The 54150-nt window shown below is 67.2% G+C and carries 57 protein-coding genes and 1 tRNA gene (2 of these 58 cut by a window edge); 26 read left to right on the top strand and 32 right to left on the bottom strand.

Annotated elements, in window-relative coordinates; all coding sequences use genetic code 11:
- From gshB to rsmI, 3 genes are all read right to left on the bottom strand, one after another.
- Positions 1-809: the 5' portion of a glutathione synthase gene (gene gshB, locus BM397_RS10025; RefSeq protein ID WP_092423495.1), read on the bottom strand. It extends 127 nt beyond the left edge of the window; 809 of the gene's 936 nt are visible here — the first part of the coding sequence; its start codon is at positions 807-809; its stop codon lies beyond the left edge, outside the window.
- Between the two features lie 81 nt (positions 810-890).
- Positions 891-1232, bottom strand: coding sequence for a YraN family protein (locus tag BM397_RS10020; protein WP_245696039.1), 342 nt, complete (start codon positions 1230-1232; stop codon positions 891-893).
- Positions 1233-1588: 356 nt separating this feature from the next.
- The gene (gene rsmI / locus BM397_RS10015) at positions 1589-2452 is read right to left on the bottom strand and encodes a 16S rRNA (cytidine(1402)-2'-O)-methyltransferase (RefSeq protein ID WP_092423491.1); all 864 of its coding nucleotides are present in this window, start codon (positions 2450-2452) and stop codon (positions 1589-1591) included.
- Positions 2453-2542: 90 nt separating this feature from the next.
- Between rsmI and BM397_RS10010 the strand changes: the two genes are divergently transcribed.
- Together BM397_RS10010 and BM397_RS10005 are read left to right on the top strand one after the other, a co-directional pair.
- A complete protein-coding gene (locus BM397_RS10010; protein WP_092423489.1) occupies positions 2543-3733 on the top strand; it encodes a penicillin-binding protein activator in 1191 nt (396 codons plus the stop codon).
- Positions 3693-6491 carry a [protein-PII] uridylyltransferase gene (locus tag BM397_RS10005; protein ID WP_092423487.1) on the top strand — a complete coding sequence of 933 codons (2799 nt, stop codon included), beginning with the start codon at positions 3693-3695 and terminating at the stop codon, positions 6489-6491. Before BM397_RS10010 ends, BM397_RS10005 begins: the two co-directional genes overlap by 41 nt.
- A 163-nt stretch (positions 6492-6654) precedes the next feature.
- On the opposite strand, the gene BM397_RS10000 is transcribed toward BM397_RS10005, so the two are convergent.
- Complete coding sequence (locus BM397_RS10000) at positions 6655-6861, bottom strand: cold-shock protein (protein WP_066102486.1); 207 nt, start codon at positions 6859-6861, stop codon at positions 6655-6657.
- A 466-nt stretch (positions 6862-7327) separates the two neighbouring features.
- Between BM397_RS10000 and BM397_RS09995 the strand changes: the two genes are divergently transcribed.
- Positions 7328-8629 carry a DEAD/DEAH box helicase gene (locus BM397_RS09995; RefSeq protein ID WP_092423485.1) on the top strand — a complete coding sequence of 434 codons (1302 nt, stop codon included), beginning with the start codon at positions 7328-7330 and terminating at the stop codon, positions 8627-8629.
- A 72-nt stretch (positions 8630-8701) separates the two neighbouring features.
- Here the strand turns inward: BM397_RS09995 and BM397_RS09990 are convergent, their stop codons facing one another.
- Positions 8702-8944: a helix-turn-helix domain-containing protein gene (locus tag BM397_RS09990; protein WP_092567382.1), complete on the bottom strand. Its 243-nt coding sequence runs from the start codon at positions 8942-8944 to the stop codon at positions 8702-8704.
- A gap of 21 nt (positions 8945-8965) precedes the next feature.
- On the opposite strand from BM397_RS09990, the gene BM397_RS29680 reads away from it, so the two are divergent.
- Positions 8966-9094 carry a hypothetical protein gene (locus tag BM397_RS29680; RefSeq protein ID WP_256218750.1) on the top strand — a complete coding sequence of 43 codons (129 nt, stop codon included), beginning with the start codon at positions 8966-8968 and terminating at the stop codon, positions 9092-9094.
- A 22-nt stretch (positions 9095-9116) separates the two neighbouring features.
- Here the strand turns inward: BM397_RS29680 and BM397_RS09985 are convergent, their stop codons facing one another.
- Together BM397_RS09985 and BM397_RS09980 are read right to left on the bottom strand one after the other, a co-directional pair.
- Positions 9117-10934: an amidohydrolase gene (locus tag BM397_RS09985; RefSeq protein ID WP_092423481.1), complete on the bottom strand. Its 1818-nt coding sequence runs from the start codon at positions 10932-10934 to the stop codon at positions 9117-9119.
- Positions 10935-11089: 155 nt separating this feature from the next.
- Positions 11090-12523, bottom strand: a complete 1434-nt coding sequence (locus BM397_RS09980) for a TrkH family potassium uptake protein (RefSeq protein ID WP_092423479.1) — start codon at positions 12521-12523, stop codon at positions 11090-11092.
- 268 nt (positions 12524-12791) lie between these two features.
- Between BM397_RS09980 and murJ the strand changes: the two genes are divergently transcribed.
- Together murJ and BM397_RS09970 are read left to right on the top strand one after the other, a co-directional pair.
- Positions 12792-14336, top strand: a complete 1545-nt coding sequence (gene murJ, locus BM397_RS09975; protein WP_092423477.1) for a murein biosynthesis integral membrane protein MurJ — start codon at positions 12792-12794, stop codon at positions 14334-14336.
- A 3-nt stretch (positions 14337-14339) separates the two neighbouring features.
- Positions 14340-15827: a phospholipase D family protein gene (locus BM397_RS09970; protein ID WP_092423474.1), complete on the top strand. Its 1488-nt coding sequence runs from the start codon at positions 14340-14342 to the stop codon at positions 15825-15827.
- A 10-nt stretch (positions 15828-15837) separates the two neighbouring features.
- Here the strand turns inward: BM397_RS09970 and BM397_RS09965 are convergent, their stop codons facing one another.
- Entirely contained in the window at positions 15838-16524 is a 687-nt protein-coding gene (locus BM397_RS09965; RefSeq protein ID WP_092424051.1) for a rhomboid family intramembrane serine protease, read from the bottom strand.
- Positions 16525-16599: 75 nt separating this feature from the next.
- Here BM397_RS09965 and trpS point away from each other — a divergent pair, with 75 nt between their 5' ends.
- Both trpS and BM397_RS09955 read left to right on the top strand, forming a co-directional pair.
- A complete protein-coding gene (gene trpS, locus BM397_RS09960; protein WP_092423472.1) occupies positions 16600-17640 on the top strand; it encodes a tryptophan--tRNA ligase in 1041 nt (346 codons plus the stop codon).
- Positions 17641-17796: 156 nt separating this feature from the next.
- Complete coding sequence (locus BM397_RS09955; RefSeq protein WP_092423470.1) at positions 17797-18699, top strand: homocysteine S-methyltransferase family protein; 903 nt, start codon at positions 17797-17799, stop codon at positions 18697-18699.
- Positions 18700-18701: 2 nt separating this feature from the next.
- Here the strand turns inward: BM397_RS09955 and BM397_RS09950 are convergent, their stop codons facing one another.
- The 4 genes from BM397_RS09950 to ruvC form a co-directional block, all read right to left on the bottom strand.
- Positions 18702-19325 (bottom strand): hypothetical protein, encoded by a 624-nt coding sequence (locus BM397_RS09950; RefSeq protein ID WP_092423468.1) that lies wholly within the window; start codon positions 19323-19325, stop codon positions 18702-18704.
- Positions 19326-19427: 102 nt separating this feature from the next.
- The gene (gene ruvB / locus BM397_RS09945; RefSeq protein WP_092423466.1) at positions 19428-20462 is read right to left on the bottom strand and encodes a Holliday junction branch migration DNA helicase RuvB; all 1035 of its coding nucleotides are present in this window, start codon (positions 20460-20462) and stop codon (positions 19428-19430) included.
- A 3-nt stretch (positions 20463-20465) separates the two neighbouring features.
- Positions 20466-21137 (bottom strand): Holliday junction branch migration protein RuvA, encoded by a 672-nt coding sequence (gene ruvA, locus BM397_RS09940; RefSeq protein WP_092423464.1) that lies wholly within the window; start codon positions 21135-21137, stop codon positions 20466-20468.
- Positions 21134-21622, bottom strand: a complete 489-nt coding sequence (gene ruvC / locus BM397_RS09935; protein WP_092423462.1) for a crossover junction endodeoxyribonuclease RuvC — start codon at positions 21620-21622, stop codon at positions 21134-21136. The genes ruvA and ruvC overlap by 4 nt, the downstream gene beginning before the upstream one ends.
- A 331-nt stretch (positions 21623-21953) precedes the next feature.
- On the opposite strand from ruvC, the gene BM397_RS09930 reads away from it, so the two are divergent.
- On the top strand, positions 21954-22220 hold the full coding sequence (locus BM397_RS09930) for a DUF1127 domain-containing protein (RefSeq protein ID WP_092423460.1): 267 nt from the start codon (positions 21954-21956) through the stop codon (positions 22218-22220).
- A gap of 125 nt (positions 22221-22345) precedes the next feature.
- Here the strand turns inward: BM397_RS09930 and BM397_RS09925 are convergent, their stop codons facing one another.
- From BM397_RS09925 to clpS, 6 genes are all read right to left on the bottom strand, one after another.
- Entirely contained in the window at positions 22346-22690 is a 345-nt protein-coding gene (locus tag BM397_RS09925; RefSeq protein WP_092423458.1) for a hypothetical protein, read from the bottom strand.
- Between the two features lie 98 nt (positions 22691-22788).
- Positions 22789-23664 (bottom strand): 50S ribosomal protein L11 methyltransferase, encoded by an 876-nt coding sequence (locus BM397_RS09920; RefSeq protein ID WP_092423456.1) that lies wholly within the window; start codon positions 23662-23664, stop codon positions 22789-22791.
- Positions 23665-23811: 147 nt separating this feature from the next.
- A complete protein-coding gene (hemF, locus tag BM397_RS09915; RefSeq protein WP_092423454.1) occupies positions 23812-24702 on the bottom strand; it encodes an oxygen-dependent coproporphyrinogen oxidase in 891 nt (296 codons plus the stop codon).
- Between the two features lie 19 nt (positions 24703-24721).
- Positions 24722-25522 (bottom strand): SDR family NAD(P)-dependent oxidoreductase, encoded by an 801-nt coding sequence (locus BM397_RS09910; protein WP_092423452.1) that lies wholly within the window; start codon positions 25520-25522, stop codon positions 24722-24724.
- 37 nt (positions 25523-25559) lie between these two features.
- A complete protein-coding gene (locus BM397_RS09905) occupies positions 25560-26537 on the bottom strand; it encodes a class I SAM-dependent methyltransferase (protein ID WP_092423450.1) in 978 nt (325 codons plus the stop codon).
- Positions 26538-26561: 24 nt separating this feature from the next.
- Positions 26562-26888, bottom strand: coding sequence for an ATP-dependent Clp protease adapter ClpS (gene clpS / locus BM397_RS09900; protein ID WP_245696050.1), 327 nt, complete (start codon positions 26886-26888; stop codon positions 26562-26564).
- 141 nt (positions 26889-27029) lie between these two features.
- Between clpS and BM397_RS09895 the strand changes: the two genes are divergently transcribed.
- Positions 27030-27728 carry an HAD family hydrolase gene (locus tag BM397_RS09895; RefSeq protein ID WP_092423446.1) on the top strand — a complete coding sequence of 233 codons (699 nt, stop codon included), beginning with the start codon at positions 27030-27032 and terminating at the stop codon, positions 27726-27728.
- 336 nt (positions 27729-28064) lie between these two features.
- A complete protein-coding gene (locus tag BM397_RS09890; protein WP_092423445.1) occupies positions 28065-29534 on the top strand; it encodes a D-alanyl-D-alanine carboxypeptidase family protein in 1470 nt (489 codons plus the stop codon).
- Between the two features lie 89 nt (positions 29535-29623).
- On the opposite strand, the gene BM397_RS09885 is transcribed toward BM397_RS09890, so the two are convergent.
- Together BM397_RS09885 and rpsU are read right to left on the bottom strand one after the other, a co-directional pair.
- Entirely contained in the window at positions 29624-30277 is a 654-nt protein-coding gene (locus BM397_RS09885; RefSeq protein WP_092423443.1) for an HAD hydrolase-like protein, read from the bottom strand.
- A gap of 202 nt (positions 30278-30479) precedes the next feature.
- A complete protein-coding gene (gene rpsU, locus BM397_RS09880; RefSeq protein WP_008885097.1) occupies positions 30480-30686 on the bottom strand; it encodes a 30S ribosomal protein S21 in 207 nt (68 codons plus the stop codon).
- A gap of 116 nt (positions 30687-30802) precedes the next feature.
- Here rpsU and BM397_RS09875 point away from each other — a divergent pair, with 116 nt between their 5' ends.
- Both BM397_RS09875 and BM397_RS09870 read left to right on the top strand, forming a co-directional pair.
- Positions 30803-31489 carry a COQ9 family protein gene (locus BM397_RS09875; RefSeq protein WP_092423441.1) on the top strand — a complete coding sequence of 229 codons (687 nt, stop codon included), beginning with the start codon at positions 30803-30805 and terminating at the stop codon, positions 31487-31489.
- A gap of 37 nt (positions 31490-31526) precedes the next feature.
- Entirely contained in the window at positions 31527-32510 is a 984-nt protein-coding gene (locus BM397_RS09870) for an NAD(P)H-quinone oxidoreductase (protein WP_092423439.1), read from the top strand.
- 42 nt (positions 32511-32552) lie between these two features.
- On the opposite strand, the gene BM397_RS09865 is transcribed toward BM397_RS09870, so the two are convergent.
- The gene (locus tag BM397_RS09865) at positions 32553-33419 is read right to left on the bottom strand and encodes a DUF2189 domain-containing protein (RefSeq protein WP_092423438.1); all 867 of its coding nucleotides are present in this window, start codon (positions 33417-33419) and stop codon (positions 32553-32555) included.
- A gap of 228 nt (positions 33420-33647) precedes the next feature.
- On the opposite strand from BM397_RS09865, the gene BM397_RS09860 reads away from it, so the two are divergent.
- A complete protein-coding gene (locus BM397_RS09860) occupies positions 33648-34634 on the top strand; it encodes a quinone oxidoreductase family protein (protein WP_092423437.1) in 987 nt (328 codons plus the stop codon).
- 102 nt (positions 34635-34736) lie between these two features.
- Here the strand turns inward: BM397_RS09860 and BM397_RS09855 are convergent, their stop codons facing one another.
- Positions 34737-35165: an FKBP-type peptidyl-prolyl cis-trans isomerase gene (locus BM397_RS09855; protein ID WP_092423435.1), complete on the bottom strand. Its 429-nt coding sequence runs from the start codon at positions 35163-35165 to the stop codon at positions 34737-34739.
- Positions 35166-35403: 238 nt separating this feature from the next.
- On the opposite strand from BM397_RS09855, the gene BM397_RS09850 reads away from it, so the two are divergent.
- The gene (locus BM397_RS09850) at positions 35404-36093 is read left to right on the top strand and encodes a haloacid dehalogenase type II (RefSeq protein ID WP_092423432.1); all 690 of its coding nucleotides are present in this window, start codon (positions 35404-35406) and stop codon (positions 36091-36093) included.
- The gene (locus BM397_RS09845; RefSeq protein WP_092423430.1) at positions 36093-36920 is read left to right on the top strand and encodes an alpha/beta fold hydrolase; all 828 of its coding nucleotides are present in this window, start codon (positions 36093-36095) and stop codon (positions 36918-36920) included. Before BM397_RS09850 ends, BM397_RS09845 begins: the two co-directional genes overlap by 1 nt.
- 3 nt (positions 36921-36923) lie before the next feature.
- Here the strand turns inward: BM397_RS09845 and truB are convergent, their stop codons facing one another.
- Positions 36924-37829: a tRNA pseudouridine(55) synthase TruB gene (truB, locus tag BM397_RS09840; RefSeq protein ID WP_092423428.1), complete on the bottom strand. Its 906-nt coding sequence runs from the start codon at positions 37827-37829 to the stop codon at positions 36924-36926.
- A gap of 196 nt (positions 37830-38025) precedes the next feature.
- Between truB and pcaD the strand changes: the two genes are divergently transcribed.
- From pcaD to BM397_RS09820, 4 genes are all read left to right on the top strand, one after another.
- On the top strand, positions 38026-38814 hold the full coding sequence (gene pcaD / locus BM397_RS09835; protein WP_092423426.1) for a 3-oxoadipate enol-lactonase: 789 nt from the start codon (positions 38026-38028) through the stop codon (positions 38812-38814).
- The gene (locus tag BM397_RS09830; protein ID WP_092423424.1) at positions 38814-39524 is read left to right on the top strand and encodes an alpha/beta fold hydrolase; all 711 of its coding nucleotides are present in this window, start codon (positions 38814-38816) and stop codon (positions 39522-39524) included. Before pcaD ends, BM397_RS09830 begins: the two co-directional genes overlap by 1 nt.
- A 3-nt stretch (positions 39525-39527) precedes the next feature.
- Positions 39528-40319 (top strand): lyase family protein, encoded by a 792-nt coding sequence (locus BM397_RS09825; protein WP_092423421.1) that lies wholly within the window; start codon positions 39528-39530, stop codon positions 40317-40319.
- 230 nt (positions 40320-40549) lie between these two features.
- Positions 40550-40840, top strand: coding sequence for an ArsR/SmtB family transcription factor (locus BM397_RS09820; RefSeq protein WP_092423419.1), 291 nt, complete (start codon positions 40550-40552; stop codon positions 40838-40840).
- Positions 40841-40861: 21 nt separating this feature from the next.
- Here BM397_RS09820 and BM397_RS09815 read toward each other — a convergent pair whose 3' ends face one another.
- From BM397_RS09815 to BM397_RS09805, 3 genes are all read right to left on the bottom strand, one after another.
- Positions 40862-42748, bottom strand: coding sequence for an acyl-CoA synthetase (locus tag BM397_RS09815; RefSeq protein WP_092423416.1), 1887 nt, complete (start codon positions 42746-42748; stop codon positions 40862-40864).
- Positions 42749-42886: 138 nt separating this feature from the next.
- On the bottom strand, positions 42887-44686 hold the full coding sequence (locus BM397_RS09810) for an ABC transporter transmembrane domain-containing protein (RefSeq protein ID WP_092423414.1): 1800 nt from the start codon (positions 44684-44686) through the stop codon (positions 42887-42889).
- Positions 44687-44829: 143 nt separating this feature from the next.
- Positions 44830-44903 (bottom strand) — tRNA-Gly (locus BM397_RS09805).
- 142 nt (positions 44904-45045) lie between these two features.
- On the opposite strand from BM397_RS09805, the gene BM397_RS09800 reads away from it, so the two are divergent.
- Positions 45046-45456, top strand: coding sequence for a DUF2177 family protein (locus BM397_RS09800; protein WP_092423412.1), 411 nt, complete (start codon positions 45046-45048; stop codon positions 45454-45456).
- 63 nt (positions 45457-45519) lie between these two features.
- On the opposite strand, the gene BM397_RS09795 is transcribed toward BM397_RS09800, so the two are convergent.
- Genes BM397_RS09795 through BM397_RS09785 form a run of 3 tightly spaced genes read right to left on the bottom strand, consistent with a single transcriptional unit; the run spans position 45520 to position 47646 of the window.
- The gene (locus tag BM397_RS09795) at positions 45520-46257 is read right to left on the bottom strand and encodes an SDR family NAD(P)-dependent oxidoreductase (RefSeq protein WP_092423410.1); all 738 of its coding nucleotides are present in this window, start codon (positions 46255-46257) and stop codon (positions 45520-45522) included.
- A 13-nt stretch (positions 46258-46270) separates the two neighbouring features.
- The gene (locus BM397_RS09790) at positions 46271-46906 is read right to left on the bottom strand and encodes a ChrR family anti-sigma-E factor (protein ID WP_092423408.1); all 636 of its coding nucleotides are present in this window, start codon (positions 46904-46906) and stop codon (positions 46271-46273) included.
- The gene (locus BM397_RS09785; protein WP_245696038.1) at positions 46903-47646 is read right to left on the bottom strand and encodes a sigma-70 family RNA polymerase sigma factor; all 744 of its coding nucleotides are present in this window, start codon (positions 47644-47646) and stop codon (positions 46903-46905) included. The genes BM397_RS09790 and BM397_RS09785 overlap by 4 nt, the downstream gene beginning before the upstream one ends.
- A gap of 144 nt (positions 47647-47790) precedes the next feature.
- On the opposite strand from BM397_RS09785, the gene BM397_RS09780 reads away from it, so the two are divergent.
- The 4 genes from BM397_RS09780 to BM397_RS09765 all read left to right on the top strand — a co-directional run bounded on the left by BM397_RS09780 (position 47791) and on the right by BM397_RS09765 (position 51502).
- On the top strand, positions 47791-49083 hold the full coding sequence (locus BM397_RS09780; RefSeq protein ID WP_092423404.1) for an NAD(P)/FAD-dependent oxidoreductase: 1293 nt from the start codon (positions 47791-47793) through the stop codon (positions 49081-49083).
- Complete coding sequence (locus BM397_RS09775; protein ID WP_092423402.1) at positions 49080-49856, top strand: DUF1365 domain-containing protein; 777 nt, start codon at positions 49080-49082, stop codon at positions 49854-49856. The genes BM397_RS09780 and BM397_RS09775 overlap by 4 nt, the downstream gene beginning before the upstream one ends.
- Positions 49856-51028, top strand: coding sequence for an SAM-dependent methyltransferase (locus tag BM397_RS09770; protein WP_092424049.1), 1173 nt, complete (start codon positions 49856-49858; stop codon positions 51026-51028). Before BM397_RS09775 ends, BM397_RS09770 begins: the two co-directional genes overlap by 1 nt.
- A 123-nt stretch (positions 51029-51151) precedes the next feature.
- Positions 51152-51502, top strand: coding sequence for a cupredoxin domain-containing protein (locus BM397_RS09765; RefSeq protein ID WP_092423400.1), 351 nt, complete (start codon positions 51152-51154; stop codon positions 51500-51502).
- A 6-nt stretch (positions 51503-51508) separates the two neighbouring features.
- Here the strand turns inward: BM397_RS09765 and BM397_RS09760 are convergent, their stop codons facing one another.
- The 3 genes from BM397_RS09760 to BM397_RS09750 are packed head-to-tail and all read right to left on the bottom strand — an operon-like array spanning position 51509 to position 53211.
- Entirely contained in the window at positions 51509-52168 is a 660-nt protein-coding gene (locus BM397_RS09760) for an SOS response-associated peptidase (protein ID WP_092423398.1), read from the bottom strand.
- 40 nt (positions 52169-52208) lie between these two features.
- A complete protein-coding gene (locus BM397_RS09755; RefSeq protein ID WP_092423396.1) occupies positions 52209-52754 on the bottom strand; it encodes a pseudouridine synthase in 546 nt (181 codons plus the stop codon).
- A 1-nt stretch (position 52755) separates the two neighbouring features.
- Complete coding sequence (locus BM397_RS09750) at positions 52756-53211, bottom strand: nucleoside deaminase (protein WP_092423394.1); 456 nt, start codon at positions 53209-53211, stop codon at positions 52756-52758.
- 78 nt (positions 53212-53289) lie between these two features.
- Between BM397_RS09750 and BM397_RS09745 the strand changes: the two genes are divergently transcribed.
- A protein-coding gene (locus BM397_RS09745) for a pseudouridine synthase (RefSeq protein ID WP_092423392.1) crosses the window boundary here: on the top strand, positions 53290-54150 show its 5' portion. Its footprint extends 354 nt past the window's final position; 861 of the gene's 1215 nt are visible here — the first part of the coding sequence; the start codon lies at positions 53290-53292; its stop codon lies off the right edge, out of view.

Below are 54150 nucleotides of genomic sequence, written 5' to 3'. Positions count from 1 at the left end.
TCGATACCGACGAAGACCTGACCCTTCTCCTTCAACACCGGGCCGATGGTGGCACAGATCTCGCGATCACGCTCGGTCAGCTCGACCTTCTCGGGGCGACCGCCAACGTGCATGTTCGAGCGCACCTCGCCCGCCGCGGGCACGCGGTTGATCGCCCCCACCGGCTCGCCGTCGATCAGGATCACGCGCTTGTCGCCCTTGCTCACCGCGGGAAGGTATTTCTGCACGATCAGCGGCTCACGCGAGAAACCTGTGAAAAGCTCGTGAAGCGAACTGAGGTTGCGATCGTTCTGATCAAGCCGGAACACGCCTGCCCCGCCGTTGCCGTAGAGCGGCTTGAGAATGACGTCCCCGTGCCGGGCCTTGAACTCCTTGATGGTCTCGAGGTCGCGCGCCACGGTCGTCGGCGGCGTCAACTCAGGGAAATTCAGCACCAAGAGCTTCTCCGGCGAATTGCGCACCCAGAAGGGATCATTCACCACCAGCGTCCCGGGTGCCAACCGGTCGAGAAGGTGCGTCGTGGTGATATAGTGCATGTCGAAAGGCGGGTCCTGACGCAGCCAGACCACGTCTACCTGTGCCAGGTCCACCACCTCGCGCGGCCCCAGCACCGCCGGCTGCCCGGCCACGCGCTGCACCGTCATCCAGTGGCCCCGCGCCGTGATGCGCCCTTCTTCGTAGGCAAGATCATCGGGCCCGTAGTAGAACAGCTCGTGGCCTCGCGCCTGAGCTTCCTCGGCAAGGCGGAAGGTACTGTCGGCGTCAATGTTCACGGACCCGATCGGGTCCATCTGAAAGGCGATTTTCATGTCGGTCTCCGCGCGTGGCTTTCGCCATACATGGCGCAGCGGCGCGCAAGGCGCAATGCCAGCGCCGATCCCGCGCGAAGCCTATGGGCCGAACGCCTTCTCGATCACCCGGATCATCCCGTGCCGGTCCAGCAGCGCCACATCGAAACGCATCGCGCTGAGCGCACCGAGCGGTTGCGTGCCGACGAATTCCTCCGCGCTTTTCTGAAGCCGGCGGATTTGTCGCCAGCGCAAGTGCTCCAGCGCCTGGTCGAAGCTCCGGCTTGCCTTCACCTCGACGAAGACGAAACCCTCCCCGTCGCGAAACACCAGGTCGATTTCACCGCTACGGCCGCGCCAGCGACGCCGCAACAGAGGATACCCGCGCCTTTCGTAGTCAGCCGCGACCTGCGTTTCCGCTGCCAGACCGGCGTGGTAGCTCATTTCCCCGCGGCACTGCCGACGCCGCTCTTCCGCGGCGGATCGGCGCGGCGGAAGGGACACGGGAACCGCCACGGGAGCGGCGAAATCAAACTCCATCTGAGACGGGTGAACCGACATGTCGCTCCCTTTTCCCTCCCCTGCCGTTGCCGCTCTTTCCGCTGCCGTTTGCACGCAGCTTTGACCCGCACGCTTCGGACCTGCCTGTACCGCCACCTGTGGCGGAGGCACGCAGACTGCACGCCAAGTACTTCGCGCACCTTGAACGTTGCGCATCAAACGTTGCGCATCATAAACATTGCACGCCTCACCCCTGCCCTGCCCAAGCGGCGCACAGGGCCGGACAGTCCCGGGCGTCCTCAGCCGCGCGCCTTCGCGAGCTTGAGCGCGAGCTGATACACCGGACGACGCGCGATCCCATTGGCCTGCGCAACATAGTCGGCGGCATCCCGCACAGACATTTCGTCAAGTGCTGCAGACAATTCGTCTTCTAAATCAGATTCGCTAATTTTTTCCGAATCTCCCTTGCCGATCAGCACCACGATCTCGCCTTTCGGCGGGGTCTCGGCATAGACCTCGGCAAGCTCTTCCAAGGTGCCCTCGCGCACCTCCTCGAACTTCTTGGTCAACTCGCGGCAGACGGCTGCGCGCCGAGCCCCGCCGAGCGCCATTGCGGCATCTGCCAGCATCGCTCCCAGGCGCTTGGGCGACTCGTAGAAGGCCAGCGTGGCCGCCTCCTGTTTCAGCGCCGCCAGCGCGTTGCGCCGCGCACCCTTGGCGTTGGGCAGGAAGCCGGCAAAGAGAAAGCGATCTGTCGGCAGCCCCGCCAGGGTCAGCGCGGTAACCACCGCCGAGACGCCCGGCGCGGCGGTCACCAGGTGCCCCTCCCCGCGCGCGGCCCGCGCCAGATCGAAGCCCGGGTCCGAGATCATCGGCGTGCCGGCCTCCGAAGCATAGGCAACGGATTTTCCCTCTGCCATCAGCGCCATCAGCCGCGGTCGCATCTTCGCACCGTTGTGGTCGTGATAGGCCAGACAGGGCCGGTCCCCGAGCGGGATGCCGAGGATCTCCATCAGCCGCTTGAGGCTGCGCGTATCCTCCGCCGCCAGCACGTCTGCGGCGCGCAGCACGTCGATCGCCCGCAGCGTGATGTCGCGCGCGTTTCCGATTGGCGTGGAAACCAGGTAGAGCCCCGGCACCAAACCGCTTCTTTCGGGATTCATCACTGGACCCGATCCCCCGCTGTACTATGATTGCTCCCAAATGCTCATGCGGAAGAACCGCTTGGGCGTCAACGAGGGAGCCAGCCACCAATGTTCGCCCTTTTCGCCCGCGCCCGCAAGGCGCTGCGCCCTGCCGCCGTGCTTGCCACCGGCGCGCTGCTTGCCGCCTGCGACGTCTCCAGCATGACCGATCTCGGGTCCGCCAGCAGCGGTGGCCCGAGCATCGACCCTGGCCAGACCGTGCGCGTGGCGCTGCTGGTGCCGCAATCCGACCCCTCCGCTGCGGCCGTCGCCCGCGATCTGGAGAACGCCGCACGTCTCGCCATCGCCGACCTCGGCAACGCGCAGATCGACCTCGCCGTGTATGACACCGCCGGCCAGCCCGCCCAGGCCGCCGCCCAGGCGCAGCGCGCGGTGGACGAGGGCGCGCGGATCATCCTCGGCCCGCTGCGTGGCGAGGCTGCCGTCGAGGCCTCCAAGATGGTCGCCGACGAGGGCGTGAACGTTCTGGCCTTCTCCAACAATGCCAGCATCGCCGGGGGCAATCTGTTCATCCTCGGACCGACCTTCACCAATACCGCCGACCGGCTGATGGGCTTCGGCACGCGTCGGGGCGTCAACTCCGTCGCCGTGCTCTACTCGCAGGACGTGCCGGGCGAATTCGGGCGCACCGCCATCAACCAGGCCGCCGCGCGCAACGGCGTCTCGGTCGTGGCCGAACAGCCCTACCCGCTCAGCGTCGAGGGGGTCACCACCACCGCGCAATCGATGAGCAGCATCATCGGCAGCAGCGGCGCGCAGTCGGTCTTCATCACCTCGGACGCCACCAATGCCGCCATGCCTCTGCTGCTGCAGCTGATGCCCGAGTCCGGCGTCGATCCGGCGGTCACCCAGTACATCGGCCTGACCCGCTGGGACGTGGCGCCGCAACTGTTCTCCTATCCCGGTGCCCAGGGCGCGTGGTTCACCATGCCCGACCAGGCGATGCAGCGGAACTTCAACGCCCGCTACCGCGGGGCCTATGGCGCCGAGCCGCACCCGCTGGCCGGGCTCGCCTTCGACGGCGTGGCCGCAGTCGGTGCGCTGGTCGCGCAGGGTCGCAGCGATGCCCTCACCGGCCGCGCGCTGACGCAAGCCGCTGGTTTCCAAGGCACCGGCGGTGTATTCAGGCTGAAATCGGACGGCACCAACGAGCGTGGTCTCGCCGTCGCCACCATCCAGAACAGCCAGGTAACGATTCTTGACCCTGCCCCCTCCAGTTTCTCCGGCGCCGGCTACTGACACCCCCGACATCCTGCCGGACGACCTGATCGCCCCGGCAGAGGAGATCTTCGACATCGCGGGCATTCGTGCCCGCGTCTTCGCCGCCCTCCCCGACGAGGGCGGCGAAGGCGCCATTCGCGCAACCGTGGTGAAAATCCTCGGCGAGGCCAGCAAGCAGAGCCGCGAGACCATCGCCCGCGAGTTCGCCCGCCAGCCGCACAATGCCTTTCCCGTCACCCATGCCTATACTTGGGTCACCGACGGGCTGGTGCGCATTTGCTTCGACGTCGCCACCCAGCGCCTGCATCGCAACCCGAACCCGACCAAGGGCGAGCGTCTCTCGGTGCTCGCGGTGGGCGGCTACGGCCGCGGCGAGATGGCCCCCTTCTCCGACGTCGACCTGCTGTTCCTGACCCCGCACAAGATCACCGCCTGGGCCGAGAGCGTCATCGAGTCGATGCTCTACATGCTCTGGGACCTGAAGCTGAAGGTCGGGCATTCCTCGCGCACGGTGAAGGATTGCCTGCGCCTCGGCGCCGAGGATTTCACCATCCGCACGGCGATGCTGGAGCATCGCTACATCACCGGCCACAAGCCGCTGGCGGACGAGCTGGAAGAGCGGCTCTGGAACGACCTGTTCAAGGGCACCGAGCGCGCCTTCGTCGCCGCCAAGCTCGAGGAACGCTCGGACCGCCATCGCAAGCACGGGCTGCGCTACGTGGTCGAGCCCAACGTGAAGGAGGGCAAGGGCGGGCTGCGCGACCTGCAGTCGCTCTACTGGATCACCAAATACGTCCATCACACCGACGACACCGAGGACCTCGTGCGCCTCGGCGTGTTCCGTCCCGAGGAATACCGCACCTTCTACCGCGCCGAGGAATTCCTCTGGGCCACCCGCTGCCATCTTCACCTCGCAGCCGGGCGGGCGGTCGAGCAGCTGACCTTCGACATGCAGGTCGAGGTGGCGGACCGCATGGGCTATCACGACCGGGGCGGGCGCCGCGCGGTGGAATGGTTCATGCAGGACTATTTCCGCCACGCGACATCGACCGGCGATCTCACCCGCATCTTCCTCACCTCGCTGGAATCCGAGCAGCAGAAGGACGCGCCGCTGCTGCTGCGCATGTTCAAGCGCGGCCCCAACGTGAAGGACGGCTACGAGGTGGTGCACAACCGGCTCGCCATCGTCGATCCGATCGCCTTCCTGTCCGACAAGATCAACCTGCTGCGCTTCTTCGAGGAAGGGCTGCGCACCGGCCTGCTGCTGCACCCCGATGCCATGCGTCTGGTGAAGGCCAACCTGCATCTCATCGACGAGGACATGCGCCAGGATCGCGAGGCGCAGCGCATCTTCATGGACCTGCTGCTGAAGCACGGCAATCCCGAACGCTCGCTGCGGCGGATGAACGAGCTTGGCGTGCTGGCCGCCTTCATCCCCGAGTTCGAGCCGATCGTGGCGATGATGCAGTTCAACATGTACCACAGCTACACGGTGGATGAGCACACCATCCAGTGCATCGGCAACCTGTCGCAGATCGAACACGGCGACCTGACCGAGGATCTGCCTGTCGCCTCCGAGATCCTGCGCGAGGGCGTGAACCGCAAGGTGCTCTACACCGCGCTCTTGCTGCATGACATCGGCAAGGGCCGCGACGAGGACCACGCCGTGCTCGGTGCGCAGATCGCCCGCAAGGTGGCGCCGCGGCTCGGCCTGAGCAAGCAGGAGAGCGCCACGGTCGAATGGCTGGTGCGCTACCACCTGCTGATGTCGGACATGGCGCAGAAGCGCGACATCGCCGATCCGCGCACGGTGCGCGACTTCGCCAAGGCGGTGCAGACGCGCGAGCGGCTCGACCTGCTGACCGTGCTCACCGTCTGTGACATCCGCGGAGTCGGGCCGGACGTGTGGAACAACTGGAAGGCGGCGCTGCTGCGCGCGCTCTACCGCCAGACCCGCCGCGGGCTCGAGGATGGCATGGAAGCGCTCAACCGCGAGAACCGCGGCAACGAGGCCAAGAAGGCGCTGCGCGAGGCGCTGTCGGACTGGGACTCCAAGGAGCTGCGTGCCGAGACCGGACGCCACTACGAGTCCTACTGGCAGGGGCTCCATCTGACCGCGCACGAGGTCTTTGCCCGGCTGCTGCGTGACATCAAGGATGACGAGATCAAGATCGACATCCACCCCGACGAGGACCGCGACGCCACCCGCGCCTGCTTTGCCCTGCAGGACCACCCGGGCATCTTCGCCCGGCTCGCCGGGGCGCTCTCGCTGGTCGGGGCAAACGTGGTCGATGCGCGCACCTTCACCTCGAAGGACGGCTATGCGACCGCCGCCTTCTGGATCCAGGATGCCGACGGCTCGCCCTACGAGGAAGCCCGCCTGCCCCGCCTGCGCGACATGATCCGCAAGACGCTGATGGGCGAGGTCCGTCCGCGCGAGGCCATCGAGCAGCGCGGCAAGCTGAAGAAGCGCGAACAGGCCTTCAAGGTTCCCACCTCGATCAGCTTCGACAACGAGGGCTCGGACATCTACACGATCATCGAGGTCGATACGCGCGACCGTCCGGGGCTGCTCTACGATCTGACGCGCACCCTGTCGGAAAGCCACGTCTACATCGTCTCCGCGGTCATCGCGACCTACGGCGAGCAGGTGGTCGACACCTTCTACGTGAAGGACATGTTCGGTCTGAAGTACTTCACCCCGTCGAAGCAGAAGATGCTGGAACGCAAGCTGCGCGACGCCATCGCGGCGGGGGCGCAGCGGGCGGGGGTGTAGAACCGCCCGGACTCAAGCCAGAAGGCCGCCGGGTGATCGCCAGTCCACGGACAGGCGATCACCCGGCCCGCAATGCGCTTTCTGCGCCCCCAAATGCAAATGAGCGGACCCGCAGGCCCGCTCTTCAAATCTTTCGGCAGGGCCGCAGCCCGCCTTAACCGGCTTACACCAGTTCCAGGTTCACTGCCGACTCGCGGCCGTCACGGCCTGCTTCGATGTCGAAAGAAACTTTCTGGTTGTCTGCGAGACCGGTGAGGCCCGAACGCTCAACAGCCGAGATGTGCACGAAAACGTCTTTCGAGCCACCATCGGGTGCGATGAAGCCGAAGCCTTTGGTGGTGTTGAACCACTTAACGGTACCAGTTGCCATGGTTGTATTCCTCTATCTGTGTCGCCCACAAAGCGCAGCGACCTGGCGTCTCAACGTCGAATGCTGAGCCGTGGAGGAATCAGGAAACGAAATTCAGTAGCCCCCCGTAGATGGGGCCTTTCGCCGGAAATTGCAACGGCCATAATCATGCGGGCCGCGACGGGCCGTTCCCCGCGCATACCGCCCCGTCATGCCGGCGCATTGACTTTCGCACGGTTTCCCCCCATTTAGCTGCTCGTGATCGCCGGTTCCTTACCAGCCCGGGGCCAAACGCCCCGCGCCTGCGATGCCAGATTTCCCGCCGTTGGCACCCTCCCATGGGTCCGGCCTCGCGAAGGAGTTCTTGCGATTACGGCACTCGGGCAATCCGGCCCGTGCGTCCAATCGCAGCCCGCTGCACATCTCCTCCCGCGCAAAGGCGCACAGACGGCGACGGCCCCTCGCGGCCCTCCCCGAAAGGATTTTCATGACATTCGACACGCTGGGGCTCCGCCCCGCCCTTCTCGCTCGCCTTGCCGAGCAGAACCTGACCAAGCCGACCCCGATCCAGACCCAGGCCATCCCCGAGGCCCTCGCCGGCCGCGACGTGATGGGCCTCGCGCAGACCGGCACCGGCAAGACCTTCGCCTTCGGTCTGCCGATCGCAGATGCGCTGCTCGCCAGCCAGCAGCGCTGCGCGCCGAAATCGGCGCAGGCGCTGATCCTCGCCCCGACCCGCGAGCTCGCGGCACAGATCCACGACACGCTGTCGTCGGTGCTCACCGGCGCGCACCTGCGCCTGACGCTTGTGGTCGGCGGCAACTCGATCAACGTGCAGTCGCGCAAGCTCGAAAAGGGCACGCACCTGCTGATCGCCACGCCGGGCCGCCTCATCGACCTGATGGACCGGGGCGCGCTGAAGCTTGACCAGGTGACGCATTTCGTCCTCGACGAGGCCGATCAGATGCTCGACCTGGGCTTCATCCACGCCTTGCGCCGCATCGCCCGCGACCTGCCGAGCCAGCGCCAGACGCTGCTCTTCTCGGCCACCATGCCGAAGCAGATGAACGAGATCGCCAGCGCCTACCTCAACGATCCGGTGCGCATCGAGGTTGCCCCTCCGGGCAAGACCGCCGACAAGATCGAACAGTCCGTGATCTTCGTCGAGACGCCGAAACGGATCGAGACCCTGACCGGGCTGCTCGATGATCACCGCGACGAGCTGGCGCTGGTCTTCTGCCGCACCAAGCACGGCGCCGAGAAGCTCTCGCGCAAGCTCGACCAGGCCGGTTTCGCCGTCGGCGCGATCCACGGCAACAAGAGCCAGGGTCAGCGCAACCGCGCGCTCGACGCCTTCCGCAAGGGCGAGATGCGCGTGCTGGTGGCCACCGACGTCGCCGCGCGCGGCATCGACATCCCCGACGTGCGCCACGTCTACAACTTCGACCTGCCGAACGTGGCGGACAACTACGTCCACCGCATCGGCCGCACCGCGCGCGCCGGGCGTGACGGTCGCGCCGTCAGCTTCTGCGGCGTCGAGGAAATGGCGGACCTGCGCGGCATCGAGAAGCTGATCGGCCAGCAGATCACCACGCTCGGCGGCGAGCGCCCCGCAGAGCCGGCGCGCGGCCAGCGCAGTGCGGGTGGCGGTCGCGGCCGCCCCGGCGGCGGCAAGCCCGGCGGCAATGCCGGAAAGCCCGGCGGCGCGCGTCGCCCGCGCGGCGGGCGTGGCCGGCGCAGCGGTGGCGGCGGCGGCGGTGGCCGCGGCAAGGCACACGCCTCGGCCTGATCCCGAAACAGCGAAAGGCGCGGAGCTCCTCCGCGCCTTTTCTATCTAGACCAGGGCCCGTTCCCCGCAGCGTCACCAGACGCTGATGGTTTCGTCCACCCGGGTCGTCTCGACGTGGGGTGTGCCCGCGATCAAGCTGGCGTAAATCGCGGTGCGCACCGCTTCGAGGTTGCTTTCCACCCCCAGGGCATCGCGCACGCGAGACAATCTGAACTTCAGCGCCGTTCGTGAGATACCGAGCATGCCGCAGACCTCCTGACAGGTCATCCCGAGCGAAATGCCCTCCGGCGCCTCGAGGAGTTTCGCTCCGAGCACTTTTCTCTCACTGAGCATCCCGTGAGAACGGCACACCAGCTGGTGCAGTTCGGCGGCCGCTTCGTCGCCGAATTCCGCCTCCTCGCTGACAAAGATTGCGACGAGGACATCTTCTGGCTCGGCGGGACGGTCACCAGTTGGAAATTCTGATCCCCACGTCCCGCCTCGCGCGTCACTCGAGCTTCATCGCCGCATACATCGCATCGAGCAGCTCGTGCCCCATCTCGGGATCGCCGAGGAACGGTCGGTCGCGCAGCTCGGTCTTCTGCTCGCCCTCCGGCAGGTCCTTTGGCGCCTCGTAGATCACCGCGCCGTCCTTGATCGTCACCCGCACCCGAAGCTGCGCCAGCGTCTCGGGGTCCACCGCTGTCGGATCGTCCGACAGGATCACGAAATCCGCCAGCTTGCCGACTTTGATCGAGCCCTTCCGGTCCTCCTCGAAATGCTGCCAGGCCGGCCAGATTGTCAGCGCCTTCAGCCCCTCCATCACGCTCACCCGCTGCGCCGGGCCGAGGATATCGCCCGAACGCGTGCGCCTTGTCACCGTGGCCGAAAGGATCCGCATGCTGTCGGGGAAGGCCACCGGCGCATCATGGTGCGAGCCGAACATCATGCCGCGCTCGCGCACCCAGCCGGTGGGCGAGATATTGTCGGCATTGACGGGGCCGACGGTGTGATCGCGGTGCCAGTCGCCCCAGTAGTAGGTGTGCATCGGGAAGAGCGAGGGGAAGATGCCCAGCTTCTGGATGCTGTCCACCTGGTCCTCGCGCAGGAACTGGCCGTGCACCAGCACCGGGCGGGTGACCGGCGGGCCGTATTTCTCCTCCGCCGCGCCGATCGCCGCGATCAGCATGTCCGAGGCGCCCTCGCCATTGGCGTGGGTGAGGATCTGGAAGCCGTTGCCGTAGCACCAGTCGACCGAGTCATTGACCTGTTCTTCGGTGACAGCCGCATAACCCTTGTAGCCCGGCGGGTAGTCCCCGACCGGGTCGTAGTAGGGCCGGTCGCGCAGCGCGGTGAACCCCTGCGGCGAGCCGTCGATGGTCAGCTTGCAGCCGCCCACCCGCACGTGGCCATCATACTCTTGCGACGCGTTCGCCTCGATGAAATCCCGCGCCTCCAGCACATCGGGAAAGGCCACCACGTCGATCAGCAGATCTCCCGCCGCATCCACCGCCTTCAGCGCCGCGACGTTGCCGGCGCTCGAGCGCCCCTCCTGCCCGGTGGTGTAGCCGAAGCGTGCCCACATCTCGGCCCCCGCCTTGGCAAAGGTCTCGAAGCCCTCCGGTCCGAGCTGGCTCAGCAGCGGCACCAGCGTACCGAAGAAGGCGTATTCCTCCAGAACCCCGTTGGGCGCCCCGTCCTCGCCTCGCCGGATCACGCCACCCGGCGGGTTTTCCGACGCTTCGGTGATCCCGGCGATCTCCAGCGCCTTGGAATTCGCGACGCCAAGATGCCCCGACTGGTGAATGATCATGATCGGCACCTCGGAAGACACCGCATCGAGCTCGTCCCGCGTCGGGTGCCGCAGCTCGGCGAGCTGCGCATTGTCATAGCCGAAGCCGATGATCAGGTTCACCGAGTCGACCACCGCCTGGTTGTCCGCCATCCAGTCGCGCAGCCCCTGCTGCAGGCTGGCAATGTCGGTCACGTCGCCGTCGGGCGGGGCGAGCATATTGGCGGAAAGCGCCTGGATGCCGCCCATCACCACGTGGCCGTGGCTGTCGACGAAGCCCGGGAGCATGGCGCGCCCGCCAAGCTCGAACATCTCGGTGCCCTCGCCTTGCAGCGCCGAGACCTCCTCCATTGTCCCGACCGCGAGGATCATCCCGTCCTTCACCGCAACCGCCTCGGCGGTGGGCGCCGCGTCGTCGATGGTGAGGATCGGCCCGCCGGAATAGATCGTGTCGGCGATCTCCTGCGCCAGCGCTCCGCCGGAGGCCAGTACAGTCCCAAGCAGCAACGCCGCACCACAAGTTGCAATCCGCATCGAAAATCCCTCCAGAAACGCTCGTACCCGCGCACAATCATCACGCGAATCGGCAGCGCCTTAAACGCCGCTACAGAAGCCTAGCTTGGGGTAATATTTGCGTCACCCGTAGTGTGCCCCTGGCACATCACCGACAGCAGACCGTTCAATGTAAATCAGCTGCGTCGCAGGTCGCCGATCTCGCGCCAGAAGAGCGGTGTGAGCAGCACGTAGACCGTGATCATTTCCAGCCGCCCGAGATACATGGCGAACGAGAGTACCAGCTTCACCGGATCGCTCATCGTGGCGAAGTTGCCCGCCGGGCCGATGATCGGCCCCACCCCCGGCCCGACATTCGCGAGCGCGGTCAGCGCGCCGCTGGCCGAGGTCTCGAAGTCCAGCCCCATGAAGTCGAGCACGACGGTGAAGCCGCCGAAGGTCAGACCGTAGAACATCATGAAGACGATCACGCCCTTCATCACGTCCTCGTCCACCCGCGCGCCCTCATAGCGGATCGCGGTGACTGCATGGGGCGCGCGGATGGTCTGCATCTTGGCCTTGAGCGCCCGGGCAAAGAGCAGCCAGCGCATCGCCTTGGCCCCGCCGGCGGTCGAGCCGGTGCATCCACCGACCGCGGTCAGCAGGAAGAAGGCCACGGCGGCAACGGGCCCCCAGAGCGTGTAGTCGGTGGTGGCATAGCCGGTGGTCGTCACCACCGAGACCACGTTGAAGGCCACCGCCGTCGCCGCCTCGAAGGGCGCCATGCCCTCGTCGAGCACCAGCCAGACGGTCAGCACGCTGATCACCACGGCCAGTGACCGGACCATCGCCGCCACCTGCTCGCTGCGGATCACCCCCCTCAGCACGATGCGCAGGTACCAGGCGAAGGGCAGCGCCCCGAGCAGCATGAAGATCGTGCAGGCCCATTGCAGAAAGGGACTGGTGAAATGCCCGAAGGAGGCGTCGTACCCCGAGTAGCCGCCGGTCGAGAGCGTGGTCATCGCGTGGGTGATCGCGTCGAACGTGTTCATTCCCCCGACAAGGTAGACGAAGGCACAGAGCGCCATCAGCCCGAGGTAGATGCGCAGCGTGGCCGAGGCGAAGGAGGCCGCGTTGCGCAGCTCCTTCTCGCCCTTGTCCGAGCTTTCGGTTCGAAAGAGCTGCATGCCGCCCACCTGCAGCAGCGGCAGCATGGCGATGCCGGTGACGATGAAGCCGACCCCACCCACCGCCTGCAGCAGCGCCCGCCACAGGATCACGCCGCGCGGCGTCTCGTCGAGCCCGCTCATCACCGTCGAGCCGGTGGTGGTGATCCCCGACATGGCCTCGAAGACCGCGTCCACCGGCGTCAGCCCCCAAAGCCACAGCGGCACCGCCCCGGCGATGGCGGCGGTGACCCAGACCGAGGAGGTCAGCAGGAAGGTGTGCAGCCGGTTGATGTCGAGAAAGTCGGACCAGGTCGACAGGCTCACCCCGCCGCCGACCATGCCCACCAGCACCGCCGACATGCCGAAGGTGGCGCCGGTATCGGGGAACAGGATTGCCACCAGCGCCATCAGCAGCGCGAAGAACACGCAGACCAGACCGTTGATGAAATAGATGAAGGACATGACGGCTAACTCTCGACTTGCCGGTCCGGCGCTGACGCCGCGTCGACCCCGAAGCCATGCAGCGCGGGCCGGGGAAATTCAACTCGACTTTTGGCCGGCGGGCAATCCGCAACGCCGCCCGAAGCCGCATGACGTGGCCGGCGCGACCGGCAAACCCCCGCGTGTGCATGCATTGTGCAGGGGTCGCGCATCCGACGTGCCCCCTTCCTAGGCCCCCTGCGATAGTCTACCTCTGGCGCTCAAGAAGACGCGCAGAGGCAGCAGCAGCATGAAACCCATCCGCCTGATCTCGGGCATTCTCACGGTCGGATTCTGGACCTTGGCCAGCAGGGTGCTCGGCGTGGCCCGCGAGATCTTCATTCTCGCCTACATCGGACCGGGCCCGGTGATGGACGCCTTCGTGGCTGCCTTCCGCCTGCCCAACATGTTCCGCCGGTTCTTTGCCGAGGGCGCCTTCAACGCGGCCTTCGTCCCCATCTTTTCCAAGAAGTACGAGGGCGAAGAGAACCCGCTGAAGTTCGGCAGCGACGCAATGAACGGGCTGGCCTTCGTGCTGCTGGTGATCTCGGCGCTGGCACTGATCTTCATGCCGGCGCTGGTCTGGGCGACCGCCGGCGGCTTCGTGGGTGACGCGCGTTTCGACCTGACGGTCGGTTATGGCCGCATCGTCTTCCCCTATATCCTGTTCATCTCCCTCGCCGCGCTCTTTTCCGGCGCGCTGAACGCAACCGGTCACTTCGCCGCCGCCGCCGCCGCGCCCGTGCTGCTGAACATCTTCGTCATCATCGCCATGGTCGCCGGCAAGATGCTCGGCGGCGAAATCGTGGAGTGGCTGATCTGGGCGATCCCCTTTGCCGGGGTGGCGCAGCTCGCGCTGGTCTGGTTCGCTGCCGAACGCGCCGGGATCCGCCTGCGTCCCGGTCGCCCGGTCTGGACCAAGGACATGAAGCGCCTCGTGCGCGTCGCCATCCCGGCGGCGCTGGCGGGCGGCGTCATGCAGGTCAACCTGCTGGTCGGCCAGCAGGTCGCCTCGACCTTCGAAAAGGCGGTGGGCTGGCTCTACGCTGCCGACCGGCTCTACCAGCTGCCGCTCGGCGTGGTCGGCATTGCCGTGGGCATCGTGCTGCTGCCGGACCTGTCGCGCCGACTGAAGGCGCAGGACGATGCGGGCGCACGCCATGCCTTCTCCCGCGCCGGCGAGCTGTCGCTGGCACTGACCGTGCCCGCCGCCGTGGCGCTGGTGGTTGTGCCTTTCCCGATCGTCTCTGTGCTGTTCCAGCGCGGTGCGACCAGCGTCGCCGACGCGCAGGCCATCGCCTTCGCCGTGGCGCTCTACGGGCTCGGCCTGCCCGCCTTCGTGATGCAGAAGGTGCTGCAGCCGCTGTTCTTCGCCCGCGAGAACACGCGCACGCCCTTCTACTACGCGCTCTGGTGCATGGGGGTGAATGCGGTACTCGCCATCGGCCTCGCGCCGGTGCTGGGCTGGTACGCGCCCGCAATCGCCACCACCGTCGCCGCCTGGACCATGGTGGCGCAGCTCGCCTGGGGCGGGCGCAAGCTGGGTGAGGTCGCGCGGTTCGATGCCCGCTTCCGCCAGCGCATCCTGCGCATTTGTCTGGCCGCTGCGATCATGGGGGCAATTCTCTGGGGAACCATGCTGGCGCTCGGACCGTTGCTTGAGAGAAGCTACTGGCGGGGACTTGCGCTCGTCGGTCTGATTGGTGTCGGCATCGTTTCTTACGGCATCGCCGGTCAGGCCGTGGGGGCCTTCCGCCTGTCCGAGTTCAGAACCGCATTCCGCCGCAAGGGCTGACACATGACGCTGACATCGCTGATCACCGCTGCCGAGGGTTTCCCCGCCCTCGAACGGCTTTGCCATGCCGCACAGGACGAGCTGGTGATGAGCTTCCGCATCCTCGACCCGCAAACCAAGCTGCGCAGCCCCGAGTTGCGAGAACAGGGCATGGACGACTGGGCCGACCTGCTGGCCGACGTGGCGCGCCGGGGCGTGACCCTGCGGATGATCATCTCCGACTTCGATCCGGTCTTCACCTCCTCGCTGCACCGCAATGCATGGCGCTCCGCCTCGGGCTTTGCCGAGCGGGTGACGGGGGACGTACAGATCCTCTGCGCCCCCCACGGGCAGAACGCAGGCTGGCTCTGGCGATGGGCGATGCGCGGCAAGATCGCCCGCTACATCAACGAGTTGCGCCAAGAGGAGCAGACCTCGCTCACCCCCGTGCAGCGCACGGTGCTCAAGGGCGCGGTCCTGCTGCGGCCGGTGACGATCCACCAGAAGTTCGCCGTTGCCGACGGCAAGGCCTGCGTGATCGGCGGGCTCGACATCAACGAGCGCCGCTTCGACACCCCCGACCACGATCGCCCCGCCGACGAGACCTGGCACGACGTGTCGATGCAAGTGGACGATCCCGATTTCTCGGGGGCGTTGCGCGGCCATTTCGATGATTGCTGGAACGCGGCCTTGGATTGCGGCACGCCCTGCGTGACGGGCAAGGCCGAGCGCCGCGGGAACGGCAAGCGCCCGCAGGCACCGCAGGACCTGCGACTGGTGCGCACCTTCTCGGCTCCCTGCCCGGGCGTCGCGCGCCTCTCGCCCCGCGCCGCGATCGTCGAGCACGAGAAGGCGGTGATCGCGATGATCGGCGAGGCGCAGCGCAACATCTACATCGAGACGCAGTTCCTGCGGCACCGTCCGGTGGCCGACGCGCTGGCCAAGGCCGGCGAGCGCAATCCGGGACTGCAACTGGTGCTGCTGATGCCCTCGTTTCCCGACCGGGTGCTCTACGAGGGCAACGATGGCTGGGACACCCGCCACGGCCACGCCCTACAGACCGAGGCCGTCACCAAGGTGCAGAAGGCCTTCGGCGACCGCGCTGCCATCGTCTCTCCCGGGCAGCACGAGGACTCACCCAAGGAAATCCCCGACCTGCTCGGATCCGGGCCGATCTACGTGCACTCGAAAGTGATGCTTGTCGATGATCGCGCCGGCATGGTCGGTTCGGCCAATCTCAATGGGCGCAGCCTGCGCTGGGACACCGAAGCCTCGGTGCTGTTCCGCAAGCCAGACGCGGTGCACGACCTGCAGCGCCGGCTGGCGAAGACCTGGCTGGGCGATCACCTCAACGGACACGATCCCGTCGCCGCCCGCACCTGGCGTCAGGCGGCGCTGTCCAACGCGGCGCATCCGCCGCAGGACCGCGAGGGCTTCATCCTGCCCTATCCGCAGGCGGCGGGGCGAAAATTCTCTCGCGCCCTGCCGATCCTGCCCGCGGACATGTTCTGATCCGGCCCGGTCAGCGGCGCTGCCGCAGCCGTTCGCGCAGCCGCGCCCAACCGCCCGGCACCAGAACCATGGTCAGCACGAAGCCCGAGGCAAAGCCGCCCAGGTCCGCCACCCAATCGAGGCTGCCGCCGAAAAGCAGGCCAAAGAGCAGCTGGATCCCCAGCAGGATGCCGATCAGCGAGAAGGCCCGCGCCTGCTGCGCGCCCATCTGCCCCAGCCGCAGCCACAGCAGATAGGTGAAGCCGCCGATCAGCCCGTAGACCGGCGGGAAAGCCCCGATCAGCGGGATCGGCGTGCTCACGAAGCCGTAGGCCAGCGCCCCGCCGAAACACGAGACCGCAAGGATCGCCAGCGTGCGCAGGGTTCCCAGCGCCTCCCCCACCATCTTGCCGAGCGCCAGCAGCATCACCGCGGCAAACAGCGCATGGCTGAAGCTGGCGTGCACGAAGGGATAGCTGAAGAAGCGCAGCAGGTGCTTGGCCGGGAATTGCCCCGAGGCCAGCATCCAGTGCCAGATCTCGTTTGAGAAGGCGAAGCGCTGTAGCGCGTCGAGCCGCCAGCCCACCGCGCCCGGCCCGCCCAGCAGCCCGCGCGCGCCCAGCGAGAAGGCCAGCTCGACCCCGACGATGACCAGCGCCAGCGCCACGATCGCGGGCGGCATCGAATTGAACGGCGAGACATTGTGGTTATGCGCCATTGTGGCCTCTTTCTTGACGGCATGTCGGGCCATGGGTAAGCCAGCCCAGACCGAATTTCCAGACGGAGGAAGCCCATGTCCGACGCGGGCGACAACAATTCCGCTTTCACGCCGCGCGTGTTTTCCGGCATCCAGCCCTCGGGCGGGCTGACGCTGGGCAATTACCTTGGCGCGATCAAGCGTTTCGTCGACATGCAGGACAGCGGGATCGAGACGATCTACTGCGTCGTCGACATGCATGCGATCACCGTCTGGCAGGACCCCGAGGCGCTGCGCCGGCAGACCCGCGAGCTGACCGCGGGCTACCTCGCCTCTGGCCTCGATCCGCAAAAGTCGATCCTCTTCAACCAGAGTCAGGTCGCCGGCCACGCCCAGCTCGGCTGGATCTTCAATTGCGTCGCCCGCCTCGGCTGGATGAACCGGATGACCCAGTTCAAGGACAAGGCCGGCAAGAATGCAGAAAAGGCCTCGCTCGGCCTCTACGCCTATCCCGCGCTGATGGCCGCCGACATCCTTCTCTACCACGCCACCCACGTGCCCGTGGGCGAGGACCAGAAGCAGCACGTCGAGCTGACCCGCGACATCGCCGCTAAGTTCAACCATGACTACGGCACCGAGTTCTTCCCGATGACCGAGCCGGTGATCGAGGGTGCGGCCACGCGTGTGATGTCGCTGCGCGATGGCTCGAAGAAGATGTCGAAGTCCGATCCCTCGGACGCCTCGCGCATCAACATGACCGACGACGCCGATGCCATCGCCAAGAAGATCCGCAAGGCCAAGACCGACCCGGACGGACTGCCGTCGGAGGTCAAGGGCCTCGAAGGACGCCCCGAGGCACGGAACCTCGTCAACATCTATTCCGCCCTTTCCGGGCAAGGCGTCGACGAGGTGCTCGCCATGGCCGGTGGCAAGCAGTTCTCGGAGTTCAAGCCGATGCTGGTCGATCTGGCGGTCGACAAGCTGGCGCCGATCTCCACCGAGATGGCCCGGCTGATGCAGGACCCGGCACAGATCGACGCGATCCTCGCGGCCGGCAGCGACCGCGCCCGTGCCATCGCCGATCCGATCCTGCAGAAGACCTACGAAATCGTCGGCATGGTCGGCGCCAAGGCCTGAAGAGGGACGCTGATCCACGCCTGAGACCTGGACGCAGGGCCGCCCGAAGGGGCGGCCCTTCGCTTTTCCGCCACGGTCTCACCCGGACGGCGGCATCTCCGCATTTTCGTGCTACACTGCCTGCCATCGCCTCGGGCTTGAGGGAGGACCTGCGCGATGACGCTCACCCCAGACCGCACCTGGATAGCCTGGACCGGGATGGAGACCGACCTGATCTTCAACCACGGCGTAGACCTTCCGCATTTCGCCGCCTTCCCGATGGTCGACGAGACCGAGGGACGCGCCCGGTTGCGCGGCTATGCAGAGGCGCTGATCGCCATCGGTCGCGAGACCGGTGCGGGGATCATCCTCGACACGCCCACCTGGATGGCCAACCCCGACCGCGCCGCACCCGTTGGATACGCTGCCGATGATCTGATCCGCGTGACCAAGGAGGCGGTGGCACTGCTGCGCGAGATGGCTGCGAGCCATCTCGAGGTCGCCACCCGAATCAGCGTGCAGATCGGCCCGCAGGGCGACGGCTACCAGCCCGGCATGGCCGCCGCCGACTCCTCCGCCGCCTACCACGGGCCACAGATCCGCGCCGCCGCCGAGTCCGGAGCCGACATGGTCAGCGCCTATACGCTCGGCGCGGCGGGCGAGGCGATCGGCATCGCAAGGGCGGCCGAGGAGGCGGGCATTCCCGCGCTCATCGCCTTCACCGTGGAAACCGACGGGCGTCTCGCCGACGGCACATTGCTGTCCGAGGCGGTGCAGCGCCTTGCCGGTGCGGCGGACCCAGTGGCGATCATGGTCAACTGCGCCCACCCAGATCACATCGCCGAGGCCTTCGACGGCGGCGAATGGGAGGCACATCTGGCCGGCATCGTCGCCAATGCCTCGCGCCAGAGCCACGCGGAACTCGACGCCTGCGAAGAGCTGGACGATGGCGATCCGCAAGAGCTTGGCATCCAGCTCGCGGCGCTGCAGCGCAGCCATCCGGGGCTGCGGGTGCTCGGCGGATGCTGCGGTACCGATCTGCGCCATCTGCGCGAGATCGCCCGGCGGGTGTCAGCCTAGGGTCAGCCGAGCCCGGTGCGCGCCGCCAGCCGCAGCGCATGGCTGGCGTCCTGCGCCGCCACCGGCATCACCGGATCATAGGCGGCGCGGATCAGCGCGCCGATCTCCGGCCGCAGCACCACCCGCCCGTCCTCGAGCCGGCCCAGCGGCGAGCGCGCGGCAAAGGCCCCGTTGCCCCATGTCAGCATCACCTGCGCCACCTGCGCCAGCGCCAGATCCTCGGCCGGCATCTGCGACAGGCTCTCATCCATCCGCAGGAAGACAAAGGCCGCCTTTATCGAGCCGTCTCTGTCGAAACGGAAGACCCGGTACTGGTTGGCGCCGCTTCCCTGCAGCCGCGCCACCATCTCCGGCAGCCCGTCGATCATCCGTCCGAGGTCCGGCAACTCCAGCAGCTCGGCCCAGTCGCGGAAGAAGAAGACCATGACATTTGCGCCGAGCTCGGGGTCATGCTCGGCCATCTTGTGGCCCGACATGGCGCAGACCACCTCGAAGGCGCCCTTGACCACCGAGAGCGTCGCATCCTCGATGCCGAAGACGATCGGCACCAGCGGCCGCCCCCAGCGCGCGCAGAGATAGGACCCGTCCTCGCGGGTAAACAGCGCTTCGACCTCGGCCGCGTCCATGGCTCGCCCCTTCTTCTCTTTGACAAATACGCAAAGCACGACACCCGCCGCGCGGCGCTCCACCTGCCATGCCGGGCGCCTCCGCGCAAGTCCGGCGGCGCGTCAGCCGTCGAAGAGCGTGCCCTGCCCCGGCCCCTGCGGGCGCGGCATCGGCAGGCCGAGGTGATCCCAGGCCCGCTGCGCCAGCATCCGCCCTCGCGGGGTGCGCTGGATCAGCCCCTGCTGCAGCAGGTAGGGCTCGATCACCTCCTCCAGCGCGTCGCGGCTTTCCGAGAGCGCCGCGGAGAGGGTCTCGATGCCCACCGGACCACCGGAGTAATTCTCCGCCATCAGGGTCAGGTAGCGCCGGTCCGCCCCGTCGAGGCCCAACTGGTCCACCCCGAGCCGGGTCAGCGCGCCATCGGCCAGCTCCCGGGAGACAACGCCGCCGCCCTCGACCACGGCGAAATCAACCACCCGGCGCAGCAGCCGCCCGGCGATCCGCGGCGTGCCCCGTGCCCGGCGGGCGATCTCGCGCGCCCCCTCGGGTTCGGCGCGCACCCCGAGCTTGGCCGCGTTGCGCGAGACGATCTCGTGCAGCTCTTCCTCGGTGTAGAACTGCAGCCGGGTCGGAATGCCGAAGCGGTCGCGCAGCGGCGTGGTCAGCAGGCCGAGGCGCGTCGTCGCGCCAACCAGCGTGAAGGGCTGCAGCTCGATCCGCACGGTGCGCGCGGCGGGGCCCTCGCCGATGACGAGGTCGAGCTCGAAGTCCTCCATCGCCGGGTAGAGCACCTCCTCGACCGCCGGGTTGAGCCGGTGGATCTCGTCGATAAAGAGCACGTCGCGCGCCTCGAGGTTGGTCAGGATCGCCGCCAGATCCCCGGCCTTGGCCAGCACCGGGCCCGAGGTCATGCGGAACCCCACCCCCAACTCGCGCGCCATGATCTGCGCCAAGGTCGTCTTGCCGAGGCCGGGCGGGCCGTGGAACAGCGTGTGGTCCATCGCCTCGCCGCGCGACCGGGCTGACTGGATGAACACGCGCAGGTTGGCACGTGCCTCGGCCTGGCCGATGAAATCGCCGAGCATCTGCGGGCGCAGCGCGCGGCCCTCGTCCTCGGGCAGCGGCTCGGGACGCAGGGTGGGATCGGAACCGACCATGGATTATCCCTTCGGCGCCAGCAGCTTCAGTGCGGCGCGGATCAGCGCGGGGGTCTCTGCCTCGGGGTCCTCGCCCGCCGCTTGCGCCACGGCCGAAGCCGCCTCGCCCGGGGCGTAGCCAAGGTTGCCGAGCGCCGAGAGCGCCTCGGATTGCGCCGAGGCATTGGGCTTCGGCGCGGGGGACTTGCGGGCCGCCGGCGCGGGTGTCGCTGCCGGTGTCTCCTCGATCACCACGTCGTCGGCCGTCGTCACCTGCCCCGCACCCATGGCCATGACCATCGGCGCCTTGTCCTTCAGCTCGTTGACCACGCGCTGCGCGGTCTTCGGGCCGATGCCCTTGGCCGCCTTGATGGCGTTCCAGTCGCCGAGCGCGATCGCCCGGCTCACCCCGTCCGGCCCCAACGTGCCGAGGATGGCGAGCGAGGCCTTGGCCCCCACGCCCTGTACCGACATCAGCAGGCGGAACCATTCCTTTTCCACCAGCGAGGGGAAGCCGTAGAGCTGCAGCAGGTCCTCGCGCACCAGCAGGTCGGTGTAGAGCGCCGCCGCCTCGCCCGGGGCCAGCGTCATCAGCACCCGTTCGGAGCAATAGACCACGTACCCCACGCCCCGGACATCGATCAGCGCGTGATCGTCGCCCTTGTAGTCCACCCGTCCGGCGATCCGTCCGATCATGCCTTCACCTTCATTCTCTGCACGCCCTGATGATGCGCGTGACATATGGCAATGGCCAGTGCATCCGCCGCGTCGGGGCTGTCGATGACAACCCCCGGCAACTGCATGCGGACCATGTGATCCACCTGCGCCTTCTCGGCGTGGCCGACACCAACCACCGTTTTCTTGACCTTGTTGGGGGCGTATTCGCCGATCTCCAAGCCGAACTGCGCCGGCACCAGCATGGCGATGCCACGCGCCTGCCCCAGCTTCAGCGTGCCAGCGCCGTCGCGGTTGACGAAGGTCTGTTCCACTGCCGCGATCTCGGGCTGCCAGCGGTGCAGAACGTCGGTCAGCTGCTCGTGCAGGGTGAGCAGTCGCGCGGCGAGCGTGCCCGATCCCGAATCGCATGTGCCGTTGGCGACATGCCGCAAACGGCTACCCTCCGCCTCGATCACCCCCCAACCGAGGTGCCTGAGGCCGGGATCGATTCCGATGACCCGCATTTTCTGCCTGCCCGTTCTTGTTTTTCTGCCTCCGGATTAGCACGAAACGCGAACATCCGCCAAGCCCTCGCACTGGCGCATTTTTCCGCCTGCGTTCCGACAGGCACACAGGTGGCCGGATCGGGCCCGAAACGCGACATTTCAGCCTCTTCAGGCGACACGGACTGCCCGATTTTTGGGTTATTTCTCAGGCATTTTGCTTAATTCGCTTGCTATGTGAAAACTGCAGACCGCCCATGCAATTTTGACCAGTTGTTAGAATTGCACGGCGGTTCTATCTCCCGCTCAGAATTCAGGCACTTTAAAAACTTCAGGACAAGGACACTGACCCATGGCTGCTTATGACTACTCGCGCGACGCTTCCGGCGCCGCTGGTCTGGCAGGCCGCATCGGGAACGTCTTCGTCACCGGCTTCGCGCCCGTCGCCGCTGATGAGACCCCCCGCTCGGCCGGCCTCTTCGCTACCCTTTTCGGCATGATCGCCGAGTGGAACGACACCCGTCTGACCCGCAAGAGCCTGATGGCTCTGACCGATCGTGAACTCGACGACATCGGCCTGACCCGCGCCGATATTCCGGCCATCGCAAGCCGCCGCTGATTTCATGCGAAATCATGCACAAAGGCCGCTGTCCTGATCGGGACAGCGGCCTTTCTCGTGTCTTGTACCCGGCATGTCGGACACCCGGCATGGACAGGCGCCCTGACGGGCGCGATCACATCCTCTCAAGCCAGCAGCGTTTGCAGGTGGACTCCAAGCCAGAGCGTGACCGGATCAACGCCCAGCACCCAGGCACCAAGCTTGTCGGCAACGCTGCCCTCCGCCAGCACCTCGACATGCTGAGCGTAGTTCGCAGTGCCCAGATTGGCCAGCATCACGCCCTTGAACGCCAGAAACCCGATCAGCGCGATCAGCAGACCGCTGAGCGGCGGCGTCTTTACTTTGCGGATAGGCTTGTGCTCGATCACGCCGTTGCGGTTCACTTTCGTGACGTAACCTTGCGCCAGCTTGCGATGCTTTTGCGTGACGGCCCGCTGGCGCCGCTCGAAACTTTTCAGAGCGCTTTCCATACCGCGAAACCCCTCGATACCATACAAATACGTGGCGTATTTGTATGGAAAGGGAGGCGAAATTTAGGCGAAAACGCGGCAATCTTGCCGCGTTTCGATCAAGAAGGCTTGCGCAACGTGAGCGTGACCCATTCGCCGATTTCATCGCGGCGGGTGAGCTCGATGCCCTGCGCAGCATAGGCCTCGACGACCTCGTCGGCCTGCCGGATCAAGATGCCGGAGAGGATCGCGTAGCCGCCCGGAGCGAGATGCGCTGCCATATCAGGGGCCAAATCGATCAGCGGCTGCTTGAGAATATTGGCGAAAACAAGATCGAAGGGCGCCCGAGCCGCGAGGTCGGGATGGCCGAATCCGGCGGCCTCGACGCAGAGAACCTTGCCCTCGAGCTTGTTGGCGCGGACGTTGGCCTCGGCCACCTCTACGGCGACCTCGTCGATGTCCGACACGATCACCGGGTTCGGCCAGATGCGGGCGGCGGCCATGCCGAGAACCGCGGTTCCGCAGCCAATGTCGGCGACGTTCTGGCCGACCATGCCCTCGTTCGACAGGCGGTCCAGCGCGCGCAGACACCCCAGCGTGGTACCGTGATGGCCGGTGCCGAAGGCCATGGCGGCCTCGATCAACAGGGGCTCGGAGCCTTCGGGGATCTTGTCGGCGTCATGCGAGCCGTAGACGAAGAAGCGCCCGGCCTCGACCGGGGTCAGCTCTCGGCGCACCTTGTCGACCCAGTCCTGGTCCGGCACTTCGGAGATCACGAAGGGCACCGCGTTGAACGCCGCGGCGAGCAGCGCCAGCTCAACATCGTTGGGCTTTCCGAGAAAGTAGCCGCCGACTTCCCAAGTGCCGGTGCCGTCTTCGATCTCGAAGACGCCCACGCCCGTGGGTTCCGGATCCATTTCCTCGATGGCCTCGCCCAGGGCCTCGGCGGCGGTCTTGTCGCTCAGCTTGGTGAAGGCGGTCCAGGTCTTGGCCATGTCGTGCTCTCCTATCAGGGGTTGGCCAGCCCGATACAGGGTTTGGGCGTGGCGCGCCAGCCTGCATGCGCCCCGGAGACGTCCCCGGGGCCCTGAAAAGCAACGCCCCGCCGGAGGGACGGGGCGCATCAAAATATCAGCTGCGGATCAGACCCATTTCGCCAGCGGCGGCAGGCTCATCAGCACCGCGTCTGGATCATGCCCGGTGGCGAGGCCGAACTTGGTGCCGCGGTCGTAGACGAGGTTGTACTCTGCATAGAGACCGCGGTGAACGAGCTGCGCGTCCTTCTCGGCCTCGCCGAAACCCATGACGCGGCGCTTCTCGACCAGCGGCAGGTAGGCGGGCAGGAAGGCGCGGCCGATGTCCTGCGTGAGGGCGAAGTCTGCTTCCCAGTCGCCGGTGTTGCGGTCGTCCATGAAGATGCCGCCGACGCCCCGCGCTCGCTTGCGGTGCGGGATGTAGAAATACTCGTCCGCCCAGGCCTTCAGCTCGGGGTAGAGCGAACCGCCGTGCGGATCGAGGTAGTCTTTCTGCGTGGCATGGAAATGCGCGGTGTCCTCATCGTACTCGAGGCAGGGGTTGAGATCCGAGCCGCCGCCGAACCACCACGCCCCCGGCGTCCAGAACATCCGGGTGTTCATATGAACCGCGGGTGCGTGCGGGTTCTGCATGTGGGCAACGAGGCTGATCCCCGAGGCCCAGAAGCGCGGGTCTTCCTCGATCCCCGGCACGCCGCGCGCTGCCATGGATTTCTGCGCCGCCGCGCCGAGTGTTCCGTAGACGGTCGAGACATTCACCCCGACCTTTTCGAAAACCCGTCCGCCGCGCATCACGCTCATCAGACCGCCGCCCGCATCGCTGCCATCGTCGGCCGTGCGGGCGGTCGGTGTCACAGTGAAGCGCCCCGCGACGTGATCGGAAAGCGGCCCCTCGGAATGGCTGTCTTCCAGCCCTTCGAAGGCCGCAACGATCTCGTCTCGCAGCGCGCGGAACCACTGCGAAGCGCGGGTCTTGCGCGCGTCGAACTCGTCGGTCATGTCGTTCCCCCTGCCCGGATCAGTGCATCGGCGTGCCGACCGGGTCGATCAGCGTGCGGCCACCGTCCACGGTCATGATCTGCCCGGTCATAAAGCCCGAGGCCTCGGCGGCGAGGAATTGCACCGCCTCGCAGACCTCGTCGGGGCCGGCGATGCGCCCGGCGGGCGTGTGCTTCTCGATTTCCTCGCGGTAGCCGGGGTGCTCCTTGAGGATGTTCTTCAGGCTCGAGGACATCAGCGAGCCGAAGGCCACCGAGTTCACCCGGATCTTCTGATCGGCCAGCGACACCGCCATCGCGCGGGTCAGCTGGTCCAGCGCCGCGACCGACACCGAGTAGCCCAGAAGATGCGGGTTGGTGCGGCAGGCGGCGATCGACGAGATATTGATGATCGTGCCGGCGCAGCGCACGTCCTGCCCCTCGGCCTGCTTGATCATCCGCTTGGCGACGATCTGGCTCAGCCGCATCGCCGGCATCAGGTTCTGCCCGAGCATGGTCTCGAGCGAGGCATCCTCGCAATCATGCACGTTCGTGGGCAGGATCTGCCGCGCGCCGTTCACCAGGATGTCGACCCGGTCGTAGGCGTCGAGCGTGGCCGAGAGCAGGTTTGCCAGCGTCAGCTTCTCGCGCAGGTCACCGGCGAAGTACCGCATGGTGCTCTCTTCATCGACCTGCCCGCATTCCTTCGCCAGACGGTTCTCGTCCATGTCGGCGAACATGACGTTGGCACCACGTGATGCAAAGTGCCGCGCGATCGCGAGCCCCACGCCATTGGCGGCGCCGGTGACGATGGCGGTCTTGCCTTCGATGGAAAAACTCATGGGAATCCCTTGGATGTTTGCGCCAACCTAGCCGCGATCAGCGCCCCGGGCGAGAGGCATGGAGGATCTTGAACCGCGAATCCCCGGCGATCTCCTCGGAGTTGCGGAAGCGTTCGGCAAGCCGGGCCTCGTAGGGCAGGTGCCGATTGGCGACGAGCCAGAGCTGGCCGGAGGGTTTCAGCACCCGTGCGGCCGCGTCGATGAAGGCCTGCCCGAGCGAGGGTTCGGCCTTGCGCCCGGTGTGGAACGGCGGGTTCATGATCACCGCGTCGAGCTGCGCCGGGGGCTTCCAACTTAGTGCATCGGCCCAGTGAAATTGCGCGCGCGGGTCGGTGACGTTGCGGCGCGCGCACTCCAGCGCGTCGTGATCGGCCTCGACCAGATGCAGCGCGGCGATCTTTTCGCGGCGCAGGATACCGTTCGCCAGCCCCCCCCAGCCCGCGCCGAGATCGGCGACATTGGCACCGAGCTTCTCGGGCAGCGCGGCGAGCAGCGCCTCGCTGGCGGGGTCCGGCCCGTCGGCGGAAAACACTCCGGGCGCGGTCCATTGCCCGCCGGGCAGCTGCGCAGGGCCCCTGGCCCAATCGGCGAAAGCGTCGGTGGCGGCGAACCAGATGGTCTTGCCATGCGCCTTGGACACCTGACCGGTGATCTCGGTGCGCTTGCGCAGGGCTTTCAGGCAGGCATCCACGCCGTCGGTTTTCTGGCCGTCGACGATCACCAGACCACCCTTGGCGGCGGCATTGGCCTCGGCGATCCAGGCCTCGGCCCGGTCGCGGGCACGCGGCAGGAAGACCATTGCGGCGGCAAACTCGCCCTCCGGGGCCAGCGCGACGGTCCAGCCGCGGCGCTCCCAGGCGGCGTAATCCGGGGCGAGACGCTGAACGACGGTGCAGCGCTCGCGCGGCAGGTCGGAGGCGTCGAAATCGCCCGGCGCGCCGAGCAGCAGGATGCGCCCTTCGGAGGGCAGGTCGAGACCTCCCTCGAGCGCGAAACTCAATCGGGTATCAGACATGGCGAAGCCGCCTCGGAGGGCGGATCACTCCTTTTCCATGGTGCATTGCAGCGGATGCTGGTGGCGCCGGGCGAAGTCCATCACTTGACCCACCTTGGTCTCGGCGATCTCGTGGCTGAACACGCCAACGACCGCAACGCCCTTCTTATGCACGGTGAGCATCACCTCGAAGGCCTGCGCATGGGTCATGCCGAAGAAGCGCTCGAGCACATGCACGACGAATTCCATCGGCGTGTAATCGTCGTTCAGCAGCAGCACCTTGTAGAGCGGCGGGCGCTTGGTCTTGGGCTTGGTCTGCAGAACGACGTCGGAATCGCCCTCGCCATCGCGGGGGTCGTTCGGGTCGGACATGACGAATTTCTGGGCCGTGACGGGGTGGGTCATCTCGGGGACGCTTTTGCTTTGCGTGTGCTTTGCGGTTCCGGCTTTGAAGGGTCTATATAAATCGAAGGAGCCGCGGAGAAAAGACCCGCGGTCAGCAGAGACGAGATTATGGCCACGAAACTGCAGACAATCGGCTTCGATGCCGACGATACGCTCTGGCACAACGAGCGTTTCTTCACCCTGACACAGGAGCGGTTCGCCGAACTGCTGGCGGATCACGTCGAGCGGGATGACCTCGATGCGCGACTGCTGGCCGCAGAAAAACGCAATATCGGCCACTATGGATTCGGCGTGAAGGGCTTCGTTCTGTCGATGATCGAGACCGCCGTCGAGGTCACCGAGGGCCGCGTGCCGGGCTCCGTCATCGGGCAGATCCTCGCGGCCGGGCAGGACATGTTGGCGCATCCGGTCGAACTGCTGCCGCACGCGCGGGAGGCGGTCGAGGCCCTCGCGCCCGATTTTCACCTGGTGCTGATCACCAAGGGCGACCTGCTGCACCAGGAACGCAAGCTGGCGGCCTCGGGGCTGGGTGAGCTTTTCGACGCGGTGGAGATCGTCTCGGACAAGCAGCCGCAGACCTACGCCCGCATCTTCGGTGCCAGCCCCGGCGGCGCAGAAGCCGCGATGATGGTGGGCAACTCGCTGAAATCCGACGTCAATCCAGCGATCCGCGCGGGCGGCTGGGGAGTCTTCGTACCGCAGGACCTCGCCTGGAGCCTGGAGCATGACGAGAAGCTCGATCACCCGCGTTTCCGGGAGATTCCCCACCTCGGCGCACTCGCTCCGCTTGTGGAAACGCTCGACTGACCCAAGGTCGGAGAAAAATGCCGTAATCGCGCCGCAATCGCCCCTATAGTGGTACGTGCAAGCGACTCCTACCAAATGTAGGATATCACGATCAAGAAAACGTCGGAAAATCAAGGCATTGCAGACTTTATTTTTTTGCCACTCCGTGCTAGCGTTTTTCCAAACTAGAACAGTTGGCCACCGGAAAACCGGAGGCGAGAGGCAGAGAAGGCGAAAACCGTGACGGGACGGCGCAGGCAGCGACCGGGCCGAGCAGGCCTGTACATTCTCACACTCATCTGGCTCGCCCTCGTGGCGCCACTCGGCGCGTGGGCAGCTCCCTACGCTGCGCTGGTGATGGATGCCCGATCTGGGGAAATCCTATTTTCCGAGAACGCAGAGACCCGGCTCCACCCGGCCTCACTGACCAAGATGATGACGCTCTACATCGCCTTCGAGGCGGTCGAGCACGGCGAAATCAGCATGGACACCGTGGTGACCATCTCGAAGAATGCCGCCGCGGAGCCGCCCTCGAAGCTGGGCCTGCGCTCCGGACAGAAGATCAAGCTCCGCTATCTGGTGCGCGCCGCCGCGGTGAAATCCGCCAATGACGCCGCCACCGCCATCGGCGAGGCCATCGAGGGGTCGGAAGCCGCCTTCGCCCGCCGCATGAACCGCACGGCCAAGGCGCTGGGGATGACCCGCACCACCTTCAAGAACGCCAACGGCCTGACCTCCGACGGCCACCTGTCGACTGCCCATGACATGGCGATCATGGGGCGGCATATCCTCTACGATTACCCGGGCTACTATAACCTTTTCTCGCGCCGCACCACAGACGCCGGCATGCGCGAGGTGGCCAACACCAACCGCCGCTTCCTCGCCGCCTACCAGGGCGCAGACGGGATCAAGACCGGTTACACCCGCGCCGCAGGCTTCAATCTCGTCGCCTCTGCGGAGCGCGGACGCGAACGGATCATCTCGGTGGTCTTCGGTGGCACCTCCACCGCCGCCCGCAACGCCAAGAGCGCCGAACTTCTGAACCTCGGCTTCAAGCGCGCCGCGACCAACGTCGCACTGCGCCGCCCCGCGAAACCGCCTTACATGGGCCGCGTCGGTGGCAGCGACCTCATGGTCGCCGGGGCCGATGCCAACGATTCGGGCCTGCGCGGCAAGTCGATCCGCGTCGCCGCGGCCGCAGTGACCAAGAGTCTCCGCCCGCAGATTCGTCCGGGCGTCAGCAGCGCCGACGTGGCCCCGCTGGTGGCCGGCGTCGAGGATGACATCAACAGCGTCCTGGAGACCGTGCAGGTCGCCGCCGTGGCGCCCGCCGTGGCCGAGGCGCCGAAGCCAATCGACATCGCGCGCGTTGCCGAAGACCTCGTGGTCGCCGAGGGCGACACCGCAAGCGATCTCGCCAGCGGCACCGGCATCGCCCCCGATGCCTCGATCAAGCCCGTGCGACGCCCGCAGGCGATGCTGATGGCCAGCGCCCCCGCTCCCGCCGCAGAGCCGCAGACCGCGACGATCGCAGTGGCTTCTGCAGAGCCCGCAGCGCAGGAGGTGGTCACCCGCGTATCGACCTCGGGCGGGCGCCACTGGGGCATCAACGTCGGGCGCTATCCCAGCCGCTATGCCGCCGAGAAGGTGCTGCTGCAGACCGCGCTGATGGAAACCGCCACGCTCGATGGCTCGCTGCGCAAAGTGGTCGATCACTCCAGCGGCTTCGACGCCAACTTCATGGGGCTCACGCGCGAAACGGCGGACCTTGCCTGTCGCCGCCTGCAGGCCCGGCAGGTCACCTGTTTCATGATCGGGCCGGGCTGACGTACTCGGACATTGTCCCCTCGACGACGGACAGAAAAGCCCGCCGGCAGCGATGCCGGCGGGCTTTTTCATGCCCCGGGGAAGAGGCGTCAGCGAATCAGAAGCGCCTCGATTGAAGGAAGGATTGCTGCCGGCGTGTCGCACAGGACCGTCGCCCCGGTCTCCACCAGCTCCGCCCGGCTGCCGTAGCCCCAGAGCACGCCGACCGACGCCATGTCATTGCGCTTTGCCGCGTGGGTGTCGTTGTCGCGGTCGCCGACCATGACTCCCTGCCCTGCCGAGAAGCCCTGTTCCTTCAGGATATGTGCGATCAGGTCGGCCTTGTCATCGAAACGCCCTCCCAGTTCCGCCCCGTAGAGCGCCTCGAACCAGGGATCCAACCCGAAATGCGCAACGACACGGCGGGCGAATGGCAGGGGTTTGGCGGTGCACAAGAACAGCCGGTAGCCCGCGTCGCGCAGATCCGTCAGCACCTCCGGAATACCGGCATAAGGCTCAGCCTCGAAAAGTCCGGTCTCGCCGTAGACCTCGCGATAGAGCGCCACCGCCTCCTCGACCCTATCGGACGCCCCGAGCATCCGCGCGAAACTCTCACGCAGCGGCGGACCGATCACCCAGTGCAGCGCTTCATCCGCGGGCACCGGCTGCCCGAGCGTGAAAAGCGCATGTTTGAAGGCGCCGATGATGCCCGGCGCCGGGTCCACCAACGTTCCGTCGAGGTCGAAGAGTACGAATTTGTCCATGCCGGTCCCTCAGAGGTCACGCCCTGATCCATACCGTACCTCGATACCGTACCCGGCGCGGGACAGCCAGCCGCGGCCCCGGCCGAACGCTACCCCCCAGATACGACAAACCCCCGAAAGGCAGAGCCCCGGGGGTCGTCAACTTCTTCGTGTCGGAAGGTCAGCTGCCTGACCTCACGAGATAGATCTCACGAGCGTAAACTCAGAGGAGACCTTCGCGCTGAGCCTTCTTGCGCGCCAGCTTGCGGGCGCGGCGGACGGCCTCGGCTTTCTCGCGAGCCTTCTTCTCGGACGGTTTCTCGAAATGCTGCCGAAGCTTCATTTCACGGAACACGCCTTCGCGCTGCAGCTTCTTCTTCAGGGCGCGGAGCGCCTGATCGACGTTGTTGTCGCGAACACTAACCTGCATGTGGTTTTCACCACCTTTCTAGTTTTGAGTTGCAAGGAAATTGCAGGAAGCCGGTCTATAGCAAGGGTTGCCAATCTTGTCTAGACTCCTACCCATTGAGTCGAAGGAGAGGCCCCATGAGTGAAGAAATTGCCGGGCGCCTGCTGGATGCGGCGCTGAACCATGTCGCCTTCGACGGTTGGTCTGAGACGACCTTCCGCGCGGCGGCAAGCGATGCCGGGATCGACCCGGTGGTGGCCCGCGGGCTCTATCCGCGCGGCGCGGTGGACATGGCGATTGCCTTCCACCGGCGCGGCGACGAGGCGATGTCCGCGCGTCTCAAGGAGATAGACCAGTCCGAGATGCGCTTCCGCGATCGCGTGGCACTGGCCGTCCGCACCCGGATCGAGGCCGTGGACGACCGCGAGGCGGTGCGCCGCGGCACCACGCTCTTTGCCCTGCCGATGTACGCCCCCGACGGTGCCAAGCTGATCTGGGGCACCGCCGACCGTATCTGGACGGAGCTGGGCGACACTTCGCGGGATTTCAACTGGTACACGAAACGCGCGACGCTGAGCGCGGTCTATTCGTCCACGGTGCTCTTCTGGCTGGGCGACGATTCGCCCGACAGCCACGCCACCTGGGAGTTCCTCGACCGCCGCATCGAGGATGTGATGCGTTTCGAGAAAACCAAGGCGAAGGTCCGTGCCACACCCGTGCTGGGCAAGGTGCTGGCCGCCGGCCCCGAGAAAGTGCTCGGCAGGCTGCGTGCGCCGAAGAGCCCGCGCCACGGGCTGCCCGGCGGCTGGACCGCCCCGCGCTGAGCCCCCTGCCCTACCCTGACGCAAGACAGGACATAGAATGACCAAGACCATGCGCGCCGTCGAGATCTCGGAGCCCGGCGGCCCCGAGGTGCTGCGCCTCACCGAACGCCCCGTGCCCGAAGCCGGCCACGGCCAGGTGGTGATCCGCGTTGCCTACGCCGGGGTGAACCGCCCCGACGCGTTGCAGCGCGCCGGCAGCTACGCACCGCCTCCGGGCGCTTCCGACCTGCCCGGGCTCGAATGCTCGGGCGAGATCATCGCTACCGGCCCCGGCGTCAGCTGGCCCGCGGTGGGCGACGAGGTCTGCGCGCTGCTGCCCGGCGGCGGCTACGCCGAGTATGTCGCGACGCCCGCCGCGCATTGCCTGCCCGTTCCTGCGGGCATGGGACTGCGCGAGGCCGCCTGCCTGCCCGAGACCTTCTTCACCGTCTGGAGCAATGTCTTCCAGCGTGGCGCGCTGCAGGCCGGCGAGCGCTTCCTCGTGCATGGCGGCTCCTCGGGCATCGGCACCACGGCGATCCAGCTTGCCAGCGCCCTCGGCGCGCGGGTCTTTGCCACAGCCGGCTCGGCAGACAAATGTGCCGCCTGCGAGAAGCTCGGCGCCGAGCGGGCGATCAATTACCGCGAAGAAGATTTCGTCGAGGTGATGCGCGGTCTGGGCGGAGCGAACCTGATCCTCGACATGGTCGGCGGCGACTACATCCCGCGCAACGTCAAGGCGCTGGCAGATGAGGGTCGGCTGGTGCAGATCGCCTTCCTGCAGGGCCCCAAGGCCGAGCTCAACTTCGCGCAGGTGATGATGCGGCGCCTGACGATCACCGGCTCGACCCTGCGCCCGCAGAGCGACCTGGCCAAGGCGCGCATCGCCGAGGCGCTGCGCGAGAACGTCTGGCCGCTTCTCGAGGCGGGCCGGGTCGCGCCGGTGATGGACTCGGACTTCACGCTCGATCAGGCCGCCGAGGCGCACGCCCGGATGGAAGGCTCGACCCACATCGGCAAGATCGTCCTCAAGGTCGCCTAAATCGGCCCTGCAGCCCGGCAGCATAGCTGCCGGGCGCTATCTTCACGCCACCGCGCGGCGATAGAAATGCCAGCTTGCGTGGCCGAGCAGCGGCAGCACCACCATCAGCCCCAGCAGCAGCGGCAGCGATCCCAGCACCAGCATCACGGCAATCACCGCGCCCCAGCAGAGCACCACCTTCGGGTTCTTCTGCAGCACGTGCACCGAGGTCATCACCGCCACCGGCGCGCCGACGTGCCGGTGCAGCAGCAGCTGGAACGAAACCACCGAGACCGCCAGTGCCACCAGCGCGAAGACAAAGCCCACGCCGCAGCCCAGCACGATCATCCACCAGCCGCCGGTGGTGTTGAACACCTCCGACAGGAAGGCGCCCATGCTCTGCTGCGTGGCCGGTCCCATTGTCACCAGATGGATGAAATGCGCCGTCAGCATCCAGGCGCAGAACAGCGCGACGAGGTAGAGCCCCATCACCAGCATCGCCCCGAAGGCCGGCGAGCCGAGCACCGCGAAGGCATCGCGCCAGGTGGCCTCGAGCCCCATCTCGCGCTTCCGGCTCATCTCGTAGAGCCCGATGGCCGCCATCGGCCCGATGATGGCAAAGCCCGCCGCCATGGGAAACAGCAGCGGCAGCAGTGCCTGGTGAAACGCCATGCCCATCAGCAGCAGCCCCATGACGGGGTAGATGAGCACGATGAACAGCACGTCGCTGCGGCAGGCCTTGAAGTCCTCCCAGCCGGCGCGCAGCGAGTCCGAGATGTCCGACATCGCCATCGTCCGCACCCGCCGCGGGGTGTGGGCATGGTCGGTCCCGAGCTCGCGCGTTGCAGCCGAGACATGTGAGCCCGCTGCCGAGAGCTGCTGCGCAGCCCAGCTCAGCGGGTTTCCGATCGTATGAGGTGTCTGTGCCATGAGCCTCCTCCCTTGGCGTCGCGCGCAGCGCCAATCGCGGGTCTGGTCCTGGCACGCGCCGAAGACCAGACGGGCCGGCCGCGCGTATTCCTCCACCGTAGCACGAATTGCCCTCGCGGTGCATCACCTCGGCGCGATGCATGATCGGCACCGCCCAACATCCCCCCTTGCCCCCGCCTGCGCCGCGTCGCAGGGTCTGGCGCAAACACCAGACAGGAGGACACGCCCATGGCCGAGACAGCCCGCACCGTCATCATCGAGGAAAACGGAGGCCCCGAGGCGCTCAAGCTGGTCGACTGGCCGGTGGGCGAGCCCGGACCCGGCGAGATCCGCATCCGCCACAAGGCCTGCGGCCTCAACTTCATCGACTGCTACCAGCGCTCGGGCCTCTACCCGCTGCAGCTGCCGCACGCCCTTGGCATGGAGGCCGCCGGCGTGATCGAGGCGGTCGGCGAAGGCGTTACCCACCTCGCGCCCGGTGATCGCGCCGCCTATGCCGCCACCCCGCCGGGTGCCTATACCGAGGCACGCGTGATGCCCGCCGCGCAAGTCTGCAAGCTCCCCGAGGACATCTCCTTCGAGGAGGGCGCGGCGATGATGCTGAAGGGGCTGACCGTGCAGTACCTCTTCCACCGCACCACCCCGCTGAAGAAGGGCGACACGGTGCTGTTCCACGCCGCCGCGGGCGGCGTCGGCCTCATCGCCTGCCAATGGGCGAAATCCGAGGGCATCCGCCTGATCGGCACCGCCGGGTCGGACGAGAAGTGCCAGCTGGCGCTCGACCATGGCGCGGATGCCTGCATCAACTACAACACCGAGGATTTCACCAAGCGCACGCGCGAGCTGACCGACGGCAAGGGTGTCGACGTGGTGATGGACTCCATCGGCGCCTCGACCTTCATCGGCTCGCTCGACTGCCTCAAGCCGCTGGGCATGATGATCTCCTTCGGCAATGCCTCGGGCCCGGTCGAGGCCTTCAACCTCGGCATCCTCGCGCAGAAGGGCTCGCTGAAGGTCACCCGCCCGACGCTCTTTGCCCATATCGCCGACCCGGCGGCCTGCCAGGAGATGGCAGCGATGCTCTTCGGCAAGGTCTCCTCGGGCGCGGTGAAGATCCGCATCGACCAGCGCTTCCCGCTGGCCGAGGTTGCCGAGGCGCACCGCGCGCTCGAGGCCCGCAAGACCACCGGCCAGACCATCCTGACGCTGGAGTGAGGGCGGGAACCGGACCAGCCTGAGAAAAGGAAAACGGCGCGGGGGTCTCCCCGCGCCGTTCTCATTTCAAACGAGGCCGAGGCCTCGAACAGTCAGCCCCGATCAGGCGATCTCGACCAGCTCGATGGCAAAGGTCAGGTCCTTGCCCGCCAGCGGGTGGTTGGCGTCGAGGGTCACCTCGGTCTCGGTCACCTCGGCAACGGTCACCTGCACGACCTGGCCGGTCGGGGTCTGCATCTGCAGCGGGGTGCCGAGGTCGAGCGGGATGTTGTCGGGGATCTCGGCGCGCGGCACAGTCTGGCGCGCCTCGGGGTGCACCGGGCCATAGGCTTCCTCGGACGCGACCTCGACGGTTTTCTTCTCGCCGACGGTCATTCCGGCCATCGCCTTGTCGAGGCCGGGGATGATCTGACCCGAGCCGACCTGGAATTCCAGCGGGTCGCGACCCGCGCTGGAATCGAAGGTGGTGCCGTCATTCAGGGTGCCGGTGTAGTGAATACGCACGGTGTCGCCGGTCTTGACCTGCGTCATGGGGTGTCTCCGATCTTTTTGGGAAAGTTCTGTGGATGGGACGAGGCCACCTGTCGCGGCGGGTGCTCGTTTGCTCTCCCCCCCAACCTAAGCATGCTGACCCGGGATTGCAAAGAGGATGTCCGAAACGCCGATGCGCGGCATCTCCCCATGCCTGCAAACCTCTGCACATTCGCCCTTCCGACAGGCTCCGCACCGTGCCACCCTGCACCGGATCGCGAGGAGGACAGCGAGGCCCATGACCCAAACCGGCAAGATCACCACCTGCGTCTTCGACGCCTACGGCACGCTCTTCGACGTCTCCGCCGCCGCCCGCCGCGCCGCCGAAGCCCCGGGGCAGGCAACACTTGCCGAGGTCTGGCCGGCCCTCTCCGCCGACTGGCGGCGCAAGCAGCTCGAGTACAGCTGGCTGCGCGCGGTGACCGGCGATCACTGCAGCTTCTGGCAGGTGACGCAGGACGGGCTCGACTGGGCGATGGACCGGCACGGCCTGCGGGACGCCGAGCTGCGCGAGACGCTGCTGGGCCTCTACTGGGAACTCTCGGCCTATCCGGAGGTGCCAAAGCTCCTCGCCACGCTGAAGGCGCAGGGGCTGAACTGCGCCATCCTGTCGAACGGCAGCCCGGACATGCTGGACGGCGCGGTCTCCAGCGCCGGGCTCGAGAGCTATCTCGACGCCGTGCTCTCCGTCGAGGACGTGGGCGTCTTCAAGCCCGCCCGCGCGGTCTACGACCTCGTCGGCACGCGCTTCGGCACGGAACCTGGCGAGATACTCTTCGTTTCCTCCAACGGCTGGGACGCGGGCAGCGCGGCGGCCTACGGCTTCACCACCGCCTGGGTCAACCGGGCCGGCGAGCCCATGGACCGCCTGCCCGGCCGCCCGCAGTATGTTCTGAGCGACCTGACCACAATTCCGGAGCTTCTTTGATGCCCGAGTTCACCACCTCCGACGGCCTGTCGATCCACTACACAGACGAGGGCCACGGCATTCCGCTGCTCTGCCTCGCGGGTCTCACCCGAGACGGGCGGGACTTCGACTACCTCGCGGCCCATCTCGATCCCGCGAAGGTGCGGCTGATCCGCATGGACTACCGCGGGCGCGGGCAGTCGGACTGGACCGATCACGCCAGCTACACCATCCCCATCGAGGGTCGCGACGCGGTGGAGCTGATGGATCACCTCGGGCTGAAACGGGTGGCGGTTCTCGGCACCTCGCGCGGGGGACTGATCGCGATGGTGCTGGCTGCGACGGTCAAGGAGCGGCTGCTCGGCGTCGCGCTCAACGACATCGGTCCCGAGATCGGCGATGCTGGCCTGGCGGTCATCAAGGATTACATCGGCCGCAACCCGGCATGGCAGACTTACGATGAGGCGGCCGAGAAGATGGCCATGGGCATGACCGCCTTCCGCGACGTGCCACCGGGGCGCTGGATGGAAGAGGTGACGAAATTCTACCGCGAGACACCGGAAGGACTGCAGATCCAGTATGATCCTCGCCTGCGCGACGCGGTGCTCGAGGCCGGCGCGCAGCCCGCGCCGGATCTCTGGCCGCTTTTCGACGCCTTCAAGGGCCTGCCGCTCTGCGCCCTGCGCGGAGACGGCTCGACCCTGCTGACCGCCGAGACCTTCGCCGAGATGCAGCGCCGCCGCCCGGACATGATCGCCGCCGAGATCCCCGGCCGCGGCCACGTCCCGTTCCTCGACGAGCCGGAGTCGCTGGACGCGCTGCGGCGCTGGCTGAAGATGCTCGGCTAGGCCTCAGTCGAGGTTGAACACCCGGTTCGGGTGCAGCTCGCCTGCCTTGAAGATGCCCACGGCCACCGGCTTGCCTTCGAAGGACGCCCAGGCCTCGTCGCCATATTCGGCCTCGCCGGGGATCACCATGCCGGGGTTGCCGTTGCGCAGCCGCGCTGCGCCTTCCGGCGTGCAGCGCAGCTCGGGCAGATCGGCAAGACCCACCTGCAGCGGCAGCAGCTTCTCATCCAGCTCGGGCGTCTTCGCCAGCGCGTCGATCTCCTCGACGCTGATCCCGTCCGAGGCCTCGAACGGCCCGGACCAGACCCGGCGCAGGCGCAGCACGTGGCCATGGCAGCCGAGCGCCTCGCCGAGATCGCGGGCGATCGAGCGCACGTAGCCGCCCTTGCCGCAAACCATCTCCAGCTCGACATGGTCGGCGTCGATGCGTTCGAGCATGATCAGCGATTCCACGAAGAGTGGACGGGCCGAAAGCTCCATCTCCTCGCCGTCCCGCGCCCGCTTGTAGGCACGCTCGCCATCCACCTTCACTGCCGAGAACTGCGGCGGCACCTGCTGGATGTCGCCGACGAACTGGTGCAGCGCTTCCTTGATCTCCGCATCCGAGGGGCGCTCGGCGCTCTCGCGCAGGGTCTCGCCCTCGGCATCGTCGGTGTTGGTCGCCTGCCCCAGGCGCACCACGAAGCGGTAGGCCTTCATCGCGTCGGTGATATAGGGCACGGTCTTGGTCGCCTCGCCGAGCGCCACGGCCAGTACGCCGGTCGCCTCGGGGTCGAGCGTGCCCGCGTGGCCGGCCTTCTTCGCCGCCAGCGCCCAGCGGACCTTGTTGACCACCGAGGTCGAGGTCATGCCCGCCGGTTTGTCGACGATCAGCCAGCCGGAAATGTCGCGACCCTTCTTGCGTGCCATTGGTGTCCCCGCGCCTCTGCGTATGTCATCAAGGCGCGCCTGCTAGCAGGCCCGGGGCGCGGGAGTCAATCTGCGCCGGTGCCGCGTGAGACGGCGGGGGCGTGCTTCGGGTGGGCAAGGAATGTGCCTGCCCGACCGCCTTCCCTCCCGCCGCCGCGACCGCTAGGGTCCGCGCCACGAACAAGGAGGCCCCGCCATGCTCATGGCCGATCTCGGCGATGTCCGACTTCACTACCGCATCGACGGCCCCGAGGAGGGCGCACCGCTGGTGCTGGCCAACTCGCTGGGCACCGACTTCCGGCTCTGGGACGATCTGCTGCCGCACCTGCCCGAGGGTCTGCGAATCCTGCGCTACGACATGCGCGGGCATGGCCTGTCGGACTGCCCCGAGCCGCCCTATTCCATGGGCGCGCTGGTGCGCGACGCCGAGCGGCTGATGGAGCACACGGGGTTTCGAGACGCGGTCTTCGTCGGCCTGTCGATCGGCGGCATGGTGGCGCAGGGCCTCTGCGCCAAGCGCCATGACCTCGTGCGCGCCGCGGTGCTGTCGAATACCGCCGCCAAGATCGGCACGCGGCAGATCTGGGAGGCGCGGATCGCCGAAGTCGAGAAGGGCGGCGTGGAAGCCATCGTAGATGCTGTTCTGCAGCGCTGGTTCACCCGCAAGTTTCGCGTTTCCGAGGCGATCAGGCCTTGGCGCAACATGCTCACGCGCACGCCCGCAAAGGGCTACATGGGCTGCGCCGCCGCCATCGCCGGGACAGATTTCATCACCCCCACCTCGGGCCTGCGCCTGCCGCTGCTCGGCATCGCCGCCAGCGAGGACGGCTCCACCCCGCCCGACATGGTGCGCGAAACGACCGACCTCGTTCTTGGCTCGCAATTCGCGCTGATCCGCGGCGCGGGGCATCTTCCCTTCGTCGAGAAGCCCGCCGAATACGCGCAGATCCTCACGGACTTTCTCAAGGGACAGGGGCACATCTGATGGCGAACTTCCTGCTTATCCATGGCGCCTCGCACGGGGCATGGTGCTGGCGCGACGTGATCCCGGCGCTCGAGGACCGCGGCCACACGGCCCGCGCCATCGACCTGCCCGGCCATGGCGAGGATGCCACCCCGCGCGATCAGGTCACGCTGCAGCACTACGTCGATGCCATCCTTGCCGCGCTCGACGCGCCCACCATCGTCGTTGCCCATTCCATGTCCGGCGTGCCCGCGACGCAGGCCGCCGACCTGCACCCCGAGAAATTCGCCCGGCTTGTCTACCTCTGCGCCTTCCTGCCCGGCGATGGTGACAGCGTCACCAGTCTCAGCCGCGCCTGGCCCGAGCAGCCGCTGAACGAGGCGATCCGCCGCGATGAGGGTGGCGCGACCTTCCATTTCGATCCCGCCATGATCAGAGAAAAATTCTACCACGACTGCCCCGCCGCACTCGTCGACCGCGCCGCCCGGCACCTGACGCCGCAGCCGATCTCGACGCAGAAGGAACGTGTCACGCTCACCGGCCGGGTCGAGCAGCTGCCGCGCAGCTACATCTTGTGCGCGCAGGACATGGCGGTGCCGCCCGATCACCAGCGTGCCATGGCGTCGGTCTTGCCAAGCGACGAGGTCTACGACATGAGCAGCGCGCATTCGCCCTTCCTGTCCGACCCCGAGGGCCTCGCCGCCCTTCTGGACCGTATCGCCCGGAGCTGACCCATGTCCGCCACGCCCTTCGACAGCGCCCACCTGCACCGCCTTTTCCCCGCCGGGGATCTTGCCAAGCTGTTCAGCGACAGCGCCGAGGTCCGCGCGATCATGATCGTGGCGGGCACGCTGGCCAAGGTGCAGGGCGAAGCAGGGCTGATCCCCGAGACCGCGGCCAAGGCCATTCACCGCGCCTCGCTGGAATTGCAGATCGACCCGGGCGCGCTGGCGCAGGGCACGGCGGAGGCGGGCAGCGTCGTTCCCCCGCTGCTGGCCGCCTTCACCTCGCTGATGCAGGCCCCTGACTACGCGCAGTACCTCGGTCAGGGTGCCCTGCCCGAAGACCTGCAGGACTGCGCGCTGGCACTGCGCCTGCGGCAGGTGCTGACTCAGCTCGAAGCAAGGATCGACGGGATAGCGGCGGACGCGGAACTGACCGCCCTGAAGGCCGAGCTTCCCGCCCTGCGGGGCGCACTGCTCTGCGTGAGCTACGAGGGGCAGGACGCGGAGCGGCTGCGCCCGGCGCTCGCCGCCGCGCTGAACCTCGGGGATCACGGCTGGGGGTCCGAGCGCGCCCCGGTTACCGCACTGGCGGATTGGGCTGCACGGCTGGTGCGGGGCCTCGCGTCCCGGATGCCGGAGCAAGCGCCGCTTGCTGCGCTTGCCACCCTGACAGCTGCGCTGCAGGCCACGCTCGCCAGGACGAGCGGCACGGATGCGGCGCGACGCTACGTCGAAACGCTCACCCTCCCGCAACTCCTGTTGGCCACCGGCGCGGCGCTCACTCTGGCCCAAAAAACCTGACGATCGCGGCAAATACCATGAAAACAAGGCGCTGCGGCATAGGCAACGCTTGCTTTGCGACCTGAAGTTGCGCTACGAGCGGTAAGCCATCGAAACCATCTCCATATTTCGAAGCCATGCCCAGACCTGCCGCGGCCTAGATTTCCGCGGCCTGCGGCCTACATTGCGAATGATATTTTACAAAGGCATCACCGGTGAAGGAAGAGACACTCACCCCCCCGCCCGAGGAAATGGCCGAAAACGCGCGCACCGCCGCAGGCTTCCTCAAGACGCTGGCCCATGAAGGCCGGCTCATGATCCTGTGCCATCTCGGTTCAGGCGAAAAATCCGTCGGCGAACTCGAAGGCCTGCTGAACATGCGGCAGGCGGCGGTGAGCCAGATGCTGGCGCGCCTGCGCGAGGAAGGGCTGGTGAACACCCGCCGTGACGGCAAGACGATCTACTACAGCCTTGCCACCGAGGACACCGCGCGGGTGATCGGCCTGCTCTACGAGATCTTCTGCGCCAAAAGCGAGTGCTGAGCCGGACCTCGCGGTCTCCGCTCACTCCTTTTCAGCCCATTTCCAAGGCCTGGTGAAGGCCCCGAGACACCGGGTCACGGCGCCTTCGTCATCACCCGTCAGCGTCAACCGGGCCACCAGCCCGCAGCGCCGGTCGTCGATCACGTCTGTCACACGGGCCCCGAGCCCCTGCGCCTCGAGCGCGGCATCGTAGACGCGCGCGATGGCCAGCTTGCGCAGGTCCGGCTTGAACACCTTGCCGATACCGGTTTTCGGCACCTCCGGCAGAATCTCCAGATACTTCGGCCAGGCGGCGCGCTCGTGGATGTGCACCTGGGCGTGCTTCAGAAGCTCCTCCTCGGTGACCATCGCCCCCGCGACCAGCTCGACGTAGGCGCAGGGCAGTTCACCCGCGTGGGTATCCGGCTGACCTATGGCAGCGGCCACTGCCACTGCCGGGTGGGTCATCAGCGCGTTTTCGATCTCTGCAGGGTCGATGTTGTGCCCGCCCCGGATGATCACATCCTTGGCCCGCCCGGTGATCCACAGGTAGCCGTCCGCGTCGATCCGGCCAAGGTCACCGGTGCGCAGATAGATGTCCTTGTAGTAGAGGTCGCGGTTGCGCTCGGTGTCGGTATAGGTGCCGCCGGGGATCACCCCCGGGTTCGACACGCAGATCTCGCCGATCTCATCGGTCGGGCATTCCGTCGCGCCCTGCGCCGAATGCCGGACGATCCTGACGTCCGTGTAAGGCAACGGGAAGCCGACCGAGCCGATCTTCTTCACCCCGTCGGGTGGGTTCACCGACACCAGACAGGTCGCCTCGGTCAGCCCATATCCCTCGCAGATCGCCAGGCCGGCGACCTCCTCGAAGCGCTTGAACAGCTCGGTCGGCATGGGTGCCGACCCAGAGAAGGCATAGCGCACGGTCGAGATGTCCGCATCCACCTTGCGTTGCATCAGCGCCGAGACGGCGGTGGGTACGGTGATGATGAAGCTGATCTTCCAGCGCTCGCAGAGCTTCCAGAAATTGTCGAACACGCCCTCGCCGCGATAGCCCGCCGGGGTTGGCAGGATCACATGCGCCCCGGAAGCCAGGGCCGACATGATCACCACCTCGGTGGCGAAGACGTGGAACAGCGGCAGCGGGCACATGACGTTGTCGCTCTCGCGGAACAGCAGGCGCGAGCCGAGCCAGCCGTTGTAGAGCATCCCCGACACCCGGTGCTGCGCGACCTTGGGCATGCCGGTGGTCCCGCCGGTGTGGAAATAGGCGGCGGCCCGATCCTCGGTGGAGGGGGTGAAGGTCAGCCCCGTGGGCTGGCGCTGCAGCTCGGCGTTGAAACACTTGATGTCGGCGTGATGGGTGCGCGGCAACTTCGGGCGCAGCAAGGGCACCAGCCAGCGCTTCGGCGGCGTGAGATAGCGATTGAGATCGACCTCGAGCACCGTCACCACGCCCGGCGCGTGGCGGCAGGCCTCGGCCAGTTTCTGCGCGATGTCGGTCTTGGGAAAGGACTTCAGCGTCACCACCACCCGCGCGCCGCTCTCGCGCAGCAGCGCGGCGATCTGCTCGGGCTCCAGCAGCGGGTTGATCGGCGCGACGGTGCCGGCGATGGCCCCGCCGAGGAAGGTCACCAGCGCCTCGGTGCAATTGGGCAGCACCATCGCAACCACGTCGCCCTCGGCGATACCGAGACTGCGGAAGAGGTTCGCCGCCTGGTTGGCGCGCGATGCCAGCTGCGACCAGCTCAGGGTCTCGGCGGGATCCTTCGGCCCCGAGAGCAGTTGGAAGCTCATCGCCGGGTGATCCGGGAATTTCTCGGCGGTCTGCGCGAGGCAGGCATGCAGGCTTTCCGGCAGGCTCCGCTCGGACCAGGGCTTCTCGGCCTCGATCGCCGCGCGATCAGCCTGAGTCACGAATTGCATTGCGGTTGCGCTCCTCCACGCAGAGTGCCGGCGCGGGACACGCCGGGGCACCTTTTCAAAGTGTGGGAAGCCGATCCACTTCCCGCAAGGGCTGCGGCAATAGCATGCGGCGCCCCCGGGGCAAAGGGTGGATACGCCCTATTCGGCCGCCAGGCCGTCGGTGAACTGCAGCCGCGCCAGACGCGCGTAGAGCCCGTCCTCGGCGACAAGCGCATCGTGTCCGCCCTGCGCGACGATGCGCCCGTGCTCCATGACCACGATGCGGTCGGCCTTCTTCACCGTGGCGAGCCGGTGCGCGACGATGATCGTCGTGCGCCCCTCGGCCAGCGTGTCGACCGCCTGCTGCACCGCACGCTCGCTCTCGGCGTCGAGCGCCGAGGTCGCCTCGTCGAGCAGCAGCACCGGCGCGTCGCGCAGGATGGCGCGGGCGATGGCCACGCGTTGCTTCTGCCCGCCCGAGAGCATCACGCCGCGCTCGCCGAGATAGGTGTCGTAGCCCTCGGGCAGCGCGCTGAGAAAGTCATGCGCCGCAGCGGCGCGGGCGGCGGCCTCGACCTCGGCATCAGACGCCTCGGGACGGCCGAAACGGATGTTGTCGCGCGCCGAGGCGGCAAAGATCACCGGGTCCTGCGGCACCAGCGCGATATGCTGACGGAAACGATTGCGGCTCATCCGGTCCACCGGCACACCATCGAGCAGCACCTTGCCCGCGTCGGGATCATAGAAGCGCTGGATCAGCTGCACGATGGTGGTCTTGCCGGCGCCCGAGGGGCCGACCAGCGCCACGGTCTCACCGGGCTGGATGTGCAGGTCGATGCCGTCCAGCGCCTTGACGCCGGGCCGCGCGGGATAGGTGAAGTCGACCTTGTCGAAGATGATCTCGCCGCGCACCGTCGACGGCACAGGCAGCGGCTGTGCGGGATCGGTCACCGTGTCCTCGGCCTGCAGCAGCTCGACCAGCCGCTCGGTCGCCCCGGCGGCGCGCTGCAGCTCGCCAAAGATCTCCGAGAGCGCCGCCACCGCACCGGCCACCATCACCGAGTAGATGACGAATTGCACCAGCGCCCCGGCGCTCATCTGCCCCGCGCGCACGTCCACCGCGCCGGCCCAGAGCACCCCGACGATTCCGGTGAACACGAGGAAGATCACGATTGCCGTCATCAGCGCCCGGGTCTTCACCCGGCGACGCGCGGCGTCGAAGCTCTTTTCGGTGACCTCGGCAAAGGCCTCGCGGCTGATCGTCTCGTGGGTGTAGCTCTGCACGGTCTGCACCGCCGAGAGCGCCTCGGCGGCATTTCCGGAGGAGACCGCGATCCAGTCCTGGTTCTCGCGACTCAGCTTCCGCAGGCGGCGGCCCAGCGTGAGAATCGGCACGATCACCACCGGCACGATCAGCAGCACCATCCCGGTGAGCTTGGCCGAGGTGAAGAGCATCAGGGTCAGCCCGCCTACGAAGAGCAGTACGTTGCGCAGCGCGATGGAGACCGACGAGCCGACCACCGACAGGATCAGCGTGGTGTCGGTGGTGATCCGGCTGAGCACCTCACCGGTCATGACCTTTTCGTAGAAGGCCGGCGAGAGGCCGATCACCCGGTCGAAGACCGCCTTGCGGATATCGGCTACCACGCGCTCGCCGAGCCGGGTCACCAGCGCATAGCGGGCGGCGGTGCCAAGTGCGAGCAGCGCGGCTATGCCGAGCGCCGCCATGAAGTAGCGATCCAGCAGCGCGCCGTCCTGCGTGCCGAAGTTGTCCACCACCCGGCGCACAGCCAGCGGCAGGGTCAGCGAGACGGTTGCGGTGAGGATCAGCGCGAGGATCGCCGCGACCATCAAACCGCGATAGGGCCGCATGAAGGGCCAGAGGGCACCCAGGGAGCCGAGTTTCCGGGATTTCTCGCGATCGTCCTGCACGACGGCAGCCGGGTTTCCGTGGGCCATTCCCGCTCCTTTGTCTTCAGGACGGTATTGCGGGCCAGCGCGGCCTGCGTCAAGGCGCGGCATGTCACGGAGGCGCGCGTGCCACAACAGGATGTGCGCCGACGGTCAGTCGGATGAAGGGCGCTCGCATGTCAGGGGGAGTTTGGAGCGGGCGGCGGGAATCGAACCCGCGTCATTAGCTTGGAAGGCTAAGGTCTTACCACTACACAACGCCCGCGTAGTGGCGGGAGAGATATTGCAACCGATCGGCCCGGTCAACCGCCCCCACGCGGGTTTTGCGGGATGCCGCCACGTTTTTTGAGGTGATCCAAGTCGCCTGCTCCGGCGTAAACGAAGGGTAAGGCACCAAGGGACCAACCATGCAGACGCTCTCTCTCTACGCCATCACGGCCGCGCTGTTTCTCGGGCTCGACATGCTCGGGCTGCGCTTTCTCATCCGCCCAGTCTTCGAGCGGCACGTGGGGCACCTGCTGGCCGAGCCGCTGCGGCTCGGACCGGCGGCGGGCTTCTATCTCGCCTACGTCGTGGGTGTGCTGGTCTTCGTCTCGCTGCCCGCCCTGCGCGAGGGTTCAGCGCTGCAGGCGCTGTGGATGGGCGCCTTGCTGGGCCTCATGTGCTACGGCACATATGAGATGACCAATTTCGCCACACTCGCCGACTGGAGCTGGGAACAGGTGATCGCCGATTGCCTTTGGGGCGCGGTGCTGACCGGAGTTTCGGCTTGGGCAGGTGTGGCTGCGGTGCTGGCCCTGTTTCCGAAGCCCGCCTGAGGACCATTCCTGAGACATCCGCGTGAGCACCCCTCCCCCGCGACAGGGCCGGGAGACGGGTGCTCAGCCCGCAAGCCGCGCCGTAAGGCGCAGCGCGACCGGATAGGGCAAAAGCCGCAGCAACTTCAGCGCGTAGGTGAAGCGCTTGGGGAAATGGATTTCGAAGGCGTGTCCGGCCATGCCTTTCGCGATATCACGTGCCGCCTGCTCGGGCTCTATCATCGCCGGCATCTTGAAGTCGTTCTTGTCGGTCAACCGGGTCTGCACGAAGCCCGGGCAGACCAACCGCACATCGACCTTCGGCGCCAGTTCGACCCGCAATGTCTCGGCCAGATTGATGATCGCGGCCTTCGTGGCCGAATAGGCCTGTCCCTTCGGCAGGCCAACGTAGCCAGCGACCGAACCGAAGAGCACCAGCTGACCGCCCTCGCGCAGAAGCTTCGGCGCACGCTGTGCCACCAACAGCGTTCCGGTGACGTTCACCTGCACCAGAGCGGCGGTTTTCTCGGGGTCCAGATCGACGACCCGCGCGGGATCATAAAGCGCGGCGGTGCAGACCATCGCGTCGAGTGACCCGCCATCCGCGATGCGCCGCGCGGCGGCTTCCAGCGTCTCGCGCTCGGCAAGATCGAGCGGAATGACCTCTGCCCCCGGACAATCACCGGCAAGTTTCGAGAGCGCCTGCGCGTCGCGCGCCGAGAGCACCAGGCGCGCGCCCTGCCCCGAAAGCTCGCGCGCGAGCGCCGCGCCGATGCCCGAGCTGGCGCCGATAATCCAGATGCGTTTGCCGTCGAAGCTCATCGCGCGCCCCGGATCAGATACGGAACAACGGCTGCAGAAGCCGCGGGATCATCGCCCGGAAGCGCAGCGGCGCATCGGTGGCGGCAAGACAGATGCAGGGCTCCGCGTCGCCGGCCATGGGCTGGTGGTCGACGTCGTCATGCGCCACCTCCACGTCGCCGACACCGAACTGCCCCTCACAATCCGAGAAGCTGCCCTGCAGCACCAGTGTGAGTTCGAGCCCGCCGTGGCTGTGCTCGGGCACGGCCCGGCCCCGCGGGATGTAGAGCAGGCGCAGCGACCCCTCGCCGTCGGCGCTGAGGATTTGCTGGCGGATGCCGCCGCCGAGCATCTTCCAACGGGGCGGCTGACCGCTCAGCGCCTCCATCACCGGGGCCGGGAAGATACCCGAGCCGCGCTGCTGCGGCGGCGCCGGCGGCGCGCTGTCGAGCGCGGCGAAAAGCCGGTCGCGCGCGCCCTCGGAAACGGTCGCGGGGGACAGCTCGGACAGCAGCGCGCCACCAAGCACAGATTCGGCTTCCACCGCGGCGCGGCAGGCATCGCAGAGCGACACATGCGCCGCGATCACCACCGCAAAAGGCTGCGGCAGCGTTCCGGCGGCATAGGCGCGAAGCATCTCCTCGGGGATATGATGGGTGATCTTGCTCATTGCGGTCTCAGGTCTGTCAGGTCGCGCCGCAGGCGGTCGAGCCCGAGGCGGATACGGGATTTGATCGTGCCCAGCGGCAAGCCGGTGATCCGGCTGATCTCGCTGTGGGGCAGCTCTTCCATGTAGGCGTGGCGCAGCGCTTCGATCTGCTCGGGCCGAAGCTTCTGCAGTGCCTCGCGCAGCTGTGCCGCCTCTTGCTCCATCGCCAGAATCTGCGGCGCATCGGGCTCCGAACTTTCCGGCTCCTGAACCAGTTCCGGCTCAGGCAGCGGTTTGCGGCGATAAAGATCGATCTGGCGGTTCCGCGCGATCCGGTAGATCCAGGCCGAGGCCTCGGCCCGGTGCGGATCGAACTGCGCGGCCTTGTTCCAGACCGACAGCATCACGTCCTGAACGACGTCCTCGGCGCTGCCGTCCCGCAGCCCGCCCCTCAGGAGCATGGCCTTGAGGCGCGGCGCGAAGAAGTCGAACAGCCGCCCGAATGCCTCGCGGTCGCGCCGGTCGCGCACGGCGAGGAGCCACTGCGTCTGTTCGGTTCGTTCGGCAGGCGTCACGCATCTGTCCTTTCTCTTGCGCGGCAGTCTTACCACGGAAACGGGGCCCGCAGCTTCCGGCTGGAAGGCATCGAGCGCTTCGGGCGTGGTGAGGCGACCATCAAGAGACATGTAGGGGTTACGCCGCCCAAGACGAAAAGGATCACTTGCGAGCGGAATTTTTTTCAAGGCCCCGGTGCTGGACATGTAAGGGCACGGCCCTTCCGGGGCGCGAAAACCACCAGCGGTGCACACCTCAAGAAATTTCCCCTCGCCGCAATGCTTTGGTGATCCACTTGGGATCCGGATGCGTATCGGTATCAAGTGCAGTTTTTCTCGGCGGAGGTTCGCGTGGCCCTAGACCTGTCTTTTGGAGTTCCCCAGCGCGTCGCGGTGATCGGCGGCGGCATCTCGGGACTCGCCACCGCGTGGCTGCTCTCGCAGCGCTGCCGCGTCACGCTCTACGAGGCCGCCCCGCGCCTCGGCGGCCATGCCCGCACGGTGGTGGCCGGGCGCTACGGCGATCAGCCGGTGGACACCGGCTTTATCGTGTTCAACTACGCCAACTACCCGCATCTGACTGCGCTCTTCCGCGATCTCGACGTGCCGGTGCAGCGCAGCGACATGAGCTTCGGCGTCTCGCTCGATGGCGGACGACTGGAATACGCGCTGCGCTCGGGAAATGCGCTCTTTGGCCAACGCAGCAACCTCGCGCGGCCCGGCTTCTACACGATGATCCGCGACATCCTGCGCTTCAACCAGCAGGCCGAAGCGGTGGCAGAGGCCCGTCCCAACGCCTCGATCGGCGAGCTGGTCGAGGTGCTGGGGCTCGGCGAGGCCTTCCGCGAGCGCTATCTATACCCGATCTGCGGCGCGATCTGGTCCACGCCCTCGGCGCAGATCGGCGATTTCCCGGCGCAGGCTCTGATGCGCTTCCTGCGCAACCATGCGCTGCTCTCGGCGGGTGGCCAGCACCAGTGGTGGACCGTCTCGGGCGGCAGCCAGAGCTATGTCTCCCGCCTCGCCACCGCCCTTGAGGCCCGGCAGGTTTCGCTCCGCTCCGGCACCCCGGTGCGGCAGGTGATCCGCGACGACCGGCACGTGCAGGTGATGACCGAGGGCGAGGCGCCCGAGACCTACGATCAAGTGGTCTTTGCCTGCCACGCCGACGTCGCCCTGTCGCTGCTCGCCGCGCCCAGCGCCGCCGAGCGCCGCGCCCTCGGGTCGGTGAAGTTCCAGGACAACCACGCGGTGCTGCACCGCGACGCGCGGCTCATGCCGAACCGCCGCCGCTGCTGGAGTTCATGGGTCTTCCGCACAGAGCCCGGCGCGCCTGCCGACCTGCCAGTGGGTGTGACCTACTGGATGAACCGGCTGCAGGGCATTCCCGACAGCGACCCCATGTTCGTGACGCTCAATCCGCAGCGCGAGATCCCCGACGAGCTGATCTACGACCGGAACACCTTCCGCCACCCGGTATTCGACCTCGGCGCGATCGACGCGCAGGGAAAGATCGCAAAGCTGCAGGGGCAGAACCGCAGCTGGTACACCGGCGCCTGGCTGCGGAACGGCTTTCACGAGGATGGTTTTGCCAGCGCCGTGCGCGTCGCCCGGCAGATGCTGCCCGTGCCGGTGGCGGCATGAGCGCCAGCCTCTCGGCCCTTCTGCAAGGCGGCGAAGTCCTGCACCTGCCCGCGCGGGTCACCCATGCGCGGCGCGGAGGTATCCGCCACGCCTTTGCCTATGGCGTGGATTACCTGCTTCTGGATCCCGATCGAGCCCGTCCCCGCACCTTCTTCTCCCGCAACCGCTTCAATCTCTTTGCGCTGCATGACCGGGACCATGGCGGCCCGCGCGGCGCCGGAGACGGCGCGGCCTGGGCACGGAAAGTCTTTGCCGGTGCCGGGCTGACCGAGGTCACCGTCGCGCTGATGATCCAGCCGCGCTTTCTCGGCTACTGGTTCTGCCCGGTGTCCTTCTGGCTGGCGCTGCGCGGTGACAGGCTGCTGGCGGTGATCGCCGAGGTCAACAACACCTTCGGCCAGCGCCACAGCTACCTGTGCCATCACGCCGGCTTCGCTCCGATCGCCCCCGGGGACGAGCTGACCGCAACCAAGGCGTTCCATGTCTCGCCCTTTCAGGACATGCGCGGCACCTATCACTTCCGCTTTGCCATCAGCACCGCCGGGGCCGCCATCTCGATCCACCAGATCGACGGCAAGGAAGGGCTGATCGCCACGATGCACGGCGCTCTGGCACCGGCCACCCCGATGCGCCTGCTCGGTGCCGCCCTGAAACGCCCCGGTGGCGCGATGCGCGTGATTGTGCTCATCTACTGGAACGCGCTCCGTCTGAAACTCAAGGGGGCTGGCTACCGTCCGCTCCCCTCTCCGCCCGATCAAGAGGTCAGCCGATGATCCTGCCCGTCACCGCCCTTATGAAACGCCGCTTCCTATCGACGCTGGAGCATATCGAGCACGGGCAGCTTACGCTCATTACCCCCGAGGGCACGCGCCACCGCTTCGGCGACAATGGCCCCGAGGCCGACATGCACATTCTCGACTGGTCGATGTTGCCGGCTCTGGCGGCGCGCGGCGAGGTCGCCCTTGGCGAGACCTACGTGGCAGGCCTGTGGCACAGTTCGAGCCCCGAGCGGCTGCTGCGACTGGCGCTCGACAACCTTGATGCGGTCGAGCGCTATGTCACCCCCGGGCCCATCGCGCGGCTGAAGTTCCGGCTTATCGACCGGGTGCTGCGCGCCAACAGCCTCAGGGGCTCGTCGAAGAACATCCGCGCGCATTACGACGTCGGCAACGAGTTCTACCAGCTCTGGCTCGACCCGGGGATGACCTACTCTTCGGCGCTCTTTGCCGAGGGCGAAGGAGACGACGCCCTGCCCCACGCGCAGGACCGCAAGTACGACCGCATCCTGTCGCGATTGAACGACGCCCCCTCGGTGCTGGAGATCGGCTGCGGCTGGGGCGGGTTCGCCGAACGCGCGGCGGAACAGGGCCGCAGTGTCACCGGCATCACCCTGTCGCCCAGCCAGAAAGGCTATGCCGACGCGCGGCTCGACGGGCGGGCGGACATCCGGCTGCAGGACTATCGCGCCGTGCAGGGACGCTACGCCAATATCGTGTCGATCGAAATGATCGAGGCGGTGGGCGAACGCTACTGGCCGGTCTATTTCGCCGCGCTGAAGGACCGGCTGGCCGAGGGCGGCCGCGCCGTGCTGCAGGCGATCACCGTGCAGGACGCCGAGTTCTCGCTCTACCGCAAGCGCACCGATTTCATCCGGCAGCACACCTTCCCGGGCGGCATGCTGCCCTGCAACGCGGTGCTGGCGCGCGAGGCGCAAAAGGCCGGGCTGGTGCTGCGCGAGAGTTTCGCCTTCGGACAGGACTACGCGCGCACCTGCCGCATCTGGTGCGATGGGCTGCTGCACCAGCGCAAGCGGATCGAGACCCTCGGCTACGGCGAGAGCTTCCTGCGCAGCTGGCAGTTCTATCTCGACGCCTGCGCCGCGACCTTCGCCAGTGGCCGCACCGACGTGGTGCAGGTCGAGCTGCGCCACGCCGGCGAGGTCTGAACGCACCACCGCGCCACGGTTTTTCCCCGCAAGAAGCCCCATTTTCGCCCCACTCCGGCGCTAGGGCTTGCGGGGACGGGCGCAGGACGTGCCCCGGGTCCCATGCCTTTCGAGGAGCCTGACATGTTGCGCAAGATCGGACTTTCCCTGCTCTGCCTGGCCGGCACTGCCGCGCCGCTCGCCGCTGCCGAGCAGGAGGTGATGCTGATGGGTCTGGGGTACTTCCCCGACGAGGTCTACGTCTCGGTCGGCGACGTGATCAACTTCGTGAACGATTCCACCGTGCCCATGTCGGCCACCGCCATCGATGCCAGCTGGGACAGCGGCGTGCTGCAGCCCGGCGAGACTTACGCACTGGAGGTGACCGAGGGCATGCAGGGCGCGTTTGGCGATACCTATGCTGCTGATAGCACCGCGGCGGGCATCATCGACTACGTGAACCCTGCGCCGCTGGAACTCGATAACAACTTCTGATCCCGCTCAGATCGGTTCGATCAGCTCCGGCCCCTCGGCGCGGTTGGAGTTCACCTTCGGATCGACCCGGTGCAGGACCAGCGCGCCTTCGGGCGCGGGCTGCATGAGCGCGGCCGCCCCGCGACCCTCCTCACCCAGCCAGAGCCCCCAGTCCTTCTGCTGCAGGATCACCGGCATGCGGTGATGCACGTGGGACATCTCCTCGCTGGCACCGGTAGTGACGATGGCGCAGGTGCGGAAAGCTTCCCCCTCGCGCTCCCAGTCCTGCCAGATCCCGGCCATGGCCAGCACCTCGCCCTCCGCCGGCGCGATGTACCACGGCAGGCGCTTGCCGTCCTCGGTCTTGGTCCATTCGTAGAACCCGCTCGCCGGGATCAGGCAGCGGCGCTCGCGGCAGGCGGCGCGGAAGGCGGGTTTCTCGGCGATGGTCTCGGCACGGGCGTTGATCAGCAGCGGGCCGTCGTTCGGGGCCTTGTACCACTGCGGGATGAAGCCCCAGCGCATCGACACCAGCAGCCGCGTGCCGTCTTCCGAGCGGATCACATGCACGTCGTTGGTCGGGCAGACGTTGTAGTTCGGGACATGCGGCAAATCGTTGCCGGGCATGGCCTCGAAGATCTTGGCCATGGCATCATCGGGAAGGGTGACCGCGAAACGTCCGCACATAGCATTCAGAGTAGCGCGGCGCGCGGCGCGCGCCAGCCCCTCAGATCTCGCGCCATTCACCCGGCGGGATGCCGTCGAGCGTCCATGTCCCCACCGCCCAGCGGACCAGCCGCAGGCAGGGCAGCCCCACGTGCGCCGTCATCCGCCGCACCTGCCGGTTGCGGCCCTCGGTGATCTTCAGCTCGATCCACGCATCCGGCACGGACTTGCGAAAGCGCACCGGAGGGGTGCGCGGCCAGAGTTCGGGCTCGGGGATCAGCCGCGCCTGCGCCGGGCGGGTCATGCCGTCTTTCAGTTCGACGCCCTTGCGCAGCTGCGCGAGCTGCGCGTCGGTCGGACTACCCTCGACCTGCACGAGATAGGTCTTCGGCTGTTTGAACTTCGGGCTTGAAATGCGCGCCTGCAGCTTGCCGTCGTCGGTGAGCACAAGCAGCCCCTCGCTGTCGCGGTCAAGCCGCCCCGCCGGGTAGACGCCCGGCACCTTCACGTAGCTCGACAGCGTCTCGCGCGGGCTGCCCTCGGTGCCCTTGTCGGTGAACTGCGACAGCACGTTGAACGGCTTGTTGAGAAGGATCACGCGGGCCATCTCATGCCTCCCTGCGCGCGGCGAAGAAATCCTTGAGCAGTGCCTCGGCCTCGGGCGCGGCGAGCCCGTCGTAGACCTCGGGCACGTGGTGGCACTGCGGATGCGCGTAGACCCGCGCCCCCTGCGCCACGCCGCCGGACTTGGGGTCCGACGCGCCGTAGTAAAGCCGCCGGATGCGGGCGAAGGAGATCGCCGCGGCGCACATCGGGCACGGCTCCAGCGTCACGTAGAGGTCATGCTCGGGCAGCCGCTCGGACCCGAGCGCGGCACAGGCGGCGCGCAGAGCGAGCACCTCGGCGTGGGCGGTGGGATCGTTCAGCTCGCGCGTGCGGTTGCCGGCGGAGGCGAGCACCTCGCCCGCGGGCGAGACGATGACGGCGCCCACCGGCACCTCGCCGCGGGCGGCGGCGGCGCGCGCCTCGGCCAGCGCCTGATCCATGTGAGAGCGAAACTTCATGCCCGCGGGCTTAGCGCGAAGCGCGGCGCTTGGCGAGTCGGCTTCCCCCGGCCCTGCCGATGCAGTATGGCAACAGGCATGAGCAAACCCCCGTCGCGCCCCGCCAAACCCTCCGGCCCCAAGTCCCGTGCAAGCACGGGTCCGAAGGCTGGCCCCAAAGCTGGTTTCAAGTCCGGACCGAAGCCCGGTTTCAAGGGCGGGCCGAAGGCCGAGAGTGCTGGAGGCGCGCGTGGTGCGAAGCCCGAGGGCAAGCCATTTGGCAGGTCCGCAGGCAAGCCCGAGGGCAAGCCGTTTGGCAAACCTGCCGGCAAACCCGAAGGCAAGCCGTTCGGAAAACCTTCGGCAAAACCCAAAGGCCGCGGGATCGTCCATGACGAGGCGGAGCACGCCAGCGCCCCGCGCGGCGGCTTCAAGCCCGGTGGCAAGCCGGGCGGCAGACCCGGCCCCCGCGGCGCCAAGCCCGGACCGAAGCCCGCGCCCGAACCGCGCCCCACGGGCACGCCGATCGCCACCGAGGACGGGCGCATTGCCAAGGTGCTGGCCCGCGCCGGTGTCGCCAGCCGCCGCGAGGCGGAGAAGATGATCGAGGAAGGCCGCATCGCGGTGAACGGCAAGGTGATCGAGAGCCCCGCGCTCAACGTCACCGCCAAGGACCGGATCACCGTCGACGGCGTGCCGCTGGCACCGCCCGAGGCACCGCGTATCTGGCTCTATCACAAACCCGTCGGCCTGGTGACCACCACCAGCGACGAGAAGGGCCGCGAGACGATCTTCGACAAGCTGCCCGAGGAGCTGCCACGGGTGATGAGCATCGGCCGACTCGACCTCAACTCCGAGGGACTGCTGCTGCTGACCAACGACGGCGGCATCAAGCGCAAGCTCGAGCTGCCCTCGACCGGCTGGCTGCGCAAGTACCGCGTGCGGGTGAACGGATCGCCC

Source organism: Alloyangia pacifica, assembly GCF_900116195.1.
GTDB classification, from domain to species: domain Bacteria; phylum Pseudomonadota; class Alphaproteobacteria; order Rhodobacterales; family Rhodobacteraceae; genus Salipiger; species Salipiger pacificus.
The sequence above is the reverse complement of the archived record's forward strand: the minus strand, read 5'-3'. Positions and strand labels throughout refer to the sequence as shown.

What these genes read in the sequence shown, in the direction of transcription:
- BM397_RS10020 (WP_245696039.1), bottom strand. Translation starts at nt 1,232, where the DNA reads ATGAGCTACCACGCCGGTCTGGCAGCGGAAACGCAGGTCGCGGCTGAC.
- rsmI (WP_092423491.1), bottom strand. Translation starts at nt 2,452, where the DNA reads ATGAATCCCGAAAGAAGCGGTTTGGTGCCGGGGCTCTACCTGGTTTCC.
- BM397_RS10010 (WP_092423489.1), top strand. Translation starts at nt 2,543, where the DNA reads ATGTTCGCCCTTTTCGCCCGCGCCCGCAAGGCGCTGCGCCCTGCCGCC.
- BM397_RS10000 (WP_066102486.1), bottom strand. Translation starts at nt 6,861, where the DNA reads ATGGCAACTGGTACCGTTAAGTGGTTCAACACCACCAAAGGCTTCGGC.
- BM397_RS09995 (WP_092423485.1), top strand. Translation starts at nt 7,328, where the DNA reads ATGACATTCGACACGCTGGGGCTCCGCCCCGCCCTTCTCGCTCGCCTT.
- BM397_RS09985 (WP_092423481.1), bottom strand. Translation starts at nt 10,934, where the DNA reads ATGCGGATTGCAACTTGTGGTGCGGCGTTGCTGCTTGGGACTGTACTG.
- BM397_RS09980 (WP_092423479.1), bottom strand. Translation starts at nt 12,523, where the DNA reads ATGTCCTTCATCTATTTCATCAACGGTCTGGTCTGCGTGTTCTTCGCG.
- murJ (WP_092423477.1), top strand. Translation starts at nt 12,792, where the DNA reads ATGAAACCCATCCGCCTGATCTCGGGCATTCTCACGGTCGGATTCTGG.
- BM397_RS09970 (WP_092423474.1), top strand. Translation starts at nt 14,340, where the DNA reads ATGACGCTGACATCGCTGATCACCGCTGCCGAGGGTTTCCCCGCCCTC.
- BM397_RS09965 (WP_092424051.1), bottom strand. Translation starts at nt 16,524, where the DNA reads ATGGCGCATAACCACAATGTCTCGCCGTTCAATTCGATGCCGCCCGCG.
- trpS (WP_092423472.1), top strand. Translation starts at nt 16,600, where the DNA reads ATGTCCGACGCGGGCGACAACAATTCCGCTTTCACGCCGCGCGTGTTT.
- BM397_RS09955 (WP_092423470.1), top strand. Translation starts at nt 17,797, where the DNA reads ATGACGCTCACCCCAGACCGCACCTGGATAGCCTGGACCGGGATGGAG.
- BM397_RS09950 (WP_092423468.1), bottom strand. Translation starts at nt 19,325, where the DNA reads ATGGACGCGGCCGAGGTCGAAGCGCTGTTTACCCGCGAGGACGGGTCC.
- ruvB (WP_092423466.1), bottom strand. Translation starts at nt 20,462, where the DNA reads ATGGTCGGTTCCGATCCCACCCTGCGTCCCGAGCCGCTGCCCGAGGAC.
- ruvA (WP_092423464.1), bottom strand. Translation starts at nt 21,137, where the DNA reads ATGATCGGACGGATCGCCGGACGGGTGGACTACAAGGGCGACGATCAC.
- ruvC (WP_092423462.1), bottom strand. Translation starts at nt 21,622, where the DNA reads ATGCGGGTCATCGGAATCGATCCCGGCCTCAGGCACCTCGGTTGGGGG.
- BM397_RS09930 (WP_092423460.1), top strand. Translation starts at nt 21,954, where the DNA reads ATGGCTGCTTATGACTACTCGCGCGACGCTTCCGGCGCCGCTGGTCTG.
- BM397_RS09925 (WP_092423458.1), bottom strand. Translation starts at nt 22,690, where the DNA reads ATGGAAAGCGCTCTGAAAAGTTTCGAGCGGCGCCAGCGGGCCGTCACG.
- BM397_RS09920 (WP_092423456.1), bottom strand. Translation starts at nt 23,664, where the DNA reads ATGGCCAAGACCTGGACCGCCTTCACCAAGCTGAGCGACAAGACCGCC.
- hemF (WP_092423454.1), bottom strand. Translation starts at nt 24,702, where the DNA reads ATGACCGACGAGTTCGACGCGCGCAAGACCCGCGCTTCGCAGTGGTTC.
- BM397_RS09910 (WP_092423452.1), bottom strand. Translation starts at nt 25,522, where the DNA reads ATGAGTTTTTCCATCGAAGGCAAGACCGCCATCGTCACCGGCGCCGCC.
- BM397_RS09905 (WP_092423450.1), bottom strand. Translation starts at nt 26,537, where the DNA reads ATGTCTGATACCCGATTGAGTTTCGCGCTCGAGGGAGGTCTCGACCTG.
- clpS (WP_245696050.1), bottom strand. Translation starts at nt 26,888, where the DNA reads ATGTCCGACCCGAACGACCCCCGCGATGGCGAGGGCGATTCCGACGTC.
- BM397_RS09895 (WP_092423446.1), top strand. Translation starts at nt 27,030, where the DNA reads ATGGCCACGAAACTGCAGACAATCGGCTTCGATGCCGACGATACGCTC.
- BM397_RS09890 (WP_092423445.1), top strand. Translation starts at nt 28,065, where the DNA reads ATGGATGCCCGATCTGGGGAAATCCTATTTTCCGAGAACGCAGAGACC.
- BM397_RS09885 (WP_092423443.1), bottom strand. Translation starts at nt 30,277, where the DNA reads ATGGACAAATTCGTACTCTTCGACCTCGACGGAACGTTGGTGGACCCG.
- rpsU (WP_008885097.1), bottom strand. Translation starts at nt 30,686, where the DNA reads ATGCAGGTTAGTGTTCGCGACAACAACGTCGATCAGGCGCTCCGCGCC.
- BM397_RS09875 (WP_092423441.1), top strand. Translation starts at nt 30,803, where the DNA reads ATGAGTGAAGAAATTGCCGGGCGCCTGCTGGATGCGGCGCTGAACCAT.
- BM397_RS09870 (WP_092423439.1), top strand. Translation starts at nt 31,527, where the DNA reads ATGACCAAGACCATGCGCGCCGTCGAGATCTCGGAGCCCGGCGGCCCC.
- BM397_RS09865 (WP_092423438.1), bottom strand. Translation starts at nt 33,419, where the DNA reads ATGGCACAGACACCTCATACGATCGGAAACCCGCTGAGCTGGGCTGCG.
- BM397_RS09860 (WP_092423437.1), top strand. Translation starts at nt 33,648, where the DNA reads ATGGCCGAGACAGCCCGCACCGTCATCATCGAGGAAAACGGAGGCCCC.
- BM397_RS09855 (WP_092423435.1), bottom strand. Translation starts at nt 35,165, where the DNA reads ATGACGCAGGTCAAGACCGGCGACACCGTGCGTATTCACTACACCGGC.
- BM397_RS09850 (WP_092423432.1), top strand. Translation starts at nt 35,404, where the DNA reads ATGACCCAAACCGGCAAGATCACCACCTGCGTCTTCGACGCCTACGGC.
- BM397_RS09845 (WP_092423430.1), top strand. Translation starts at nt 36,093, where the DNA reads ATGCCCGAGTTCACCACCTCCGACGGCCTGTCGATCCACTACACAGAC.
- truB (WP_092423428.1), bottom strand. Translation starts at nt 37,829, where the DNA reads ATGGCACGCAAGAAGGGTCGCGACATTTCCGGCTGGCTGATCGTCGAC.
- pcaD (WP_092423426.1), top strand. Translation starts at nt 38,026, where the DNA reads ATGCTCATGGCCGATCTCGGCGATGTCCGACTTCACTACCGCATCGAC.
- BM397_RS09830 (WP_092423424.1), top strand. Translation starts at nt 38,814, where the DNA reads ATGGCGAACTTCCTGCTTATCCATGGCGCCTCGCACGGGGCATGGTGC.
- BM397_RS09825 (WP_092423421.1), top strand. Translation starts at nt 39,528, where the DNA reads ATGTCCGCCACGCCCTTCGACAGCGCCCACCTGCACCGCCTTTTCCCC.
- BM397_RS09820 (WP_092423419.1), top strand. Translation starts at nt 40,550, where the DNA reads ATGGCCGAAAACGCGCGCACCGCCGCAGGCTTCCTCAAGACGCTGGCC.
- BM397_RS09815 (WP_092423416.1), bottom strand. Translation starts at nt 42,748, where the DNA reads ATGCAATTCGTGACTCAGGCTGATCGCGCGGCGATCGAGGCCGAGAAG.
- BM397_RS09810 (WP_092423414.1), bottom strand. Translation starts at nt 44,686, where the DNA reads ATGGCCCACGGAAACCCGGCTGCCGTCGTGCAGGACGATCGCGAGAAA.
- BM397_RS09800 (WP_092423412.1), top strand. Translation starts at nt 45,046, where the DNA reads ATGCAGACGCTCTCTCTCTACGCCATCACGGCCGCGCTGTTTCTCGGG.
- BM397_RS09795 (WP_092423410.1), bottom strand. Translation starts at nt 46,257, where the DNA reads ATGAGCTTCGACGGCAAACGCATCTGGATTATCGGCGCCAGCTCGGGC.
- BM397_RS09790 (WP_092423408.1), bottom strand. Translation starts at nt 46,906, where the DNA reads ATGAGCAAGATCACCCATCATATCCCCGAGGAGATGCTTCGCGCCTAT.
- BM397_RS09785 (WP_245696038.1), bottom strand. Translation starts at nt 47,646, where the DNA reads ATGTCCAGCACCGGGGCCTTGAAAAAAATTCCGCTCGCAAGTGATCCT.
- BM397_RS09775 (WP_092423402.1), top strand. Translation starts at nt 49,080, where the DNA reads ATGAGCGCCAGCCTCTCGGCCCTTCTGCAAGGCGGCGAAGTCCTGCAC.
- BM397_RS09765 (WP_092423400.1), top strand. Translation starts at nt 51,152, where the DNA reads ATGTTGCGCAAGATCGGACTTTCCCTGCTCTGCCTGGCCGGCACTGCC.
- BM397_RS09760 (WP_092423398.1), bottom strand. Translation starts at nt 52,168, where the DNA reads ATGTGCGGACGTTTCGCGGTCACCCTTCCCGATGATGCCATGGCCAAG.
- BM397_RS09755 (WP_092423396.1), bottom strand. Translation starts at nt 52,754, where the DNA reads ATGGCCCGCGTGATCCTTCTCAACAAGCCGTTCAACGTGCTGTCGCAG.
- BM397_RS09750 (WP_092423394.1), bottom strand. Translation starts at nt 53,211, where the DNA reads ATGAAGTTTCGCTCTCACATGGATCAGGCGCTGGCCGAGGCGCGCGCC.